Source organism: Bacillus sp. BD59S, from assembly GCF_007363175.1.
Classification (GTDB): domain Bacteria; phylum Bacillota; class Bacilli; order Bacillales; family Bacillaceae_G; genus Bacillus_A; species Bacillus_A pacificus.
Window position 1 is genome coordinate 769,045 of sequence record NZ_CP034686.1, and the last position, 57,671, is coordinate 826,715.

Consider the following 57,671-nt stretch of genomic DNA (forward strand, 5'->3'; position numbering starts at 1 on the left):
TTTTTTCGATCATACATTGCCGAAAGGGCGACCACAAGGTATGGAAGGATTAAAGTTTGCGGCGCAAAACTTTCATAAAGTTGTTCCTAACATACATTGCGAGATTGAAGATTTATTAGTCGTCGGTGATAAAGTAACAGCTCGTCTTTCTTTTACAGGAACGCATAACGATAAAAAAATCGATTTTTTTGCAATTGATATTTTACATGTGAAAGACGGAAAGATTACAGAAGACTGGCATTTAGAAGATAATCTTACGCTGAAACAACAACTTGGGTTAATAGCTGAAGAATAAAAATAAGGGAGAGAAAAGCGATGAAAAATATATTAATTATAAATGGGCATGAAAAATACGGTACGAAAGAAGGACGATTAAATAGAACGTTAGTTGATTATATGGTAACGGTATTAAGTGAGAAGCATCATGTGAAAACAACAACGATTCAAGATGGCTATAGTATTAAAGAAGAACAAGAGAAGTTTTTATGGGCTGATGTTGTGATTTATCAAACACCGATTTATTGGTTTAGTGTTCCAGGATTATTTAAAACGTATATGGATGAAGTGTATGAATACGGTTTGTTCTTTAAAGGTGCAGATGAATATGGAACAGGTGGTTTATTAACAGAGAAAGAGTATATGTTCTCTACAACTTGGAATGCACCTGAAAATTCATTTGGAGATAAGACGAAGTTCTTTGAAGGGGAAAGTCTAGAATCAACGCTTAGTCATTTACACCGCGTGCAGAAGTTTCTTGGAATGAGTCCGTTAAAGAGTTTTGCTTGTTATGATGTGGTGAAGAATCCGGATATTGAGAAGTTTTTATTAAACTTGAAAGATCACTTAGATGAAGTAATTAAATAATAGTTTATATTTGTATGTGAAGAAGGTACTACTAAGGATGTAGTACCTTCTCCTTTTATAAAAACTTGCATGTTAATACGTGGATGGCTGTATCCATAACTTCGCAAAATTTGCCCAGCCGAATGAATCGATTGTTACGTTTTTCAAAGCAGAAGGGTATGTTTTTCTTTTTAAAACGTGATAGTTAAATAAAATGATGTGTTCTGTTTGTAAAAATTCTTCGATCTCATACATGAGCTCATAGCGCTTCTCTTTATTTTCTTCTAATAAAAAAGTATCAAGTAAGCAGTTAATTTGTTTTTCATAGTGCGGGTCCATGAACCGGTTTACGAAGCAACTTTTATTTTTAAATACATTTAAGAATGCAAGTTCATGATCGGTAGCAAATACTTCTCCCATGAAAATAATATCGGCATGTTGATCGATAGAACGGTTCATATAATCTGAAACGAGAAAGGGGTGAAGCTCTACTTGTATACCTAAACTTTCACATCGTTCTTTTAGAAAATATGCATCATTTGCACTATCTTTAAATGCGAAGAAGTAAATATGTATCGTCTCTCCATTATAGGTGCTCTTTTTTAAATACTCTTTCGCTTTTTTTAAAGAGTAGGACCTTGTAGAACTTTTGCGGCTTCTTTCAGGGAAAAAGCTTGATGCAGCAATTGTCCGTCTGCCTTCTATGCTACGAAGTATCGTTTCAACGTCATATAGTTCTCTCCAAGCCTTTCGAAAGTAAATGTCGTGATGAGGACCAGATTTTGTAAAGTTGAAGCCAGCATAAATACAACCTATTTCTTCTATTTGTATATTATACCTTTCATTTTTCTCCTCATTTGGTAGTTCATAATCAGCATCGATTTGTATATGATCAGGAATACCCCAAAATTCAATACGGTCTAATAATGCGCGTTCTTTAAAATAGTGGGTGAACGCTTCGAGTACGATATTGTCTTCAGAGTAATGAGCAAGTTTGAAAGGTCCAGTACCTATGTAATGATGATTTTGGATACTCACATCACGCGGTAAAATTGCTAATTGTATGGAACTTACATAGTGTAAGAAAAATAAATTTGGTTTTGCTAAATGAAATCGAATTTGCAGTGGTGATGGCGTTTCAATTTGAACAATTTCTTCTGTTAACCATTCAAAAGGAGAGTGAACTTCTTTTAGTCTTTCAAATGAAAATTGTACATCTTTAGAAGTTAAAACTGTTTCGTTATGAAAATATACATCCTTTCGTAAATAAAAAGTCCACGTAAGCCCGTCTTCACTTAATTCCCACGTATGCGCAATGTGTGGTTCCATTTTTTCAGTAACATCGTTATAAACGACTAACGTGTCAAAAATTTGACCCGTAAGATGGCTCTCTGTAGTTACAGCTACAAAAGCCGGATCTAATGGGAATAGCTTTCTCGATATAGGAATCTTTAATATGTCGTACATATCATTTGAAGGTTCGTATCCAAAATGATGATGTAGTTTATTTTCTATCTTTTTTTGAAGTGCAAGGGGTAGGGGTTCTTTTAAAAGAAGAAAGATATCTTTTAATTTTTCTTGCGCTAACAGTTCATCTGTATAGGACTCAATCGCTTCTACGAAATTATGTATAAATAGAATTTCCGTTTTATTCCCGCGGCCTCGACCTGGAGTCCAGTGAATTAATTGCTCCTCGCTCATTTTCTTTAATAAAATCTTTACGTTTTTTGTACTGCAATATAAAACATCCGCTAATTCTTGTAAGCTATTTCGCATATGTTGTTGATCTTGTGCATGTAGTCTTAGTCTAATGTAATAGTCCATAATTTTCATATATACACTTCCTTCTATCATAAAAGGGGAAACTCTTTAGAATATTCTAACCTTTTTCTTCCTTTTTTTCAAAGTAAAATAAGTAAGCATAAGGAGGGGGAAACAATGGGATTTTGGAGTATGCATCGAAATATAAAAATTAGAATTATAACTTCGTTTTTAACACGAACTGTATCCACGATGATTTTTCCATTTATGGCGATTTATTTTTCAATAAAGTTAGGTAGTGCGATTGCTGGTGCGTTACTACTTATTAATGTCATAGCTTCATTAGTAATTGGTCTATACGGTGGATATGTTGGAGACCGGCTTGGGCGTAAAAAGGTTATGATTATCGGTCAAAGTATACAAGTCATTTCCATTGCTTGTATGGGAGTTGCGAATTCGGATTATGTAGATTCACCGTGGTTAACATTTATCTTTATGCTAGTGAATAGCCTAGGATCTGGACTTATGAATCCTGCGACAGAGGCGATGTTAATTGATGTGAGTACACCGGAAAATCGAAAAGTGATGTACAGCATTAACTACTGGGCGATTAATTTATCCATTGCAATTGGAGCGATATTTGGAGGACTACTATTTGAAAACTATAGATTACAATTGTTTATCGTATTAACAGTAGTTGCAATTATTACTTTATATGTGATGGCTGTATATATGGAAGAGGTGTATGTAGCGAGAAAAACAGTAGAGAAGAAAAATATATTAAAAGATATGGCAGATAGTTATAAAGTTGTAATGAAAGATAGAGCGTTTTTAATTTTTTGTGCAGCGAGTATATGTACATTATCATTAGAGTTTCAAATTAATAATTATTTAGGGGTACGTTTGCAGAAGGAATTTGAAACGGTACACTTTTTATTCGGGAATGGTGTTACGTTTGATTTAACAGGTATTCGCATGCTGAGCTGGATTTCAGCAGAGAATACAATTTTAGTAGTGTTATGTTCAGCTCTGCTTATTAAAATGCTAAAAAGCTTCAACGATTTGAAAATCTTATATGTAGGTTTGTTCATTTATACAATTGGATTTACAATACTCGGAACGAGCAATAGCTTATGGATTTTATTATTTGCAGGGCTTTTCCAAACAGTAGGTGAGATGATGTATGTGCCAGTACGTCAATCTATTATGGCAGATATGGTGCCAAATGAGGCGAGAGGTTCATATATGGCGATTAACGGAATGGTCTTTCAAGTGGCAAAAATGAACGGGGCATTAGGTGTTATGCTAGGTTCATTTCTTGCATCTTGGGGGATGAGTGCTCTGTACTTTATCGTTGGTATGAGCAGTATTTTATTATTTATGAAAGCGATAGGGAAAGAGAAGTATGAGGGTGAAAGAAATGTGTCCCAGATTGGATAAAACGATATGAAAAGCGATGCTAGAAATCGCTTTTCATATGGCCTTTAAAACGGATCAATTTCAGCTAAATTTGGAGTGGTGCTCGGTTGTAGTAAAAGATTTTTTAACGTTCCCACTTCAGAAAGAGTGACTAATATGTAGCCACTAATCAGTACAATAAGTCCGATGACGCGTAACGTTTGTAAGCTCACTTCATTATTATTCGTTTCCGTTGGATTTGGGGGCGTTGAAGGTGGATTGTTATTCATAAATAAGGCTCCCATCTTTTGTATTTATATATGTGTAAAATCATGATTTAACTTATGGATAGGAATTGTATAGTCATTTTCACTATATGAGAATTGCCTATGAAAAGTGATTGGAAATTTTCGGACGAGAAAAGGGGGGATCCAAAAGATTATTAAAACTGAACTTTTGGATTCCCTTCTTTTTATTTATCCTGCTATTTGTGGAGGTCAGATTGCTTGTAAACGACCAGTTGGTGAGGGCTGATTCATTATTTTCATGTAAATAAAAGGAGGTTAGTTAACCAAAGTAGCTATCCTAATATACGCAACGATTCTTCAATAAACGCCGGGATGTCTTCCGGTTGTCTACTTGTAACTAATTGATTTTGACATACGACTACTTCTTTGTTGTGAAAGTTTCCGCCAGCGTTTCTTAAATCGACTTCAATAGATTTATATCCAGTCACATCACGTCCTTCAAGTGTTTGTGCAGTGATGAGTAGCTGAGGTCCATGACAAATAGCGAAAACAGGTTTTTCCGCATCCATAAATGCTTTACTAAAGCGTACAAAACGCTCATCTGCACGCAGTATATCTGGGGAAAATCCACCCGGTATGAAGAGGGCATCAAAGTTATCTGGAGAAACATCATCAATACTTTTATCAATTACGACTTCACTTTTTCCTTGTTTATCGTGTACCGTTTTCCCTTTTTCCGTTTCAATAGTTGTTAATTCATATCCCTTTTGATGAAAAGCTTCTACTGGCTCTGTGTATTCTGTATCCTCGAAATAATCCGTTATTAAAATAGCAATTTTTTTACTCATTGCAGTCAGCTCCTTACATTATAGTATCGGTTCCAGAATCCTCTTTGAGCAATGCATCGTAGTGTTTGTTTCCTTTTAAATTTCTAATCCCCCCAGTTCGTTTCCCTTGTTAATTTAATACATACCCTTTTTATTAGGACGTAAACATGTATTATCGTTTTTGTATGTAAAAATCATAAAATATCGGTTGTGTCGGGGATTCTTGTTTGAGGAAGAAAAATAAAAAAGGCAAGGAGAGAATTTATTTTCTCCTTGCCTTTTAAGATAATTTTTTTCGTTAAAACGAAGAAACGCGTTGCTTCGTTTTTGGTACAATAATAAATTTGATCCAGAGTAACCCGATAATCATAACGATAAGGCTATGTAAAAATTGTCCCGTAGCAATGAGTATAACACTCGAAAATACAACGAGCTGAATGCTTAGTAATATAAAGATTAAGTGAAGAAATTGATTCATTCGTTTTTCAGTATCAATTGGATATAATGCTACGATAATATTTCCCGAAAAATATTTCCACAGGGAACGGAGCTGCATAGAAATCATATATAGGACGATATATGAGATAGCGCCTTTTACGTATATGTTTGGTATAAAATATAAGGCAAAGGCACCAATTAGCCCTAAGCGAATATATATACCGAAATAATCATTCCCGCGTAAAAATGCTAGTGTATGTAAATAGAAGAAAGTTGCTCGTTTTTTATGTAATAAAGGTTCAATCCAAGTTGTAAGCCATTTTCTTTTATTTACTTGCTTATTTAGTTGCGGAACATCGGTGAAGATGCTAGCAAATTGATAAAAACGAACGTTCATTTTTTCTTCTTGCTCGATTATGTAATCCCACGGTATTCGTTTTGTAGGCTGTTTTTTCGTATATAGAAGCAGGAAAGCAAGTAGTAAGAGTAATCCGCCCAATATGAGAACATTTGCTGAGTAAAACAGCATATAAGTAATTAGTGCGTTACAAGTAATGCGAATAATGAACCATATGTTTTTTTCATGACTATCGCGCCATATCCAATGTATGTATATGTTCCAAGCTTTCGTAATCATTAAAACGATAAAGATTGTACATAAGAAAGGTACAGTTACTTGTAATGATTGCAGGGCAAGTGGAACGAGAATAAGGAACGTAAATAATAATGGAAAAAGCTGAATGATATAATTATATAGAAGAGATTTTTTGAAATAAGATGTTAATTTCTCTTCTAAGGCAAGCAAATAGACAGCGTCAGGTTTTTGAATAAAGGTACGGATCGGGCATCTCGTTATAATGAATGTAAGAACGACCGTTATGAGTAGTAAAGATATTCCTTTAGAAGGAGATGCTTTTAGAAACTGAGCATAATAGTATGCACCAACGCATGAAATAAAGATAAAGCTATATAGTAAACCGTTAATCATACGTGCAAAGTATGTAATGATATTTTGAATATGTTGTTGGAAGCGGCTGCTCCATAGTGATTCAATTGACATGTTTTTCACCTCTTTGTTCTATTATATATGTTTTACAAAAGAAAAAACGAGCAAATTGCGTTATGCAACTTGCCCGTTTTTCTTTTCGTTATTTTTTTTCTGATCACGATTCATTAATGGATAGAAGGCAAAGCCGATTACGAATAAACCAATTCCTAGAAGGAACGTTTTTATATCGGATGCACCCGTTTTAATAACCCATAGTGCGTAACAAAGTGCGATAACTGCGACTATACCATCTGTAATTCTTGCCCGCATTTCATTTTTATACGTTTCACCAGTTGCGACTAGTTTTAACTGGAAGATTGGTGAAACGAGATATGGAATGAGGTAGGCCAGTGTTGATACGGTAATAACGAATGTATAAGCTTCCGCAATGGTTCCTGATAATGTTGAGAATAAGAACACTTGCGACATAATGTTTGTTAATCGTAATGAGTAAATTGGACTTCCTTTTTTATTTGTTTTTGTGAAGAAGGAAGGGAAGAAACCTTCTTTTGCTGCTTGATACGGTACTTCTGAGCTTAATAAAATCCAGCCTAAGATAGAACCGAACAGGGAAGTAAGAGCAAGTAATGCCATCAGTTTCCCGCCACCATGACCCATTGCAGCGTTTAGTGCGTCTGCTAATGGACGTTCAGAAGCTTGTAATTTATCGACGTGAAGTACACCCATTGTTAAAATTGTAATTCCTAAGTAAATCGCAACTGTAATAAGTAATCCCGCAACTGTTGCGCGTTTTACCGTTTTTGGAGAAACAGCACGGTTTGATAAAAGAACCGCGGATTCAATTCCGATAAATGCCCAAAGCGTTGTAAGAGCAGCTAAATTTACTTGTGAAAGAAGACCGTGTGATACACCTGATTTATCGATCATCGGTGTATACCATTGTCCAAACTTAGAAGCTTCGAATGCAAATAACGTAACGACAATAAATAAAAGGAATCCAGTTACTTTCGTTGTTGTTGCTAAGAAGTTTAGCTTTCCAGCTCCGCTTACACCGTTTGTTAATATAATATGAGTTCCCCAAAGTAAGATGGAACAAATCGTAAATGTAATTAGTTTTCCGACTTCTACGTTAAACGAACCGATTGAAAATAGTAGTCGCGTATCTTTCATAATTGGGAAGAAGAGTGATAAATATCCCGCAAATGATGTAATGATGGCAACGTTACTTGCCCAGTTTGCAACCCAATATCCCCATACCATACTGAAACCAGCCATTTTTTTCTTTTTTGGTGTTGAGAATAAAGCATATGCATGACTTTGTGGTCCTGTCGTTAAATCAGGACGACGAATTGCTAAATTACCGAAAACAAGAGCTAGCATTAAAACACCAAACCCTGTTGTTAACCAAGCTAAAGTGACACCGAGAGGGCTTGCTGTTTGTGCCAACGTACTTGGCACCATGAAAATACCAGCACCAACCATGTTACCGACAACGAAAGCTGTGAGTACCCAAAAGCCCCATTTTTTTTGTTGCATAGAAAATACCTCCAAAGTTAGTATAACCAAGTCAAGCGAGGAGATATGTATGTCTTCCTGAGTCAGGAAGAGAAGTCCCAAACAAAACAAAAAAAGCACGTAATTTGCCGCTACATGCTTTCTATCTTATAAGAAACCCACGACATACCTCTCGATAGCTCTCCACAAACGAAACGTTTGTGACAGTTCTGCACTTATTAAATGCAGACCCAGCAAGTGTGCATGGTGGACACAACTTACTTCGGCAACCATTCCTTTCTCATTCCTTCATCAATGCCACTACATCTCCGGAAATGATACTCTTAATGATTGCAACCTCTACCTCACCGAGATACGAATGAGGATTTAAATATTAAATTAACGTATTTAAGAGTAACAAATGAATTTTTATACGTCAATGGATATATTAATAATCAGATTATAGAGAAGAGTTTGTGATTAAAAGTAAGGAGGGATTATTATGTAATATTGAATTTTCATAATATAATAAATGTTATTGGCGCTAGAAGATTGAAAAGGGGATGAAGTATATGTCTGTATGTCATAAACATTCAGTAATAGGTGTATTAGATTCGGGAGTTGGGGGATTAACAGTTGTGAGCGAAATTATAAGACAATTGCCTAAAGAGAGCATTTATTATATTGGTGATAATGAGCGTTGTCCGTATGGGCCAAGAAGTGTAGAAGAGGTACAATCTTTCGTATTTGAAATGGTTGATTTTCTCAAACAGTTTCCGTTAAAAGCTCTAGTTGTAGCATGTAATACTGCTGCAGCTGCTGCATTGACTGCGCTGCAAGAAGCACTTTCTATTCCAGTTATTGGCGTTATACATCCGGGAGCAAGAGCGGCAATTAAAGTAACGAAGAAAGGGAAAATCGGAGTAATTGGAACTGTAGGTACTATAAAATCTAATATGTACGAAAAAGCATTGCATGAGCTTGATACATATTTGAAAGTGTATAGTCATGCGTGCCCGACCTTAGCTACAGTTGTAGAAAATCAATTAGAAGATACAGCATATGTAACCGAGCAAGTGAAACAAGCTTTACTGCCATTAACGAAAGAAGATATAGATACGCTAATTCTTGGTTGTACGCATTATCCACTTTTAGAGTCCTATATTAAAAAGGAACTAGGAGAAGATGTAACGATTATTAGTTCTGCAGAAGAAACAGCGATAGAGTTAAGCACAATTTTACAGCACAAAGGAATTTTGTCTGATAATCTGAATCCGAAGCATCGATTTTTTACAACAGGCTCTGTTTCTTCATTTGAACATATTGCTGAGCGATGGCTAGGGTATCAAATTTCTGTAGAATGTGTGGATGTACCCGTAAAGAATGCTCGCATCTGTAATTAGACTGTATTAAAGTACTTTTTGTTCAATAAATTAGGTTAGTTGCATAAGAAGGAAAAAATGCACTTTTAATTGAAAGGATTAAGGGCATTTCAATTAAAGGGGAGATTGGATTATGGAATTATCAAGGTCTCAATTATTTGCTTTAGAGTATATTTCAAAATATGCAGAGAACGAAAAACGTGAGGCTAAAGCAACAATTAATCATATACTTAACATGTGTAATATTACAGATGAAATATTTGAAGAAGCTGTCGCTAACTTAAAATCTCATGCAAGGATCGCTTTACACTTTCATCCAGACAGACTCGATTCGAGTATGAAAAGTGTTGCTGAAGCGTTGTTTGAACAAGGAATATATAAAAGTCAGTTTGAAACATTGCTATCTAATGGAAGTGTGTCTGCTTATCCGGGTGGTGAACGTGACCTTTGGGAAAAGAGAATATTTGGAGGAGCATATCAATTGGAGGGGGTAACGAATGATCAACGGCCAAAGTATGGGGCGCTAAATTTGATGTTACATCCAGATGGGCCGGCTCCGCGTTTTGGATCCTGTTATTTTCTCTTATCTCCAAAAGTTTCTTATCGCTCTACATATACGTATTTAGATTCGCATCAAGATCCAAAAGAAAAGGGGACTTATGAGGAGTTTGATATGATTTTAGCTGCTCTTTTGGAAGAGACATTTGTAAGAGAGTTTGCAATTGGTGAAGGGAATTTGACTCCAACAAGATTAGTTAATCATTTACTGGCTAACCTGGAAAGGCCGTTTATAGATTTAGTAAGCAAAGAGCCAGCCCGTAATCTTAATCATTATATTGAAGCGCAGATTCATGGAGAGATTTCTCTTAAAGAAGACGTGGAAGCTCTTGTTGTAGATCCTTCATTTAAGGGTACGGATGTAGGAAGAACTTTAGAAGAAATTTGCCTGAAGTATGCTATTGATTTGTATTGGCACACAGGTTTTGTACTTATGGTAGACGACGTTCCAATGGATTTTAGAGGTTCAAAAATGCCATCTTTAGCAAGACGCATTGCACGGAATCATTGTATCGATGCAAATATAATCGGTTCTGCTGTAGCGGATTTGAAACGCAATCCATTATCTTGGAGTGATCGTGGAACTTATGAAGAAGTGCTTCAGGAATTAAAATTATTATGGCATGTTTTAGTTCGATTTGGAAAACCAAATCGGAAGTAGAACGAAATACTTCGTTTTTGGGAAGTATCTATATAGAAAAGAAGCTGATCTAATTTTAGATCAGCTTCTTTGTATAAGATTAAACTAAGTTTAATACAGTTACTTTTTCACGTGTCATAGACTCAAGGCTCTTACGAATACCTTGTGCGCCCATACCTGAACCTTTTACACCGATGAATGGGAAGTGGTCAGGGCCGCGCTCTGTGCGTCCGTTAATTTGAACAGAACCAGTTTCGATTTTGTTAGCAATTGCAAATGCTTTGTTAATGTCTTTTGTGAAGACACTTGCTTGTAAGCCAAACTCTGATTTGTTAGCAATTTCAATTGCTTGTTCATCTGAAGAAACGCGGATGATTGGAAGGATTGGGCCGAATGGCTCTTCCCAAGCAACTTTCATTTCTTCTGTTACGTGGTCGATTAATGTTGGGTAAATTAAGTTACGCTCACGTTTGTTACCGATAACGATCGTAGCACCTTTTTCAACAGCGTCGTCAACTAAACCTTGAACGAAGTCAGCAGACTTGTCGTCGATTAATGGAACGATTGTGCTGTCTTGTTCTGGAGATCCAACTGATAGTTTAGCTACTTGTTCTTTTAATAAGCCAACAAGCTCGTCCGCTACGTTTTCATGTACAAGTACACGTTTAATAGCTGTACAACGTTGACCAGAGTAAGAGAATGCACCGCTTACGATATGGTTTGCAGCATCTTGTAAGTCAGCATCTTCACGAACGATACCAGGGTCTTTACCACCAAGTTCTAATACAAGTGGAATCATTGCAGCTTTTTTCGCTAAATGTTTACCTGTGTTTGTACCACCTGTGAACGATACCATATTGATACCTTCGTGTTCTACTAAGTAGTCACCAATTACAGAACCGCGTCCTGTAGCTACGTTTACAAGGCCTTTTGGAAGACCAGCTTTATGAAGTGCTTCAACCATTTTAATACCGCTAATTGCACCTTGAGTGGCTGGTTTGAAAATAACAGCGTTACCCATAATTAATGCTGGTGCAAGTTTTGCAGCAGATAAGTTTACTGGGTAGTTAAATGGTGCGATTGCTAATACAACACCAAGTGGTGCGCGTTGGATGATTGCAAGTTTCGATTTCGTTCCGCCAGGGAAGCTATCGCCCATCATGCTTTCTCCGTGCATATGTAAAGCTTCTTCGATCGTGTAACGAATGAAGTCAGCTGTACGAACAACTTCTTTCTTCGCATCTTTATATCCTTTACCGACTTCTTTCATAATGATATCGGCAATTTCATCTTGCATATTTACGAGCTCATCAGCCCATTTATATAAATACTTTGCGCGATCTTGTAGAGAAGCTTCCGCCCATGATTTTTGAGCTTCTTTTGCAGATGCAATTGCTTCATCTACTTCTCCGCGAGTAATTGCTTGTACTTGTCCAATTACTTCGTGTAAGTATGGAGATGGAATTTCGATTGTTTCTCCTGAAGAGCTTTCTCTCCATTCTCCATTTAAATAAAATTTGTACGTATTGCTAGTTGTCATGATTAGTCCTCCTAAAATAGCAACTTGTAAGAGTGAGTATAAGGTGATTGTAGGGGGTTTGATAACATTTTTCAAATGAAATGTTTGTGAAAACGATTTCTTATTCCTTTTTTATTTTGTATGCCCTTTCTTGCAGAACATTCTCTTATTTCAAAATGATGCATCATATATTTTTATTCCATGTGTAAAAAAACAATTGACAGAATACTCAATAAAGTTGTAAGATTATAAATGGAAAATAAATGAAGGGGGTGTGCGTAATGATTGTAATCGTAAATGTAAAGGGCTTAGCTCTGTTAAATGGCAGAAAACATTTATATCATTACGCAACCCGTGCGGATATATAGGGCATCTTTGTCTTATAAGAAGCGTACGTTGCGTATATCGTAACGTACGCTTTTATGCATTTTTGTGCATATCGTCAAGCGGCGGTATGCTTTTTTTTGTTTATTTTCCATGTTATTAAATAAAACTTTGGAAGGTGGAAAAATGTGATGAGATTGTATGGGCTACGAAATGTAAATGTGATGGGTCTGGATAGTGGATAGAGAAATGAGAGGTAAACGAGAACGAGAAGGGAGAGATTACATTGTTTTCAGTATTACTAAAGTTAAAGTGGTTTTTTAAAGAGCATTGGAAGAGATATAGTATCGCCATTGGAGCTCTTTTAATTGTGAATATAGTTGAAGTTATTCCCCCGAAAGTGTTAGGGGTTACGATTGATAATATAAAAACAGGAACGTTATCAAACGAAGCTATTATACAGTCCATTCTTATTTTAATTGGGGTTACCATAGTTGGATATGGCCTCACTTTCGTATGGCAACATCAACTGTTTGGCGGTGCATTTGTACTTGAGAAAACGATGCGCTCTAAATTTATGGGGCATTTACTTAAGATGACGCCGACTTTTTACCAAAAAAATCGTACTGGTGATTTAATGGCGAGAGCGACAAATGATTTAAAAGCAATCGCTATGACAGCTGGTTTCGGTATATTAACGCTCGTTGATTCGAGTTTATATATGCTTACAATTGTCTTTATGATGGGATTTACAATTAGTTGGGAGCTTACATTTGCAGCACTTATCCCGCTTCCAATTATGGCATATGCGATGAATATATATGGAAAGAAATTGCATGAAAGATTTACAGTTGCGCAAGATGCGTTCGGCGATATGAACGATAAAGTACTAGAATCGATTGCTGGCGTGCGTGTTATTCGTGCGTATGTGCAAGAGAACGCAGATCAGGAAAGATTTCATCATTTAGGAGATGACGTCTACGAAAAGAATATGAAAGTAGCTAGAATTGATGCATTATTTCAGCCAACTGTAAAAATGCTTGTCGGTCTTAGTTATTTAATTGGTCTAGTGTACGGTGCATATCTTGTATTTCAATCAAAGGTGACGCTTGGTGAACTTGTTTCCTTTAACGTGTATTTAGGGATGATGATTTGGCCGATGTTCGCAATTGGCGAATTAATCAATGTTATGCAAAGAGGAAATGCGTCACTCGACCGTGTGAATGAAACGTTAGCGTATGAACCAGATGTAAAGGATCCGAAACATCCAAAGCTTGTACAAGAGCCGGATTATATTCAGTTTGATGACGTTACCTTTTCATATCCTTCATCAACTGAAACAAATTTAAAAAAGGTTTCATTTACATTAAAACAAGGGGAAACGCTTGGGGTTGTTGGAAAAACAGGAAGCGGAAAAACGACGCTTGTACGTCAGCTTCTTCGTCAATATCCACTTGGAGAAGGGGATATTGCAGTCTCTGATGTGACGTTAGATAAAATAACGAATGAAAATGTACTCGGGTGGATTGGGTATGTACCGCAGGAGCATATTTTGTTCTCAAAAACAGCGAGGGAAAATATTTTATTCGGGAACCGAGAAGCGACGGAAGAAGAACTCGAGAAAGCAATTGAAATTGCGGCGTTTAAAAAAGATTTAGAGTTTTTACCAGAAGGGTTAGAAACGCTCGTTGGAGAGAAAGGTGTTTCTTTATCAGGAGGGCAAAAACAAAGGATCTCGATTGCACGAGCTGTTATTCAAAATCCAGAAATTTTAATTTTGGACGATTCTTTATCAGCTGTTGATGCTCGTACGGAAGCAGCGATCATTGAAAATATAAGAACAGAAAGAAGCGGAAAGACGACGATTATTACGACGCATCGTTTATCTGCTGTACAACATGCGGATTGGATTCTCGTTATGGATGAGGGGGAAGTAATAGAAGAAGGTACGCATGATCAGCTTATTAAAAGCGGAGGCTGGTATGCGGAGCAGTTTGAAAGACAACAAGGGGAAAGTGAAAGTGCGGATAGTGGGGTGAAAATATGAGCGTTTCAAAACGATTGTTTCAATATGCGATGAAAGTGAAAGGGACGATTTTTGCAGCGATGCTAATGTTATTTATTTTCGTCATCGCAGAGCTTGCTGGTCCTTTCGTTGCTAAAACGATGATTGATGATCATATCGTCGGGATAGAGAAACCTTGGTATGAAACAGAAAAGAGTGAAGAGGCTGTTTCATATAATGGCACCTTTTATAAGCGAAGCGATCGCTTCCAGGAAGGTGAGAAAAAAGGAAAAGAAGTACGCGTGATGCAAGTCGGTTTTCAATATTATTTTGTACCGAATAAAGTAAATGTGGAAGGGGCACGGACTGTAAAAGGTGATATGATTACCGTTCAAAATGGTAAGGCGGTGCAAGTATATAAAGCGAAAGCATTGACGAAAGAAGAAGTGTTTGCGTTTTATAAACCAGAAATAAACCGTCTATTATTACTTGGTGGTGGATACTTCGCTTTATTAGTAGTCGTATCATTGTTTGCATACGGAAAGCAGTTCTTCTTACAGAAGGCAGCGAACAAAATTATTCAAATTATGAGAGAAGATGTCTTTTCTCATATTCAAACGTTGCCAATTCGTTATTTCGATCATTTACCAGCAGGGAAAATTGTGTCGCGTGTAACGAATGATACGGAAGCTATTCGTGATCTATACGTAACGGTACTTGCGACATTCGTTTCTAGTATCATCTATATTATTGGGATATTTGCGGCGCTATTTTTACTCGATGTAAAATTGGCAACGTTATGTTTACTTATTATCCCGATTTTAATCGTTTGGGCCATTCTTTATAGAAAGTATGCGTCTGTATACAATCATAAAATGCGTTCGCGTTTATCTGATATTAACGGAACAGTAAATGAATCCATTCAAGGGATGCCAATTATTCAAGCGTTCCGTCAAGAGCGTGAAACGAAAAAAGAGTTTGAGGAATTAAATGGCGATTATTTTAAATATCAAAATAAAATTTTAAATTTAAATGCAGCAACTTCTCATAATTTAGTATCCGTATTAAGAAATATCGCTTTCACAGGTGTGATTTGGTATTTCGGTGGTGCTTCATTAAGTGCTACAGGCGTCATTTCTCTAGGGATACTGTATGCGTTCGTTGATTATTTAACACGATTGTTCTCACCAATTACAAATATGGTGAATCAGCTTGCTAACTTGGAACAATCGCGTGTTGCATCAGAGCGTGTTTTTGAATTGTTAGAGGAAAAAGGAGAAACAGTAGAAGAAGAACGTATGCCTCGCTTACAAGGAAATGTGAAGTTTGATAATGTATCGTTTTCTTATAATGGGAAAGATGAAGTGCTAAAAAATATTTCTTTTGAAGCGAAACAAGGCGAGACCGTGGCACTTGTGGGTCATACTGGATCAGGAAAAAGTTCTATTATGAACGTACTCTTTCAGTTTTACGAGTTTGAAAAAGGAAAGCTTACGATTGATGGTCATGATGTAAAAGAGATGCCGAAACAAGCAACTCGTGAACATATGGGAATTGTACTGCAAGATCCGTTTTTATTTAGCGGAACAGTAGCATCTAATGTAAGTTTAGAAAATGAAAACATTTCAAAAGATCGCATCATAAAAGCATTGCGTGATGTTGGTGCGGAAAGATTTGCGAACAATATAAATGAAGAAATTACGGAGAAAGGAAGTACACTTTCAACCGGAGAACGTCAGCTTATATCGTTTGCTAGGGCACTCGCTTTTGATCCAGCCATTTTAATTTTAGATGAAGCGACATCTAGTATCGATACAGAAACAGAGGCGATGATTCAACAAGCGCTAGAAGTTGTGAAAAAAGGAAGAACGACATTTATTATCGCTCACCGACTTTCAACAATTAAAAACGCAGATCAAATTATTGTGCTTGATAGAGGAACCATTTTAGAAAAAGGGTCTCATGATGAGCTAATGAAAAAGCGCGGGCGTTATTATGATATGTACAAAACGCAAATGGAAGGGAACCAGAGCGCCTAATAGGTATGGCGGAGAACTTGTGATTTTCACAAGTTCTTTTTTTAATGAATCAGGGCAATTAAATAAGAAGTATTATTTTACCTTTCGTACAATAAATGCTATATTAAAAAATGTTACTTATTTTTTGTATGTAGCATTATTTTTCCCTTTTGTTTGATTATGAAGAAAAAGGATAAACTAAATAAGAACATTTTCATTGAAAAATTGTTCAAGATTGCATACAATCAATATAGTTTTTAAATTCCTATCAGAATACTTGGAGGATTATCATCATGAAAAAATTATTTTCAGTACTTGCAGTAACTACATTAGCAATCGGGATTGTAGCGGGCTGCGGTAAAGAAGAGAAAAAAGATACAGCTAGTCAAGACGCGTTACAAAAGATTAAACAAAGCGGTGAACTTGTAATTGGTACAGAAGGTACATACCCACCATTTACGTTCCACGATTCAAGTAATAAATTAACTGGATTTGACGTTGAATTAGCAGAAGAAGTTGCAAAACGTTTAGGTGTAAAACCTGTATTTAAAGAAACACAATGGGATAGCTTACTTGCTGGTTTAGATGCAAAACGTTTCGATATGGTTGCGAACGAAGTTGGTATTCGTGAAGATCGTCAAAAGAAATATGACTTCTCTAAACCATACGTTTCATCTTCAGCGGTATTAGTTATTGCAAAAGATAAAGATAAACCTGCTACATTTGCTGATGTAAAAGGATTAAAAGCAGCACAATCTTTAACAAGTAACTATGCAGATATTGCTAAGAAAAATGGTGCGGAAATTACGAATGTAGAAGGCTTTAGCCAAGCGGCAGAATTATTAAACACTGGACGTGTTGATTTCACAATTAATGATAAATTATCAGTGTTAAACTATTTAGAAACGAAAAAAGATGCAAAAATTAAAATTGTAGATACAGAAAAAGAAGCTTCACAAAGTGGATTCTTATTCCGTAAAGGTAGCGACAAGCTAGTACAAGAAGTAGACAAAGCGTTAGAAGATATGAAAAAAGATGGTACGTATGACAAAATAGCGAAAAAATGGTTCGGTGAAAATGTATCTAAGTAGTGCATTGGTTTCAGATCGATTGTCTACTTGGATGGATATTATGCAGTCTTCCTTCATGCCTATGCTGAAGGAAGCTGTGTTTACGACGATTCCATTAACGCTTATTACATTTATTATCGGGATTATACTTGCGACGTTAACGGCGCTTGCACGTATTTCAGGTAGTCGTATTTTACAATGGATTGCTCGTATCTATGTATCTATCATTCGCGGAACGCCACTTCTTGTACAGTTATTTATTATTTTCTATGGTCTTCCAACTCTTAATGTTGAGGTTGAGCCATATACAGCAGCAGTTATTGGATTTTCATTAAATGTCGGTGCATATGCATCTGAAATTATCCGTGCTTCTATCCTTTCAATTCCGAAAGGGCAGTGGGAAGCAGCTTACACAATTGGGATGACATACCCGCAAGCGTTAAAACGTGTTATTTTACCGCAAGCAACGCGTGTATCAATCCCACCGCTTTCGAATACATTTATTAGCTTAGTGAAAGATACTTCATTAGCATCGTTAATTTTAGTAACAGAAATGTTCCGAAAAGCACAAGAAATTGCGGCAATGAACTATGAGTTTTTAATTGTTTATTTTGAAGCAGGTCTTATTTATTGGGTTATTTGTTTCTTATTATCAATCGTACAACAGATGTTAGAAAAGCGTTCAGAACGCTACACATTAAAATAATCCTTTCACAAAAGGAGTTTTTGTTTTTATGATTTCAATTCAGCACTTACAAAAAAGTTTCGGAGATAATACCGTACTAAAGCATATAGATTTAACAGTTGAGAAGGGCGAAGTTGTTGTTATTATCGGGCCGTCTGGATCTGGTAAAACGACATTCTTACGTTGTCTTAACGTGTTAGAAACGCCAAACGCTGGTAATATTCGTATCGGTAATAAAGAGCTTAACTTCTCTCAAAAAGTAACGAAGAAAGATATTGTCAATCTTCGTACGCAAACAGGTATGGTATTCCAGCACCATAATCTATTCCCGCATTTAACAGCACTTCAAAATGTAATGGAAGGGCTCGTTACAGTGAAAAAGATGGGGAAAGAAGAAGCGAAGAAAAAAGCAAACTATTTCCTTGAAAAAGTTGGTCTTGCGGATAAAGTAGACTTATATCCGTTCCAACTATCAGGCGGACAACAACAGCGCGTTGGAATTGCTCGCGCGCTTGCGATGGAGCCGGAAGTGTTACTATTTGATGAGCCGACGTCAGCACTTGATCCTGAACTGGTTCAAGAAGTTCTGAAAGTAATGAAAGAACTTGCTAAAGAAGGCATGACGATGGTCATTGTAACGCACGAAATGCGCTTTGCACATCAAATTGCAAACCGCGTTATTTTCATGGATGGTGGCGTTGTTGTCGAACAAGGTACACCAGAAGAAGTATTTACAAATCCAAAAGAAGAACGTACGAAGAAGTTTTTACAAATGTTGCAATAAATTAAGGAAGGTCTCAAGGCATATGCCTTGAGACCTTTTTGCCATATATATTTATTTGTGGAATCCGCCAAGGCTTTGCTCAGCCATTGCAACTAGACGTTTTGTAATTTCGCCACCAACAGAACCGTTAGCACGAGCTGTAGAATCTGCTCCTAATTGTACACCAAATTCTTGAGCGATTTCGTACTTCATTTGGTCGATTGCAGCTGTTGCTCCTGGTACTACTAATTGATTTGAAGAATTTTGGTTTGCCATAGGAATATATCCTCCTTAGAGTTATAAAAATTTTTTTGGTTGGACTAGCTGGAGTTGAACCAGATTATCGCCCCGTTTGGCGCTAATCCATCGGTAATTAAGTTTGTACTCATAGTATGGATGTTACCTAGAAAGATATACGAAATAATAATTTGTAAATTTTGTAAAAAAATCTTAGTGATTTCGTAAATTATGAAATAAGAGTAATCGTTTTATTTTTTAGAAAGAAGGTAAAACTAAGAGCGATATGAAATATATTTTTCTTTTTGTATCCTGCTATTTTGAGGAGAATTTAAGTAAGAATGGGGCAAGCTGCTCCTATACGTAGCTAGATACAATTATATGGAGGAATCGTGATGGGAATTTGTCCGCTTTGTAACGCATTAGAATCACAAACATATTCTTGTCAAAATTGCCAAAGTATACTCCAAGATTATGGGAAGGCTGTAGATTACATAGACGATTATAGTGCGTATATGGACCAAGAATTATTGAGTGCAGTAGATGGATTAACACATAATAATTCAAATGAATATTGCAATCATATTTTTTATTGCGGAGTATGTAACGTGGAAACAGAGGTTGTCGTAAAACTTGTGTAAATAGAAAACTTCCACCTTATGAATGAGGTGGAAGTTTTTGTTTTCGTATTTGTGAGTGAATCATAGGGGACGGGATATGCTCGTTGTTTGAGGAAGTCTCTGATTTTATTTGAGACATTTTTTCTTTTGTATCGCGCAAAGAATGTTCAGTTAAGTAGATGGCATATTCGTAAAATAATTGGCGCGTTAGTTCACTCTGTTCTTTTAACTTGGCATCTTGGAATACAGTTCGCCCTGGTTTAGAGTTTGCTTCAAAGAGCCATGGGTTTTCCTGCGTGTCTAAACCGATATCAAAACCGATTTCTCCAATATTTCCGGTTACTTGTTCATCGAGCGCATAACTAATTTGTAAAGCAGTATGTTTTAACTTATTCTCAATTTGAACTTGTTTCGTTGAATCTGGAAAAAGTTCTTGAAGCAATTTCGTATCGCCACCACTATTTACATGTGTTGTTAAACTACCTTTGCCAGCAATTTTTGCCACGATTGCACTGACCATCCATTGGCCGAAATGATTTTTATTTGTATGAATGCGGAAATCAACAGGTTGCCCATCGAAGCGAAGTAAGGAAATACCTTGTTGTACGATAAACTTTTTTAAATCATGTCCTTTTAACACATGGTTCAGAAGCGTTTCTAATGATTGGTACTTTCTTAGTTTATTTTCTTCATTTTCGCGATAACGACAGTAGTAGCAATTCTCTACTTGAGAATAAAATAGTTGATGAATATTTCTACCAAAGCTACCATGAATCGGTTTCATGTAAATTGATTTATACGTTCCGAGAAATCGTTCCACTTGTTCGAAGTGCTGAAATGTTTCTGTGTTTGGTAATAACGGCATAATGGATTCATCTTTCACAAGAAGTTGATGCACTTCCCATTTATTAAAAAAACCTGGGTTAAACCATGGAATCGCATAGTCATGCTCTAACTTTCTTTTTGCTCTTACGATCGGTTTATAATTTTCGGCTTTCCGATTTGGTAATCGGTCGTAAATGACATTCGGTAAAGGTACTTTTTTCTTTATCCACTTTTCCTCTTGAAAGAAATACCCTTCAATTGTTTCGTCTTCCCAGTCTATATGTTGCACACCAAAAACGAATACAAATGGTCGCAAGGTGAATGGTGGCGTTAGTAACTCGCCAAGAGAAGTGGAACGGTTCCCTAAAGGATTAGAAGCGTCATCGGTAAAACCAGTTGTGAAAATCCCGATTAATGGTCCGAAAATAATCGTTTGGTTTTGTGTGAATGCATGGATAGTAGTGGAATGAGGAAGTAAAAGTTTCTCTGCAATTTGTTTTCCAATAATGATTTCGCGAGTAAAGGAATAATGAATTTTTACCTCTTTACTTGCAACATGGCGTAGGCCGAAGGAAAGGGATGTAATGGGTGGTGTAATGGAAAAAATATAAGGTAAAGTAATACTATTTGGATGCTCATCTGAAATATTTAATGTATATATGTGCTCTTTCAAAATAGACTAACCTCCTTTCATTATGGTGTAAAGCGACTAAATTGTAATGGTCCGTGATATATTTTTTCGGCTAATGAATCACTATAACGAATGTAATGTTCGTACGGAGGAATCGTGTTGACATACATAAGCCAAATTGCCCCTTTTTGATCCATAATAGTGGAAAGCTCTAGCTCGAATAACGAAGAATAAGATTGATCTAGTGTTTGAAACACTTCATTTATAATGTCTTGTAAAGCGTCCTGTAATAATTGGACACCGGTACTAGATAGTACGTATTTAATTTTTGAAAATGCATGCAGCGAGGAATCATCAGTTGCCGAAAGTAAAAGTTGATTCGGAAATGAACTTTTTTGTATAAACTGACCGATAACGTTCCACTTCTGTTCTTTATTTTTTTGTAAAATGGTCCGAATATGAAGTGGGTATGTTAATTGATTTGGTGGTTGCAGCATTGTATGGGTGATGTAACGTGCTGATCGTATATTAGATTTGTACCAAGATATAAATTCATCAGTCCGTTTGATGGGAGTAGAAATATGATAGGCATCATTTATTGTATCAACATGAAACGTTTTATTTTTATAAACGACCCGGTACAGACTTTCATTGGAATGTGCGTTAGTAGGACGTATAATAATATCTTTTGTTTTTAATAACAGTTTGAAAACGTTGTGTATCGTTGCTATTTCAAATTTTGGTATATAAGGTGATAATTTTTTATTCATGAGAAATACATCATGTAGTTCGCTTAGATCAATGAGTGTGTTATTTAAAAAGGTAGTGGAAGGACGGTTGTGTAATGAGTGAATAATTGATTTTGCTTTGTCGAAGTCTGTTTCCTCATTAAAAGAAGAACGATCATATATATAAGAAGGAATAGGGAATGTTTGCTCTTTCCATTTGCCTGTATCTGTATCATAAATCAGACCAGAAATAAGGTCTGTTTTAGGATCAATACAAAATGGCGTAAACTGGGCAACGACATTATGATAAAGCCGAGCGCGTTTAGCGATTTCGGTGTAATACGTTTGCTCATAATGAGGCTGAGAAGTTAAAATACCGAGAACCAACGAAATCACTCCTTTACTAACAAAATGTTGGCATAATAGGCGAAGCTATATATTGCAAATACGTTTTTATACCATTATACTTTTGTCCGTATGATGATATGCTATAGTTTTGGAGAAGCGAAAGGTTGATTGTAATGAATATATGGTTAAGTATGTTAACGACGACAGGGCTCGGAGCAATTATTGGAGGATTTACAAATCATTTAGCAATAAAAATGTTATTTCGTCCTCATCGCCCTATGTATATTGGAAAGTTTCAAGTCCCATTTACACCAGGATTAATTCCGAAGCGCCGTGATGAGCTTGCTGTTCAATTAGGGAAAATGGTTGTAGAGCATTTGTTAACACCAGAAGGAATCGGAAAGAAGTTAACAAATGAAGAGTTTCAAAAAGGTTTAATCCACTGGACACAAGTAGAAGTAGATAAAGTAATGACGAATGAACAGCCACTGCGACACATGTTAGAAAAATGGAACGTAGCGCATGTAGAAAAAGAAGCAACTGAGAAAATCGAACAGGTAATTACAGAAAAGATTCGGGCATTTTTAGAAGAGTACTATACATATACATGGGAACAGGCTTTACCTCAGTCTGTTCATGAAAAAATAGAGAATGCGATCCCAAATGTCTCAGCGTTTATTTTAGATCGAGGAATCAGTTTTTTTGAAAGTGAAGAAGGGAAAGCTCGTCTTTCAAAAATGATTGATGATTTCTTTGCTTCTAGAGGAGCATTGCTGAACTTAGTCGGAATGTTTTTAGGGAATGTAAGTGTAGTGGATCGTGTGCAGCCAGAAGTCATTAAGTTTTTAGGGCAAGATGGCACAAAGCAGCTTTTAACTGATGTACTGCAAAAAGAGTGGGAGAAGTTAAAAGGAAGAGATGTAAAAGAATTAGAAACGTTTGTAGAAAAAGAAATGATTGTAAACTCCATATTGTCAGCTGTTAAAGTTGAAGAAACAGTGAGTAAGTTTTTCAACCAATCTGTGCAGCAAGTATGTGAACCGGTTCGAGAAACAATGATAGAAAAAGTAGTCCCAAGCGCAGTAATGAAAGGCTTGAAGTGGGGAGTAGAAAACGTAGAAAGTATACTAAATAATCTCCACTTGGCGGAAATTGTCCAGCAAGAAGTGTCTACATTTTCAACGGAGAGACTAGAAGATTTAGTGTTGTCCATTACAAAAAATGAACTAAAAATGATTACGTATTTAGGTGCCTTATTAGGCGGAATGATTGGAATCATGCAAGGGTTATTACTGTTGTTTCTTAAATAATAAGATATGCACATACAAATAAAAGTGAAATTTCTTCACATCTCTTGCATAGTTTGATATGGTAAGAAGAGGTGCGTATGTAAATGCACGTAAAAGGCAGTGCGAGAGAAAAGCGCTAGCCTTCTAAAGGAGGAAAAATAAAATGACAAAAAACATTCATGATGTAGCATATGAATTACAAAAAGCAATCGCTGAAAACGATGACTTCAAAACGTTAAAAGAGAGCTACGCAGCAGTTCAAGCTGATGCTGCTTCAAAGAACTTATTCGATGAGTTCCGTACAATGCAACTTAGCCTACAACAAAAAATGATGCAAGGTCAAGAAATTACTGAAGAAGATAACCAACAAGCACAAGAAGTTGTAGCTCGCATTCAACAAGATGCTAAAATTACAAAGTTAATGGAAACTGAACAACGCTTAAACGTTGTAATCGGCGACGTTAACAAAATTATCATGAAGCCACTTGAAGAGTTATATAGCGCGCAACAACAAGCGTAATGAGAGAAGACGCTCCTAGTATAGGGGCGTCTTTTTTGTTTGTTATTTTTTATTTTTTGAAATACTCAGTCTCAATATTCTTCTCCTTCAAAAACTTTTCAATTTCTTTTTGCTTCCTACCATTCACTTTCTCAAAGCGTTTTGTAAAAGAAAAATCAGTCTTGAATAAGTTACCATCTTCAGTTAGTTTTTCTAATTCTTGCTCTAGTTCTACTGAAAGTGCCGTAGACGATGAAATATATTCATGAATTTCCTTCGAAGGCTGTTTGTAATCAGCAGGAATCGTATTGTTACTAATAAAATGATGGAAGTTCGCATCGTTTTGTTGAGCTAAATCTATTAGTTTTTGTAATTTCTCTCGGTCGGATTCAGTAACCTTCTCGTCAGACATGGCTGACGAAAGTGGAACGATGTTTTCGTATAGCTCTCCGCTATAATCTAAATAAGTTTTTATATTTTGTTTCATTTCATCTTCATTAATCGTTTCATTTTTCTTTGAGGAAGTGAATATAGTTTCCGGAATTTTAATCGTAACATCTTTAATAGATTGTACATCGTTTTCTTCCTTAGGTTCTGCATTGTTTGAACAAGCTGATAGAAATAAAACTGTAAGTAGCATGAGTGAATATAAAGTATATTTCTTCATTTTAATCTCCTTTTTTATTCATTAGTGTCTTTGTAAAATAGCTATATTCCATTTCAAATACTTTACTAAAGTTGCGTATAGATGTTTGACCATTTGATAACATATGACGGATATGAGTAAACCGCTGCAAAAAGCGATGAACACATTGTAAACATCGGAGTAACTAATTTGATGAAACCCTTTAAAAAATCCTAACCCTATTAATAAAATAGGGGAAATGATTAATACTGGAGTGGCAATGATAAGTGCTAGAAGAATCGGTAATAAAAAGAGTAGTACGAAAAAGGCGATAAAGATAAAGGCAAAGTTTAAAACACTTAAGCTCATAACAGAAAATAGTGCGGTTATCATATTTTTAAAGCTTCGTTTCTTGTCAGCATTGCTTATTGCATAGGAAACAGTAAGTTCTTTAGCGATCGTTTTAGGGTTTCCTAGTTTTCTAGAAATTTCTTCTTCACATTTCCCATCTTGTTTACCACTGATAAAATGAGTTTCATACTCTGAGATAATATCTTTCTTTTCTGCATTAGGCATATTCCGCAGGGAAGAACTAAGTTGTTCTAAAAATTCACTTTTGTTCATAATAATCACTTTCCTTTATAGAATGATGAATGAAAGCTGAGAATCGTATCTTTTGAAAAGGGTGCTGTGAATTACAATTAATGGGTATTCCAGTATTTACAAATATATCATTTAGTATTGTTCTTTGCAAGGTACTAATATTTTTTTAATACTGTGATGAGATGGAAGTTTTTTCAGCTTTTTTCGAGGAGATATAAAAATATTATTTTAGGATAAGCAAAGGATTGTAAGCGCATTCTCTAGTTGTTGTCAAAATAATGTCATATTCATATTGTTGGAAAAATAATGCATTTGTAATATAATGATAAATAATACTTCACCACATTAATTAACTAGGTGAAGTTAAAAATCTTTATTACACAAATTATGAAATAAAGGAATGATTAGTTTGAGTACAGGTGTAAAAGCAAACGACGTGAAGACAAAAACAAAAGGAGCAGATCTTGTTGTTGATTGTTTAATTAAACAAGGTGTTACACATGTTTTCGGTATTCCAGGAGCGAAGATTGACTCTGTATTTGATGTACTGCAAGAAAGAGGACCAGAGTTAATTGTTTGTCGTCATGAACAAAATGCAGCGTTTATGGCAGCTGCGATTGGTAGATTAACAGGAAAACCGGGTGTGTGTCTTGTAACTTCAGGGCCAGGGACATCAAATTTAGCGACAGGTCTTGTTACTGCGAATGCGGAGAGTGATCCCGTTGTTGCTTTAGCTGGTGCAGTTCCGCGTACGGATCGATTAAAACGTACGCATCAGTCTATGGATAATGCTGCACTATTCGAACCAATCACAAAATATAGCGTAGAAGTAGAGCATCCTGATAATGTGCCAGAAGCATTAAGTAATGCATTTAGAAGTGCGACTTCCACAAATCCAGGAGCTACTTTAGTCAGTTTGCCGCAAGACGTTATGACTGCGGAAACGACTGTAGAGTCTATCGGTGCGCTTTCTAAGCCACAGCTTGGAATCGCTCCCACACATGATATTACATACGTAGTAGAAAAAATAAAAGCAGCGAAATTACCGGTTATTTTACTTGGTATGAGAGCGAGCACAAATGAAGTGACGAAAGCCGTTCGTGAATTAATTGCGGATACAGAACTTCCAGTCGTTGAAACATATCAAGCAGCTGGTGCGATTTCACGTGAGTTAGAAGATCATTTCTTCGGCCGCGTTGGATTATTCCGTAATCAACCAGGTGATATTTTACTAGAAGAAGCAGACCTTGTTATTTCTATCGGTTATGACCCAATTGAGTATGATCCAAAGTTCTGGAATAAACTTGGAGACAGAACGATTATTCATCTTGACGACCATCAAGCAGATATCGATCATGATTACCAACCAGAGCGTGAATTAATTGGTGATATTGCCTTAACTGTAAATAGCATCGCGAAGAAATTACCGAAACTTGTATTAAGTACGAAATCAGAAGCAGTGTTAGAACGATTACGTGCGAAATTATCAGAACAAGCAGAAGTTCCAAATCGTCCTTCAGAAGGTGTTACGCATCCACTTCAAGTGATTCGTACACTTCGTTCTTTAATTAGTGACGATACAACCGTTGCATGTGACATCGGTTCCCATTCTATTTGGATGGCGAGATGTTTCCGTTCTTATGAACCACGTAGATTATTATTTAGTAACGGTATGCAAACGTTAGGTGTTGCACTTCCTTGGGCAATCGCAGCTACTTTAGTAGAACCAGGTAAAAAAGTAGTTTCTGTATCAGGTGATGGTGGTTTCTTATTCTCAGCGATGGAGTTAGAAACAGCGGTACGTTTAAATTCTCCAATCGTCCATCTCGTTTGGAGAGACGGCACATATGATATGGTTGCATTCCAACAAATGATGAAATACGGCAGAACATCCGCTACAGAGTTTGGCGATGTTGATCTTGTGAAATATGCGGAAAGTTTCGGGGCGTTAGGTCTTCGTGTTAACACGCCTGATGAATTAGAAGGTGTATTAAAAGAAGCACTAGCAGCAGACGGCCCTGTCATTATTGATATTCCAATTGACTATCGTGACAACATTAAATTAAGCGAAAAATTATTACCAAACCAATTAAACTAATGGAGGCAGATTTGAGATGACTGTTGCGCAATTAATCGATATTGATGCAAAAAAAACGAAAATGAGTAATGAAGTATATCAAACATCTACAATGCTTGCGCTATTAGATGGTATATATGATGGTGTGATTAGCTTTGAGGAATTGAAAGAACGCGGTGATTTCGGCATCGGCACATTTGATCAATTAGATGGTGAAATGATTGCATTTGATAATGAATTTTATCATTTACGTTCAGACGGTTCAGCGGAAAAAGTAGAGCCAGAAGAAACAACACCGTTTGCGACTGTAACGTTTTTTGAAAAAGAAATGAGTTATACGATAGAGCATCCGATGAATCGTGAAGAAGTGGAAGCATTATTACATGAATTAATGCCGAGTAAAAACTTATTTTATGGTATTCGAATGGACGGTACGTTCCGCGAAGTAAGAACGAGAACTGTTCCAAAACAAGAAAAACCGTATACACCGCTCGTTGAAGTGACGAAATCACAACCAATCTTCTCATTTAAAAATACAGAAGGTACGCTAGCTGGCTTTTGGACGCCAGATTATGCGCAAGGTATTGGTGTAGCGGGTTTTCACTTACATTATATTGATGATGAAAGAAGCGGAGGCGGACATGTTTTCGACTATGTTGTTGAAAACTGTACGATCCAAATTTGTCAAAAAGCTCATATGCATTTAGCACTTCCAGAAACAGCTGACTTTATGACAGCTGAATTATCAAGAGAAAACTTAGAGGATAATATTGCGACTGCGGAAGGTGCGGAGTAAAAGGGAGGGACTGTTCCATTTTGGAACAGTCTTCTTTTATTTGTCGGTAAGTCGATATTTCTTGTCGAATCGTTGATATCGTTTATTTCTTTGAAACAAACGGATGCCCCTCATAATAAAAACGCCACGGATAATGTACAGCTTCTTCTGCATAGTCGATGTTAATACGAGGACCTGCTGTTATTTTATATTGTGATGATATGTGTTCTTCTTCTGGGACGAGTTCAATATGTAATGTGTCACTTTGTAATGATACGCCTCGTTCTTCTAGAGTAATTCCGAGTGCACGGCATAGTTTGCCAGGTCCGTTCGTTAAGTTTTTATATTGCGCTTTTGTAATATCCGTTTTGTTGTAGCGCGCTAGTTTTATTTCTTCTATTCCATCTACCGGCTCAAGGGCTCGAATGAGAACGCCTTGCGGGGTGCCAACTGGCGCTGTAATGACGTTAAAACAATGGTACATACCGTAAATTAAATATACGTAAGCATGTCCTGGTGCGCCAAACATAACTTCTGTCCGATCTGTTCGTCTGCCACCGTAACTATGTGCGGCCTTATCATCCGGACCTTTATATGCCTCTACTTCAACAATGATTCCGCTTCGCTTTATTCCGTCTACAATATGAACAAGTTTTTGCCCGAGTAATTTTTTTGCGACTTCTAACGTATCGCCTTCATAAAAGGAAGGTGGTGCCTGCATTGTACTATCTCCTTTGCTAAGTGTATATGTATATAGTAAACCAAATTTTCAGTAGTAATTCTAACTCGTTCTATTTGCTACATTTATTTCATAAATTATGGATAGAGTACAACAGCGAAGAGGGGGAGTGCGACATGATTTATCGCTTACTAGCTCTTAATATAGATGGGACACTACTATACAACAACGGAAAAATTGCAAAAGGATTACGAGAAACAATTGAATTTGTAAAAAGAAAAGATGTATACGTTACATTATTTACGAGTCGTAATTTTCAATCCGCTCATAAAGTAGCAAAGGCGTTAAAATTAGATTCTATATTAGTGACACACGGCGGTGCTTTCGTTTCAGCAACGTTAGATAAGCCTTATGTTCAAAGAAGATTATCGGAAGAGAAGACGTTTAACATTGTGCAAGTATTAGAGCATTTTGACTGTAACGTCCGCATTTCTCATGAACGGTTTTCAATCGGAAATCGTGAGAGAAATACACCAAACTTAATTGCACGTACTGTGTTATCGAGTGCAGATCCGTTATTTTATCCAGTTCAATTTGTAGATTCATTAGGTGATGCGCTTCGTGATCATCCAGTCGCGGCTCCAAAAATTGATGTTCTTTTCCAAACGAAAGGTGAAAAAGAAAGAGGAATGAATACATTAAGAAAAGCGTTTCAAGATATAGAGTATGTTGAGTGTGATTCAAAACGAATAGAAATTTTGCCGCAAAATGTATCAAAATTACGCGGATTACAATTACTTGGAGAGCATTTGAATATTTCGCTAAATGAAATGGTTGCGATTGGTGATAGCATGGAAGATTTAGAGGTCATTGAAAATGTAGGGCTTGGGGTAGCGATGGGGAACGCGCCTGTAGAGGTAAAACAAGCGGCCGACTGGATTACACGTTCAAATAGTGAGAACGGCGTAGAGTATATGATTAAAGAGCATTTCCGTAAACAATTCCCACTTCCGTTTTTGAAGAATCATAAAAATACACCGAAATGATGAGAGAAAAACGTAGCTTTTTGGCTACGTTTTTTTATTGGTTTTATTTTAGAAATGAAAGCGTTCTATAAAGGGGAATTGTGTCTAAAATGTATACAATTCACTTGAATCCCTTAGCAAACTGTTGTAAAGTGGATGATGTTGCCAAAATAGTTACACCACATGAAATATTCTCCATGTTAATTTTATTGAGCGTCCATACGCAAAAACACTTCGCATGTTAGTTTCGTTCACGTATGATTTCAAAAATGCATTGTAGTCATTTTATTAATTAGTTGTAGAGTTTCTTTCGTCTATTTAAATGGATTATTTTAAGTTAATGTGAGTAAGGATTGGTACATATGAAATGAGCTTCTTTTCATAAATCTAGGAATTTTAAAAGGGGGAATGAATTTTTTGAGGAAATCATTTAATCAAAAAATAAAAAAATTAAGTAGTAGTTTGATAGTTGTGTTATTAGTATGCATGAATTTTTTAATCCATTTACCAAATAAAGCAGAGGCAGCTACAATAGAATTAAAAGGTTTAGGTGATGTATCTTATTACAACGCCGTCATTTTTGGAAATCATAGTGCAACGAGTGCGGATATTGAAGGTGCGATGGCCATTCAAAAAAATATGAATGCATCAAGTTATACAGTCTTAGCAGCTGCAACAGGAGCGCATAACTTAGCTGGAGCAACATGGGTAGAGGAAGGATATCCCTCATTATTACTAGGTGGTCAATTTACGAAAGCGGGAACAGGACAAGTAATTATTCAAGATGGAACAGTGGCGATGACAAAAGATGGTGATCCAGAAGGTGCAATGAAATCATCATATGACCGTATCTCTTATAAAGAGCAAGCGGAGATTGATGCTAAATTTAAAGAGTTTAGAAAAGATGTTAATAGTGTAATTGAGGATGCGGGCCAATTACATACTGATAAACCCAAAATGGGTATGACCTTTGGAATCGGTGAAGATGTAAAGAATCCTAATATTTACGTTTCTTCAGGATTAGAAGGGCAAGAACCATTCAATGTAAAAGACGTTTTTCTTCCGAATGTAAGTAACAAAGACTTTATTGTTATTCATTCAGATGCAGAAGAAGTTAATTTTGGTGGCGGTGCAATCCTGTATGATACGACGGATAAGGGCGGGTTCACATTAGTTAATACATCTCAAGCATATGACCCTAATTCCTTTTTTACTGAGTTAGCTAGTAAAGTCATTTGGGTGTTCCCTAATGCTAAAAAGATAACAACTAAAGGATATGGTGTAGTAGGAAGTGTATTTGCGCCTAATGCAGTTGTAGATACAAAGGGTGGTTCAATTAACGGACAAGCCTTTCTTGGCGGATTAAATCAAAGAGATGGCTTTGAGGTTCATAACTTTAAATTTAATTGGCCGAAATGGAATAAGCCATCCGTTGAAAAAGTAACAGGCCAATTTGAAATTGTAAAAGTAGATGCAAGTGATGAAACAAAGTTATTATCAGGTGCCGAATTCGAAGTGTATAAAGATGGTAAACAAATAGATACATTACGAACAGATAAGACAGGTAAAGTAATCTCTAAGAAATTAGAACCAGGTAAATATACATTAAAAGAAACGAAAGCACCAGAGGGATATAAATTAATAAAAGAAGAAATTGAAGTTAATGTGGAAGAGAACAAGGTAGTATCAGTAATAGTTAAAAATGTGAAAGAATTGGGAAGCTTACAGGTAATCAAGAAGGATGCTGAGAGCAAAAATGTGCTAGAAGACGCGGAATTTAGACTGAAAAACGAAAATGGTCAAGTAGTTGGAGGGATAAAAACAACAAATAAAGATGGTGTTGCTATATTCGAAAACTTAGTGCCAGGTAAGTATACGTTAGAAGAAACGAAAGCGCCAGAAGGCTACAAAGTGAAAGAAGTTAAAGTAGAAGTAAACGTTATAGCAAATGAAGTAGTGAAACGAGAAGTATTGAACGAAAAAGAACCAAGTAAAGGTCCAGAAAATCCAGGCGAAGAAACAGAAAATCCAGGCGAAGAAACAGAAAAACCAGGTGAAGAAACAGAAAAACCAGGTGAAGAAACAGAAAAACCGGGCGAAGAAACAGAGAAACCAGGTGAAGAAACAGAAAAGCCAGGCGAAGAAACAGAGAAGCCGGGTGAAGAAACAGAGAAACCAGGTGAGGAAACAGAAAAGCCAGGCGAAGAAACAGAGAAACCAGGTGAGGAAACAGAAAAGCCAGGTGAAGAAACAGAGAAGCCAGGTGAAGAGACAGGAAAACCGGGTGAAGAAACAGAGAAACCAGGTGAGGAAACAGAAAAGCCAGGCGAAGAAACAGAGAAGCCGGGTGAAGAAACAGAGAAGCCGGGTGAAGAAACAGAGAAGCCAGGTGAAGAAACAGAGAAACCAGGCGAAGAAACAGAGAAGCCAGGTGAAGAGACAGAGAAGCCAGGTGAAGAGGCAGAAAAACCAGGTGAAGAAACAGAAAAACCGGGCGAAGAAACAGAGAAACCAGGTGAGGAAACAGAAAAGCCAGGCGAAGAAACAGAGAAGCCAGGTGAAGAAACAGAGAAACCAGGTGAAGAGACAGGAAAACCGGGTGAAGAAATAGAGAAGCCAGGCGAAGAGACAGGAAAACCGGGTGAAGAAATAGAGAAGCCAGGCGAAGAGACAGGAAAACCGGGTGAAGAAACAGAGAAACCGGGCGAAGAGACAGGAAAACCGGGTGAAGAAACAGAAAAGCCAGGTGGAGAGACAGGAACACCAAGTGAAGGAATGGAAAACGTAGATAAAGAAAAACCTACCTTACCAGAAAAAGGACAAGGTGCGTCTCATGCACAACTTCCAGCTACAGGACATGATATGAATTATCTACCATTCATTGGTTTTGCTCTTGTTTTATTAGGAATACGTCTTAGATTTATGATTAAAAATAGTTAATGGTTTTATAAAAGGCATAAGAGAAATGTTATCTCTTATGCCTTTTAGTTTTTTTGTTTAAGCTTCAATCACTTTCAGCATTCGATTTAAAAATGCGGCTGCTTCAGCGCGTGTTGCTGTGCCTTTTGGTACGAATTCATTTCGTTCGTTCCCTTTTACGATTCCGTATGCGTAAACATTTTGTAATGCCTTTTTATCGTATGCTAAGTTTTGGTCAGTGAATGGTAATTTCACTTCTTTTCTATAAATCCATTTATATTCTAGTGCACGGTCAATCATAATAACAGCTTCATCACGTGTTATTGTAGCATTAGGATCAAATTTATTATTCCCACGACCATTAATGATACCTGCGCTAGCGGCGCGGTTAATTCCATCTACTAAAGATGGATGTGCTTCGTTTAAGTCTGTGAATTTAGCGTTTCCAGCAGGTAATTTTAAAGCTCTCGACATTAAATTTGCAAACTCAGCTCGTGTTACGAGACGGTTTGGCCAGTAAGAACCATTTCCATCACCGAACATGATTTTTCTAGCAGCCAATTGACGAATGTCTTGTTCATACCATCCACCTGTAATGTCGTCTTTTTCATGAGGGACTTCTGGCGGCGGAATAACATCTTTACGATTTTCATTATAGTAAGCGTTTGTGCCCTTTAAGAAAGCATCCCATTGCCCGCGTTGAATCATAAATGCAGGACAGTTTTTTCCGCTCCAAAATTGATGTTTTTGCACGTGATCTAGGGAGATGTTTAATTCGTTCATTAAGTAAGCAGCTAATTTTCGGGCATTTTCTACAGCTTTCGTATAATTTCCATCACTATTCACAGCAATTTCAATTCCGATAGATTCATAGTTTCCAGTTTTATCTCCAGCATGCCATCCAACTTCATTTAATGGAAGATGTTGATAAATTTCTTTGTCATCCACTGTAAAATGCCAAGATGCTGAACGATCAGTATTTCCGCGGGCTTGATTATCTAAGTACTTCGCGTGATTTAAAGCATTCGCACCTTTACTTGTATTAGCAGTTTCGTGAATTGTTATGTATTTTGGTTCCATTGCGTAGCCAGGGCGAATATTTTCATTCCCTTTTGGGACGATCATTTCTTTAAATGTAACACCATAAATATTATTTGTAAGTAAATGAGATGGTGTTTTGAAAAATGCTGCGCTTCTATTTTCTATAGAAACTGTTTTTTCGAATAATGATGCTTTCGTACCTTCGAATGTAGCTGAAGGAGCATAAATCCATTTCTCAGTTCCGTTCATTTGAATGTTAAACCAATTCCCAGCTTGTTCAGTAGGAGTTACTGTTTGTGGCTGTAATTTCGTTTCTTCTTTAAACGATTGGAAAGGGAAGGAATATACTGATGCTTCTTCTGTTACAATTAATTTTTGATTCGAGAGTTTATGAATCTCTTGTATTTCTAAACTATTATTTTCCTTATTAACCCAGCCAGTACCAAACGTAGTTTGTATGTAATATGCATTTCCTTTTTTCTTTGTTGCCTTTACTACTGGTTCAGCAATTTCAATATTTGTTTTGGTTTTTAAGTCGTTTGAATCGTATAGTGGAAGTTTTGTTGATAAGTGGAGAAGATATTCACCTGAGATTTCAAGGCCGTTTTCTTCGTCATGTCTATGCTGTTTTGCATGTTCTTCAATGCTTTTTAAAGCTTGCTCATCCGTAGACAATTCCGCAGTTTTCTCTATGCTTTCCGCGAATGAATGGATAGGTGCTACAAATGTTTGTAATGCTAAAGATAGTGCTAAAATATTGTAAAACTTTTTTTTCATAGTTGTTTTAACACGTGATAGTCTTTATGTCGTGTTAAGAGTCCTCCTTTATATGTATTTAAATTAGTAGCAAGTACTAATACGTTCTAGATTGTAACAAGAGTATATTACAATGTCTATACAACTAGAGAAAGTTCATTAAAAATCAATATTCAGTTTGTTTTAAATAGGATATGAAAATAAGGTAAAACCTTCTGTATTGACCTGCAAACGCCCTTCAAGTAAACTAAAGAGAGTTTGCAAATGAAAAGGTGATAATGTTGTTAATTTCAATTAAAACGTTACAAGATGATCGTTTTTTACGTCCGCTGCAAAATATTGGCGGCTTATTTTTTGAAGATAGTACGATTGGATTTGAACAAGAGGAAGCGAATCTTATCGTTGATATACACATTGAAGAGAATGTGAAAGCATCAGCTCGTTTAACAGATGTTGCGACTGGAAATGTGTATGAAGAAACATTCGCAAAAGATTTATCTGCTTTTACAGATGAAAAAGAGCGTATGAAGCAAGTGAAGCACGTTGTTTCTTATGTATATCTTTCTGTTCTTCAGCAGCTAACTGGTATGGAACAAAGCTGGGGTATTTTAACTGGAGTTCGTCCAACGAAACTTCTTCATAAAATGCTTCAAAATGGTATGTCAAAGGAAGAAGCACACCAAGAACTTCGTGAAAGTTATTTAATTCATGAAGAGAAAATTGAACTTCTTCAACGTATCGTTGATTGCCAATTAGCGGTAGTTCCGGATTTATATCGTTTGAAAGAGGAAGTAAGTATTTATATCGGTATTCCATTCTGCCCAACAAAGTGTGCGTACTGTACATTCCCGGCGTATGCAATTAACGGACGCCAAGGCTCTGTTGATTCATTCTTAGGTGGTTTACATTATGAAGTTCGTGAAATTGGTAAGTTTTTAAAAGAAAAAGGTGTAAAAGTTACGACGATTTATTACGGCGGCGGTACACCAACAAGTATTACAGCAGAAGAGATGGATATGCTGTATGAAGAAATGTATGAAGCGTTTCCAGATGTGAAAAATGTGCGTGAAGTAACAGTTGAGGCAGGTCGCCCAGATACAATTACGCCAGCGAAGCTAGAAGTGTTAAATAAATGGAATATTGACCGTATTAGTATTAATCCGCAGTCATACCATCAAGAAACGCTAAAAGCGATTGGACGTCATCATACTGTAGAAGAAACAATTGAGAAGTATCATTTAGCTCGTGAAATGGGAATGAACAATATTAATATGGACTTAATTATTGGTCTTCCTGGTGAAGGGTTAGATATCTTCAAGCACACGTTAGATGAAACAGAAAAGTTAATGCCAGAATCATTAACAGTTCATACGTTATCATTTAAACGTGCTTCTGAAATGACGCAAAACAAACGTAAATATAAAGTAGCAGGTCGCGAAGAAATTACAGCGATGATGCACGAAGCAGAAGAGTGGACGAAAAAGCATAATTACGTACCATATTACCTATATCGTCAAAAGAATATTTTAGGTAACTTAGAGAACGTTGGTTATGCAATGCCGACGCAAGAAAGTATTTACAACATTGTCATTATGGAAGAAGTACAATCAATTATCGGACTTGGTTGTGGTGCATCAAGTAAATTTGTTCATCCGAAAACGGGAGCAATTACGCACTTTGCGAATCCGAAAGATCCAAAATCATATAACGATGGCTTCGTAAAATATACAGAAGACAAACTGAAAATTTTAGAAGAGTTATTTGCATAAGAAGAGGGGGCTGTTCCAAATCGGGACAGCTTCTTTTTTATATTGTCATTTTTTGTCGATAAGTCGATATATTCGAAAAATCGCTGATATAAATTGAGTTGTGGTCGATATATTTGAAAAATCGTCGATATATTTCAAGTTACGGTCGATATATCCGGAAAATCGCCGATATAATTTCATTTACCGAGAAGTTGATCAAAAACATTTTCATTTGTAAAACAATGTCGATAATAATCAGAAAAATTAGTCAAATCATTAAAGGACAATGTCTACTTATGGACGAAATGATAGATTTATGAAAGAGAAAAGGGGGAAATTGTTGGCATGTACATGACGATAGGGAGAATATTTGATTTAGCTGTTGGTAAGTATCCGAATAAAGAGGCATTAGTGGAACCAGAAAAAAATATTCGCTGGACGTATAAACAGTGGGATGAGCAAATAAATAAAACGGCGCATGCTCTATTAGAAGAAGGGGTAAGAAAGGGCGATACGGTATCTGTTTACTTATATAATTGCCGTGAATTTGTAAACGTTTACTTAGCCTGTGCAAAAATTGGAGCGATCTTTAACCCGATCAATTTCCGCTTAAAAGCAAAAGAAGTATCTTATATTCTCCAGGACGCATCCTCGAAAGTAGTTGTTTTTGAAAAAGCAGTTGAGCCAACCGTGGCTATCATTGAACGAGATTTTCCGAATTCGTCTTTTTGGTATGTAGAAGACGATACACCTTCTTATGCTAGTTCCTACCATGAAAAAGTAAATGCGGCATCTTCTGAAAAAATAGATATTGAAATAGGTGAAATGGATTATTGTTCTATGCTGTATACGAGCGGTACGACGGGTCATCCGAAAGGTGTATTACATCGTCATCGCGAAATGGCTGAGCATAGTATGATTTGTACGTATTTCTTAAAATATAATCGAGATAGTGTTGGACTTGTTGTAGCGCCGTTATATCATTGCGGTGAGTTGAATGCGGGGATCATACCGCGCATTCAAGTTGGTGGAAAGAATGTTATTTTACATCATTTTGACACAGAAACAGTATTACATACAATTCAAGAAGAGAAGATTACGACGTTTTTTGCAGCGCCGACGATGTGGAATATGTTGTTGCAAAAAGATTTAACACAGTACGATTTAACTTCGATGAAGATTGGTATATACGGTGGGGCTGCAATGGCACCAGCATTAGTGAAGGAATGTAAAGAACGTCTTTATATTGATCTTGTACAAATTTACGGAATGACAGAAATGGGACCTGTTGTTGCGTTTCTCGTAGAAGAGGATCAAATTACGAAAGCAGGCTCAGCAGGGACACCGTGCTTTAGTCATGAAATTCGAATTGTAAAACCAAGTGAAGATGCACCGGCAGAGCCAAATGATGTATTGCCTCCTTATGAAGTAGGGGAAATTATTTTGCGCGGACCAACTATGATGGCTGGTTATCATAACCGAGAAGAGGCAAATGCAAAATCGATGTATAAAGGATGGTATCATTCGGGTGATTTAGGTTATTTCGATAAAGACGGTTATTTATTCGTTGCAGATCGCGTGGATGATATGGTGATTAGTGGCGGCGTTAATATTTATCCACGTGAAATTGAAGATTTTCTTCATAGTCATCCTGGTATATTAGATGTTGCGGTGCTTGGTGAGCCGGATGAATTATGGGGAGAACGTGTTGTGGCAGTTGTTGTGAAGAAAGATGAAACAATTACAGAAGCTGATTTAGAAACGTATTGTAAAGAAAGTGATGAATTAGCAGATTATAAACGTCCTCGTCATTATTTATTTGTGGATGAACTGCCTCGTAATGCGAGTGGAAAATTACAAAAATTTGTCCTGAGAGAGTCGCTGAAAGGCGCAAAACAATAAGGAGTAGAACAGTCGTCTATACAGATAAAGCTACCTTTTCTAATACGAAAAGGTAGCTTTATTTTTAAAAAACGATTAAAAAAATGGTATTTATCTTCTAGTCAAATTCTCTTTTATTATTATGTTAAAGTACTTTTTTGTAGCATTAAGCTTTGATTGTAAATGCAAATATCCCGCTTTAAATAAGGGTTTAGTAATTTAATTAGGTGAATTTTATAGATGTAATATAATTTTAGTGTGAGTGGAATAAAGGTATTGGAGGAGTATATTTAAAAGATAAAGATAGTCAGTCATCAGATGACCTTATGAATAAAATGGTCATTCAGTTCGGAAGGTTACTACTATAATAGTAACAAATTAAATGGTGGATGAACAGTCTTGTAATGCACTTTTATAAGGACTAATATTTATTGTTGGCTGCCCAAAAGATAAGTAAAGATAGTTTGATGCTGCAAATAATCTTTATTTTAAAGTGTAATTTAGGGTAGAAAAATGAAGTAACCAAAGATGGAGGGTTTATGAGTACATATTTCAAAAGAATATCGGTAATTTGTTTTATTTTTACTGTTCTTATTGGACAAGTTTTTATGCCTATCATAGGGCATGCTCAAGAACTAAACACAACAGGATTTGTTGATAGTTTTGCATTTGAAAAGACGAAATTAAATTATGGAGAAAAAACCACGATACATGTAAACTTTAGTGAAAAGCCTGGAAAGAAGATGAAGTCTGGGGATACATTAACGTTAGTGCTACCTCCAGAATTAAAGGGCTATAGTGGAACTATCGCATTAAAAGATGAATCAGGGCGCGTTTTTGGTACGTGCCAGATTAATACAAATAATGTAGTTTGTACATTTAATGATACAGTAGAACAGCTCCAAAATATTCGAGGAAAGTTTAATTTTGCTGTTCAAGGTACGAATGTAGAAGCAGGAAAAACGAAAGATGTACAAACGAATTTAGGAACAAGTTTAGAAAAGCAATCGGTAAGTATTACACATCCAAAAGGGGAAGGTACAGAACCGGGGATGTTTTTCTATAAGTCTGGTGATATTCAGCCAGACAAAAGTAATGAAGTACGTTGGTTTTTAAATATAAATTTAAAGAAACAATATTTACATGACAACATCGTTTTAAAAGATACGTTACAAGAAGGACAAACACTAAATAAAGATAGCTTTACCATCACTATCAATAATAAAGAATATTTGTCTCTTAAACAATTTCAAGACCGAGGTTATGGATACATTAAGCTTACTAGTGATAACTCATTTGAAGTTGTAATTTATAGGCATATGGCGAACGCTACGTCGTTTACCGTTTTCTATACATCAACGATTACTGATAGCGGGAAAAAGTTGAAATATCTACAGAATGACTACAAGCTTGATTATCAAATTTTATATGAGAAACCTAGTACTGAATCTAATAGTGTAAAGGTTGAAAATATATCATTTGGTGGAGAAGCTGAAGGGGTTTTACCTGCGAAAGGAACGCTGCAAATTGTAAAACATATTGAAGGAGACGAGAAAAAGTTTATTCCAGGTGTTTCTTTTAAATTGTTTACAGAGTCAGGACAGCAAATTGGTGATTCCTATACAACAAATCAAGACGGAATAGTTGAAGCACCAAACCTTACTCCAGGTAATTATTACGTACAAGAAATATCTGCTCCGAACTATGTAGAGTTTGATTCACAAGCGAAAATTCCTTTCACAATTAAGACGGATGCTACAAATGGAATAAAACTTATGGTTCCAAATAAGTTAAAAACTACATCTGTTGCAGGAACGAAAACGTGGGAAGGCGATAAAGTAAACGATCGCCCGAAAACGATTAAAGTAGATTTACTGCAAAATGGTAAAGTCATTGCAACGAAAGAAGTTACGGCAGAAAATGATTGGAAATATGAGTTTGGAAAGTTACCAGCAGTTGATAGTGAAGGAAAAGCTCATACGTATGAAGTGAAAGAACAACCAGTATCAGGATATCAATCGAAAGTTAACGGATATGATCTTACAAATATAAAAATCCACAAAGTAACAGAAGTGGAAGAACAAGGTGAAGAAGAATCGATAGAAGAACTGGAAGCTCCAACTAACCCAGAAGAACCGAAAGTAACAGAAGAGCCGAAAGAGTTAGAGAAGCCAGAAGTTACGGAGAAACCGGAAATTCATGTAAAATCAGAAGAAGAACAAGTTGAAGAAGGAACAACAGAAGAAATCAAAGAAGAAAAACCGGAAGAACCGAAAGTAACAGAAGAGCCGAAAGAGCTAGAGAAGCCAGAAGTTACGGAGAAGCCGGAAATTCATGTAAAACCAGAAGAAGAGCAAGTTGAAGAAGAAACAACAGAAGAAATAAAAGAAGAAAAACCGGAAGAGCCAAAGGTAACAGAAGAGCCGAAAGAGCTAGAGAAGCCAGAAGTTACGGAGAAGCCGGAAATTCATGTAAAACCAGAAGAAGAACAAGTTGAAGAAGGAACAACAGAAGAAATCAAAGAAGAAAAACTGGAAGAACCGAAAGTAACAGAAGAGCCGAAAGAGTTAGAGAAGCCAGAAGTTACGGAGAAACCGGAAATTCATGTAAAACCAGAAGAAGAACAAGTTGAAGAAGAAACAACAGAAGAAATAAAAGAAGAAAAGCCGGAAGAACCGAAAGTGACAGAAGAGCCGAAAGAGCTAGAGAAGCCAGAAGTTACGGAGAAGCCGGAAATTCATGTAAAACCAGAAGAAGAGAAAGTTGAAGAAGAAACAACAGAAGAAATAAAAGAAGAAAAACCGGAAGAACCGAAAGTAACAGAAGAGCCGAAAGAGTTAGAGAAGCCAGAAGTTACGGAGAAACCGGAAATTCATGTGAAACCAGAAGAAGAGAAAGTAGAAGAACCAAATAAGTCAGAAGTAAAAGAGCAGCCAAAAGTTTCAAACAAACCAGAGATTCAAGGTAAAGTAGAAGCAGAAAACAAACAAGATGTACAAAATAAAAATGAAGTATCATCTAGTAAAGAAAGTAATAAGCAATCAAAATTACTTCCTCAAACAGGTGGAGCGGCAGCGGAATCTACTTCCATTCTTGCAGGTATGTTCGCATTAATTTTGGGAGCGATCATGTTTAGACGCCAAAAAAATTAATGGATGTGAGAGCATTAAATTTTTATGTTTTTAGTTTGGGAACAAATGTATAGAAAAAAGCGGAGACGATAAGTCTCCGCTTTTTATATTATTTACGTGAAAATCCTTCTTCATCAAGGTATTCCGCAGCTTCTGGATAAGAGTTGAATGTACCGTCTAAATTTACACCAGCGTACACGTTCCACATATCGTCCTCTGAGATAAGAGTAAGGATATGACCGTCTTCGTTCTGCCATTCTTCTTCTTTTGCAGGTTCTGCAGGAACTACGATTTCTTCTTGTGATAATAGTTCAATTGATTGCTCAATTACTGAACGTAACTCATCTGCTGAAAATTCGCGGATGTTAACCATACCTTTATCATCCGTTTTGTAACCTTTAATACCACTTGCATATACAAATCCGTTTCCATTTGGATGTAAATGATATACAACGTTCTTTTTATCTAAACGACTTTCTTCAAAGTGAAAGTTCACACGTTTTAATGATACGTTTTTTCTTTCTAATTCTGGGAAAGATTCAATGATCGATAATTTTTCTTCAAAAGTTAGCATAGTGCCTCCAAATATATAATAAAAGATTTAATTTATCTATTATAGCACAGTTACAATGGTTTCCAAAGATGCGATAGGTACTTGTAATTGAATGCGTTTACGTCACGATACTGTAAAAAGTGGACTAACGAATGTATCTATTTAGGTGTACAATGGAAAATGGACTTTATACAAAGGTGGTTATTATATGTTTCAAAAAATAGCAAAGGAATGTTTAGCAGGTTTTACTGTTGCGATCGTTGCGTTGCCACTTGCCATTGCATTTGGTATTGCTGCAACGGGAACGTCTGAGGGAGCACTAGTCGGATTGTATGGTGCAATTTTTGCAGGCTTATTTGCGGCGTTATTTGGTGGTACACCTGGGCAGGTTACGGGACCAACTGGACCGATTACGGTTATTGCAACAGGGGTTATTGCGACGCACGGATTAGAGGCGAGTTTTATAGCATTTATGATGGCGGGACTGTTTCAAATTTTATTCGGTGTATGTAAGCTTGGATCTTACGTGCGGTACATTCCGTATCCTGTCGTATCAGGATTTATGAACGGAATCGCATTAATTATTATTTTGGGTGAAATGAAGCATGTGCAAAATAGTTTTCTACTTGTCGTATTAACGATTATTGTAATGATTGTTTCTGGAAAGTGGATTAAGGCAATCCCATCTAGTTTAGTTGCATTAGTAGGTGTGACAGCTATGCTTCCTTTATTTTCTTCTGCGTTAGAAGGGCTTACAGTGAAGTTACCGGTTATCGGAAACCTGTCATTAAATAAGGTAATTGAAAAGATTGGGACGATTCCAGAAGCGATGCCGACGCTTCATATTCCCTCTTTAAGTGGAACAGGCGTAGCAGAACTTGTTTTACCAGCGCTTAGTATTGCTTTATTAGGATCGATTGACTCGTTGTTAACATCGGTCGTAATGGATAATATGACGGGGACACGTCATAAAAGTAATAAAGAACTGGTCGGACAAGGTATCGGTAATGTGATGAGCGGATTGTTTGGCGGATTAGCAGGCGCAGGTGCGACTGTACGATCTATCGTTAATATAAGAAGTGGCGGTAAAACGGCGCTTTCAGCAAGTATGCATAGTGTTATATTATTTATTTTCATTATGGGACTTGGATCGGTCGTACAATACATTCCACTTGCTGTATTATCAGGTATTTTAATTTTAACTGGTATTGGTATGTTTGATTGGGAAAGCATGAAGAAAATGCATGTAGCGCCAAAGGGTGATGTCATTGTTATGCTCGTAACGATGGTTGTCACCGTGAAGTTTGATTTAATGATCGCTGTTGCGTTCGGAATTCTTCTTTCCTTCATTATATACATGGTGAAATGTAAAGAACGTAAAGCTTCTATTATAAAAGAAAAGGAAGCAACATATAAAATTAAGGGCCCACTTTCGTTTTTAACAGTGGATCGTGTTTTTTATGCTTTACAAGACGTAAAATCTCCGGTTGTTTTACGTATGAAAGATGCACGTTATATGGATGTATCAGGAGCTATGGCGTTATTGAATTTCATTGAGCAGTCGGATAAATCAGGATTGAGTGTAACGCTAGAGCAAGTGCCTGCTCATATTAAAAAGACGTTAGTAGCGATGGCGAGTAATGAGCAGAAAGATAAATTACTATTTGTAAAAACGGAAACTATATGAAGAGACACCCTTATATAAGGGTGTTTTTGTTGTTTTAACATCTATATATAAAGATGTTATACGTTTGTTGACATTTATTCAGCTTAGCAGTATAGTAACATTTTAGATTAGGTATGTGATATTATAATAACGTATATGAATTTTGAGATTCCTTTTTTTCAGAAGGAAGAGCTTTAAGCTGGAGGGAATAATTGATGTACAAACAGTTACCACATGGAGTGAAGATTGGGATTACACGCTCAATTGTTGTTTCTTTTGAGAAGTATATGAAAGAAATTGAATGGAACGAAGAAAAGTTTGATATGCAACAATTTGTTGAACAGTGGAAACAGTATTTATACACAAAATCAACTTGGATCAATAAAGTAGATGATGAGTTGAAAGGACATCCAGATTTCCATCAAGCGTTAGCAATGAAAGTAAATGAAAAAATTAACGAGCTTATTAATGAAAAACCGAGCGAAGAACAAGTGGAGCAATTAAAAAGAAATAAAGTAAAGCATGCAGATGAAATGTGCAAATTAGAAGCTGAATATCATATTGAACGTTTATTCGTAACGAAATAAATTTTACATAAAGAAAAAGCCTGTCCAAAGAGGTGTGATGACCATCTTTTTGAGCAGGCTTTTTGTATGAAAAAAAGTAAGAGAGGCGAGCCTCTCTATGATTAGTCTTGTGGTACAAGTGCTTTCCAAGAAGATAGGTCCATATTTTCTTTTAATATAGATGAAGCAGGGAAGACAAATGACCACGGCTTCGTAGTGTTCGCTTTAATTTCAAGGTTCGGTAATGTGAAAGCACCTTTAACAACAACTGCACCTGTGGCATCTTCAATATGAAGAGGAAGTTGCTCTAGTTGAATGTTGTCTTTACAACCGTTACGAATAAGAAGCGTTGTATGTAAATCGCCGTTTTCTTTTCGTGCAGCTTGCAGACCTAGGAAGTTAATTTCACCATCATTTGGAGGTGTTAAATTGTCTACGAAATTACGTAAAGCTTCTTTACTTGCTTCAGGTAACTGAGCTTCCCAAGATGAATCTAAATCTAATACATGCTTACTTTCAAGTTCGAAAGCTAATTCCCAATCCGTTTGCGATAATTCAGCATCTGTAATTGTTTCTTGCTCAAACGTAAAGATAAACGGCATATTTACATTTGCAGGAATATCTCCTAATGCAGAAAGGTTAAATGTTTTTCGCGCGCATAATTTTTTCTCTTTATTTAGAAGAATTAATGTAACTTCTTCGAAGGAAATTGGTTTCGGAACAGTGCTGCGAATAAATACAGCTACGTCACAACCATTATCACGTTTTTCAATCTCAATTCCAGATAAAGAAATTTGATATTCTTCTAAACGTGGTAGTTCTTTATGTAAAAATTGATAAATGTATTTTTGTTCTTGTCCCACTGCACCCCAGCTAGGGTGGAAGTAAAGCGTTGGTTTTACAGTTTTATTTTCAGTACTTGTGCTTTCTTGTCCGAATAGTTGATTACTAGAGACAGTCGTATCTTTTCCGTTTTTCTTAGCTTTTTTTAGGAATGATAACATAATCTTTCACCTCGTTATTGTACGTTTTCAGGAACACCTAAATGTCTTGCAACATAGCGGCACATTTCTTTTTCGAAATTACCATATGTGTATAAAAAGATATCTAAAGCTTCTTTTTGATAAAGACGAGTAGGGTCTTCTTGTTGATATTGTCTTAGTCCTATGCCTTCTTTTAAGTGGGTCATTGCATCTAAGTGATTGACCCAGTTCTGATCTAGGAAATGAAGGGCAACATATCGTAGCGACTGTTGTAAATCAGTATGGCTATCTAGCTCATTTACGCGCTCTTTATAAAGAGATAATGTTTCTTTCAAAACGGATTGTAAATCTTCCGGTGAATGTACATTATTCGCTGATAATGATGGCATGTTTTCTACTGATAAAATTTCGTTTAGACTTGCTGTTAAACTAGCAAAATCCCATTCTTCCGGAAGCATACCTTCTACAAGATATTGCTTAGAAATGGCTTCTACAGCATGATCAATCATTGGCATAATAATTTCAATCATATTTGTATCTTCTTGTAATAAGTTATTACGTAATTTATAAATAACGTTACGTTGGTCATTTATTACATCGTCTAACTTTAAATTGTACTCACGCATGGAGAAATGGCTACCTTCACAAATTAATTGTGTACGGTTCACAAAATCATGGACTTTAGAAGTTAGAATAAGTCCTGTTTCATCTGTTTTCAGTGATTTCGTTAATTTCTCGACTTCTTCTTGTGCGAAACGTTTTAGCATTTCATCTTCTAAAGAAAGGAAGAATTGAGAGCTACCAGGGTCACCTTGACGACCGGCACGACCTTTTAGCTGATTGTCAACGCGTCTTGATTCATGGCGTTCTGTCCCAATTACATGTAATCCACCAAGTTCGTGAACACCCTCACCTAGTAAAATATCAGTACCTCGTCCGGCCATATTCGTTGCAATTGTAATTTGCCCTTTTTGTCCAGCTGTTGCGATTAAATCAGCCTCTTGTTCTGCGCTTTTTGCATTTAATAATTGATATGTAATATTTGCTTCATCTAAGTAACGAGCAACGGTTTCTGATTGTAAAATAGACATTGTCCCAATTAAAATCGGGCGTCCTTGTTTATTGTGTTTTAGAACATCTTCACGTACAGCTTTATATTTAGCATCGGCTGTTGCGTATACGACGTCCTTTTTGTCTTCACGAATGATCGGACGGTTTGTCGGAATCGGCATAACTTCCATGTTATATACACGGTTAAATTCTTTTTCTTCCGTTTTTGCTGTACCTGTCATACCAGATAGTGCTGGATACATACGGAAGAAGTTTTGAATTGTAATGGATGCTTGTGTTTGATTTTCTTCTGTGATTTCTAAGCCTTCTTTTGCTTCAAGAGCTTGGTGTAAACCGTCACTTAAAGAGCGACCATCCATAACACGACCCGTGAAAATATCTACAAGTAGAATTTTTTCATCGTGTACAATATAGTCAACATCACATTGGAAAGCGACATGAGCTCGTAATGCTTGAATCATATAATGATATAAAGTTTGATGTTCTAAATCATATAGGTTATCGATATCAAATAAATCTTCTATTTTTGTAATACCGTCTTCTGTAAAACTAGCAGATTTCGATTCTGCATCGTATGTGTAATGAAGAGTATCCTGGAATGATTTAATAACTTTTGCACATAAATAGTGTAAATCAGAGCTGCTTGATTTTTTACCAGCGATAATAAGAGGTGTCTTTGCTTCGTCAATTAAAACGCTATCAATCTCATCAATAATAGCAAAATGATAAGGACGTTGTACCTGTTCATTTTTTGAAGAGGCCATATTATCACGTAGATAGTCAAAGCCAAATTCTGTTCCAATACCGTATGTAATATCAGCTTCGTAAGCAAGTTTCTTTTCGGCAGGATCGATTTGAGGAATATTTAATCCAACCTTTAAACCTAGAAATTCATGAACTTGGCCAATTAATTCTTTATCTCGTTTTGCTAAATAGTCGTTTACAGTAATAACGTGAACGCCTTTTCCTTCAAGAGCACGTACGTATGTTGGAAGAGAAGAAACTAATGTTTTTCCTTCACCAGTTGGCATCTCTGCAATATTACCTTCTAATAGTACAAGGCCGCCAATTAACTGCACATCGTAGTGACGTAATCCAAGTACACGTTTTGCTGCTTCACGTACAACAGCGAACGCTTCAACTTTTATATCATCCACTGTTTTTCCGTCACGAAGCATGTTTTTAAATGTAATCGTTTTATGACGCAATTCTTCATCAGATAAATCAGATAGTTTTTCTTCTAGATTATTAATTTCTTGAACAAGTTGTTCATATTTTTTTAGTTTTCTCTTTTGAGAATCTCCTAACAGCTTTTTTACCGAATTCAGCATGTTGTAAACACTCCTCTTACTGACAATAGCTACATTATAGCACATGTTTATCCCGAATAAGTAGAAGTAGTAAATTGAAGAAATAACTGGATATAAATAAGGCGTTATTGTATATACTATATTTAAAACATAGAAAGAAAGAGAGTATTCAATGTATAAGAAATTTGGTATGATAACTAAATGAGATAAAGTGAAATTTTTCAAAAAAGAGAAGAATATAGCTATCTCGTTTTATGTTGTAATATGTATGGAAATTATATATTGAAAGAAAAGAGCTAGAAGATGAATAATAAGTTTGTGAAAGGCGCTGCGATTTTAACGATTACAACGTTTCTATCGAAAGTGTTGGGAAGTTTTTTTCAAATCCCATTACAAAATATAGCAGGAGATGAAGTACTGGGGATTTTTCGCCTTGTTTTTCCTGTGTATATGATAGCTTTAACTTTATCAGTAGCGGGAGTACCGCTAGCTATATCAAAATTAATCGCTGAACTTCATGAGAAGAATGACCAGAACGGAATTGCCAAACTATTTACTTCAGCATCTATTATTGGAGTAATATTTGGAGTGCTTGGATTTTCAGTTATTATGATTGGATCAAGTATGTTTGCAAAGATGCTTGGTGGACAAGATACAAGAATTCCATTAATTGTCACTTCGTTTGCGTTATTAATCGCACCATATATGGCGGTATATCGAGGATATTTCCAAGGTTTTGGAGATATGATTCCTACCGGGGTGTCACAAGTAATTGAGCAGTTCATTCGTGTTTTCTTTATGTTAGCAATTGCATTTTTATTGGTATATTGGAATAAAGAGAGTGATGTTGTAACAGGCGGGGCAATGATTGGTTCTTGCCTTGGAGTAATTACGTCACTTATCTATTTGAGAATGAAGTATGTAAAAAGTATATATCGTTATAAAAGTAATACATATTCACTACAAGATTTTCAAGATAATGCAAAAAAGATACTGCAGGTTTCGATTCCAATTGCAGTTGGAGCATTATCGATGCCGTTGTTAAATTTAGTTGATTCTGTAACGATTCCACATATGTTGCATGAATCCACTACAACGATTCAAGAACAATTTGGTATATATAGTCGTGGATTTGCGTTTACACAATTAATTGTCGTGTTTGCAAGTGCGATGGTATTTCCGTTAATCCCATTGTTAACTGCTGCATTAACAAAGAAAGATATAGCGTTAGCAAAACAAACAATTGAACGGACAAATGAGCTTGCTCATGTTTTAACAACGCCGATAACAATCTGGCTCATGGCACTTACAATCCCGTTAAATGTTGGATTGTTTACAGATGCGAAAGGGAGCGGAATGTTAGCTATTTTAATTGGTAGTTCGTATTTTACGTCACTTATGGTATTATCAATAGGAATTTTGCAAGGAATTAACCGTTCTAAGCAAGCGGCGTGGATAGTTGTTGGAGCGAGTTTTGTAAAAGTCATATTAAATATAGTACTTGTAAGTCAATTTGGCATAACTGGTGCAGCTTATAGTACACTTATCATATATATCATGATTTGTATCGTAAACTATATATACATTCGAAAAGAATTGGCTTATTCGATTCACATGGGGAGATTTTTTGCTGTAATTGGGGTATCTAGTATAGTAGGTATAGGATTATATTTCACATCTACTTTCATAAATGTGGTAGATTCTAGACTTATTGCAATACTATATAGTGGTGTAGCGTTTTGTGTGGCCTTGTTCATATATGGCATATGCGCACTAAAGTTGAACTGGATATCCAAAAAGCAAATCCCATTTTTACGTAAGTAAATGAGTCCATAAATGAGTATGGCTATTTATATGTTTGTGAAAGAAATCAATTTGAAGTTATCCAACTTTTCTTATTAAAGAGTTGATAGCGATTTGTTGAATGACAAAAAGTTGATTGCGAAATGTTGGAGGAGATTAAGAGTGCGGTTAGTTTTATCAGGATATTATGGTTTTTATAATGTTGGGGACGAAGCAATTTTGCAATCAATTATTAAAGCGCTACATGAAGAGGATCCTACTCTTGAGCTTGTTGTACTTTCGAATGACCCCGACTATACAAGGAAAATGTACGGTGTAGAGGCAGTGAATCGCTGGGATATAAGAGCAATTTATAAGGAAATAAAGAGAAGTAATGGCTTAATTAGCGGAGGGGGAAGCCTCCTTCAGGATAAAACGAGTATTAAAAGTATTTTGTACTATACAGGTATTATGCGAATTGCTCGTTTTTTGAAGAAGCCGTATTATATTTATGCGCAAGGAATTGGTCCAATTACGAAAAGACAAAATCGTTTATTAGTGAAATGGCAAGTATCAAAAGCGGAATATATATCAGTTCGTGATGAAGATTCATTTTTGTATTTAAAAGAAATTGGTATTAAGAAGGATATCGAACTAGTTCCAGATCCAGTATTGGCATGTCAACCAGAAGGAATAAAGTCCGAGTGGTTGCAAAAACATTCGATTCACGGGAAAGTAATTGCAGTTAGTGTGAGGTATTGGGACGCGAAAGAAGATTATATGAAGAAGCTAGCAGATACGCTGAAAAAATTTAAGCGTGATGGATACCATATTTTATTCGTACCAATGCATGGACCATTTGATCAAAATGCATCACGCGATATTATTAATTTAATGGGAGAAGAAGCTCATATGCTTCCGTATAAGCTCGATATTCATGAGAAAATTGCAATTTTGTCGGAATGTTCGCTTCTAATCGGTATGAGACTTCATGCGCTCATACTATCTGCGGTTGCTAATATTCCTATGGTCGGTATTTCATATGATCCAAAGATCGATTCATTTTTACAACAAGTAAATCAGCCGATTATCGGAAATGTAGATGGTGATTGGACGTCTGAAACTTTGCATAATGTCGCAACGAAGCAATTAGAACAAAAAGAATATGTACAAGAAACATTGGAACAAAGAGTAGAAGAATTACGAGAGCAAATTTCAACAGCGTCTCGATACATCATAAGTGACTTGAATTCCAAAGAGTTTAAAAAAAGAGGAATGGGATCTTAATTTAAGAGGACATCCTCTTTTTTATTTTTGAAAAAAAGAAAATGTCGAAAGGAAAAATGAATTTGTAGAAAAATGTCGAATTACGTAAGTGATTGTAAACGTATGCTCATAAAGAAAGAAGTTTGAGAGATAAGATGTATGTTTAAAAATCCTAACATTAATATATACTGAATGTTGGTATTTAACGTTTTATTTAGTAAATGATAAGAAAATAGGTATGGTAATTTTGGAAAATCTGATGGTAATAAAAATGTCGAATCACAGAAAAATAAGTTGTCGATTAATGTCGTAATATCTCTATAGTTAGATGTTGTAATTGGAAAGCTTTTTCTGTTATAGTTGTAAATGGTTATAAGAAGTTTGTTATAAATGTAATTCTGACGCGTTTTTCTATTCATTTAAAATATTCTGATTTTGAGATCTGGATCCTTTAAAATGAAAGTCGAAAAAACGATCGTTTAGAATTGTGAAAATTCACTTTTTTGTCGAATTTAAGGTTTTAAATTGGATGAAAAAGGTGTATGATTTCTTTATGATTCTGTAATACGGGATATCCTATTATTCTGTATAAAGAATACTTTAACCACATTTATATCTACTAGTTTCAAAAATAAATAGAATATCTATTTAAAACATTATGGAACTAGTATTACATTCCTAAGGAGGAAATATATAAAATGGCAAAGACTAACTCTTACAAAAAAGTAATCGCTGGCACAATGACAGCAGCAATGGTAGCAGGTGTTGTTTCTCCAGTAGCAGCAGCAGGTAAAACATTCCCAGACGTTCCAGCTGATCACTGGGGAATTGATTCTATTAACTACTTAGCAGAAAAAGGTGCAGTTACAGGTAACGACAAAGGAATGTTCGAGCCTGGAAAAGAATTAACTCGTGCAGAAGCAGCTACAATGATGGCTCAAATCTTAAACTTACCAATCGATAAAGATGCTAAACCATCATTCGGTGATTCTCAAGGCCAATGGTATACTCCATTCATCGCAGCTGTAGAAAAAGCTGGCGTTGTTAAAGGTAAAGGCGACGGCAAATTCGATCCAAGCGGAAAAATCGACCGCGTTTCTATGGCATCTCTTCTTGTAGAAGCTTACAAATTAGATACTAAAGTAAACGGTCCTCTAGAAACTAAATTCGATGATTTAAAAGATAGCTGGGGTAAAGATAAAGCTAACATCCTAGTTAAATTAGGAATCTCTGTAGGTACTGGCGACAAATGGGAGCCAAATAAATCTGTAACGAAAGCAGAAGCAGCTCAATTTATTGCTATGACTGACAAGCAGTTCGGTACAACAGCAACAACAGTTGAATCTGCTAAAGCAGTTACAACTCAAAAAGTAGAAGTTAAATTCAGCAAAGCTGTTGAAAAATTAACTAAAGAAGATATCAAAGTAACTAACAAAGCTAACAACGATAAAGTACTAGTTAAAGAGGTAACTTTATCAGAAGATAAAAAATCTGCTACAGTTGAATTATATAGTAACTTAGCAGCTAAACAAACTTACACTGTAGATGTAAACAAAGTTGGTAAAACAGAAGTAGCTGTAGGTTCTTTAGAAGCAAAAACAATCGAAATGGCTGACCAAACAGTTGTAGCTGATGAGCCAACTGCATTACAATTCACAGTTAAAGATGAAAACGGTACTGAAGTTGTTTCACCAGAGGGTATTGAATTTGTAACTCCAGCTGCAGAAAAAATTAATGCAAAAGGTGAAATCACTTTAGCAAAAGGTACTTCAACTACTGTAAAAGCTGTTTATAAAAAAGACGGTAAAGTAGTAGCTGAAAGTAAAGAAATAAAAGTTTCTGCTGAGGGTGCTGCAGTAGCTTCAATCTCTAACTGGACAGTTGCAGAACAAAATAAAGCTGACTTTACTTCTAAAGATTTCAAACAAAACAATAAAGTTTACGAAGGCGACAACGCTTACGTTCAAGTAGAATTGAAAGATCAATTTAATGCAGTAACAACTGGAAAAGTTGAATATGAGTCATTAAACACAGAAGTAGCTGTAGTAGATAAAGCTACTGGTAAAGTAACTGTATTATCTGCAGGAAAAGCACCAGTAAAAGTAACTGTAAAAGATTCAAAAGGTAAAGAACTTGTTTCAAAAACAGTTGAAATTGAAGCTTTTGCTCAAAAAGCAATGAAAGAAATTAAATTAGAAAAAACTAATGTAGCACTTTCTACAAAAGATGTAACAGATTTAAAAGTAAAAGCTCCAGTACTAGATCAATACGGTAAAGAGTTTACAGCTCCTGTAACAGTGAAAGTACTTGATAAAGATGGTAAAGAATTAAAAGAACAAAAATTAGAAGCTAAATATGTGAACAAAGAATTAGTTCTGAATGCAGCGGGCCAAGAAGCTGGTAATTATACAGTTGTATTAACTGCAAAATCTGGTGAAAAAGAAGCAAAAGCTACATTAGCTCTAGAATTAAAAGCTCCAGGTGCATTCTCTAAATTTGAAGTTCGTGGTTTAGAAAAAGAATTAGATAAATATGTTACTGAGGAAAACCAAAAGAATGCAATGACTGTTTCAGTTCTTCCTGTAGATGCAAATGGATTAGTATTAAAAGGTGCAGAAGCAGCTGAACTAAAAGTAACAACAACAAACAAAGAAGGTAAAGAAGTAGACGCAACTGATGCACAAGTTACTGTACAAAATAACAGTGTAATTACTGTTGGTCAAGGTGCAAAAGCTGGTGAAACTTATAAAGTAACAGTTGTATTAGATGGTAAATTAATTACAACTCATTCATTCAAAGTTGTTGATACAGCACCAACTGCTAAAGGATTAGCAGTAGAATTTACAAGCACATCTCTTAAAGAAGTAGCTCCAAATGCTGATTTAAAAGCTGCACTTTTAAATATCTTATCTGTTGATGGTGTACCTGCAACTACAGCAAAAGCAACAGTTTCTAATGTAGAATTCGTTTCTGCTGATACAAATGTTGTAGCTGAAAATGGTACAGTTGGTGCAAAAGGTGCAACATCTATCTATGTGAAAAACCTGACAGTTGTAAAAGATGGAAAAGAGCAAAAAGTAGAATTTGATAAAGCTGTACAAGTTGCAGTTTCTATTAAAGAAGTAAAACCTGCAACAAAATAATTAAAAATCATTTGATACATTAAATGATCAATTAAAGCCTATGAGAAAATAGACAAAAGTCTATGAGTATCATAGGCTTTTTATTTTGCTCTTATTTCATATGCATTTGAGGTTGAAAAGAATAGCTATATTGAGAAACAAATAAAAAGCGCTTTCAAAAATAGAAGAATACCTCATTGATATGTAAAATATTTGTAAATTAACACCTTTTTCTGTTAAAAAAACATTCGAAAAAAAGAAGAAAATGTCGAAATGTAATGTTTTTAGTCAAATAGAGTCTGAAAATTGTATTTATTGTAAAAAATATTTAGATGCTGAAGTGGAAATATGTGCTATAATTCCAATTGTGTATTCGATATGAAAAATATACGAAGCGCATTGAGAGTGGTTTATAGGAAAACAGTTTATTCATTTCTATATTTAAGTATTATCGATATCTTAATAGCGCGATAAAAAGACCGAATTATCAGAATGTGTCGAATCTTCTTTTGAGAAAGTTCTTGATAACGAATGGTTTTGTATAGTATGATGAACTTGTTTCAGAAAATGGTATTTAAACCTTATATTTACATTTAACGGTTTGTATCATTTTTTATGTGAACTACTTTTCATTATAGTTTTTTTGTTTATGTTTTTATTGTTTTATGGCTTTTCTAACTAGCTAGTTTTCAAATTTAATATGATGTGAAACTAGTAGCATATTCCTGAAGGAGGAAATTTATAAAATGGCAAAGACTAACTCTTACAAAAAAGTAATCGCAGGTACAATGACAGCAGCAATGGTAGCAGGTGTTGTATCTCCAGTAGCAGCAGCAGGTAAATCATTCCCAGACGTTCCAGCTGGACATTGGGCAGAAGATTCTATTAACTACTTAGTAGATAAAGGTGCAATTGTAGGTAAGCCAGACGGTACATATGGTCCAACCGAATCAATCGATCGTGCTTCGGCAGCTGTAATCTTCACTAAAATTTTAAACTTACCAGTTGATGAAAATGCTCAACCTTCTTTCAAAGATGCTAAAAATACATGGGCTGCTAAATATATCGCAGCAGTTGAAAAAGCTGGTATCGTTAAAGGTGACGGCAAAGAAAACTTCTATCCAGAAGGAAAGATTGACCGTGCTTCATTTGCTTCTATGTTAGTAAGTGCTTATAACTTAAAAGATAAAGTTAATGGCGAGTTAGTTACAACATTTGATGATTTAAGAAAACATTGGGGTGAAGAAAAAGCTAACATCCTAATTAACCTTGGAATCTCTGTAGGTACTGGTACGAAATGGGAGCCAAATAAAACTGTAACTCGTGCAGAAGCAGCTCAATTTATCGCATTAACAGATAAAAAGTATGGTAAAAAAGATAATGCACAAGCATATGTAACAGATGTGAAAATTTCTGAACCAGCGAAATTAACATTAACAGGTACTGGTTTAGATAAACTTTCTGCTGATGATGTAACTCTTGAAGGAGATAAAGCTGTTGCGATTGAAGCAAGCGCTGATGGTACTTCTGCTGTAGTAACACTTGGTGGCAAAGTAGCTCCTAATAAAGACTTAAGCATTAAAGTTAAAAATCAATCATTCTTAGCGAAATTCGTATACGAAGTGAAAAAATTAGCTGTAGAAAAACTTACATTTGATGATGATCGTGCTGGTCAAGCAATTGTCTTCAAATTAAACGACGAAAAAGGTAACGCTGATGTTGAGTACTTAAACTTAGCAAACCATGACGTCAAATTTGTAGCAAATAACTTAGACGGTTCACCAGCAAACATTTTTGAGGGTGGAAAGTCAACTTCTTCTACAGGTAAACTTGGTGTTGGCCTTTCTCACGGTGATTACAAAGTAGAGGTTCAAGTTACAAAACGCGGTGGTTTAACTGTTTCTAATACTGGTATTATTTCAGTGAAAAACCTTGATACACCAGCTTCTGCAATTAAGAGTACTGTATTTGCGGTAGATGCAGATAAAAATGGTGTAGTATACGGTAATACATTGACTGGAAAAGACTTCAAACTAAACAGCCAAACGTTAGTGGTTGGTGAGAAAGCACAAATCCATAACGTAGTTGCTACAATTGCTGGAGAAGATAAAGTAGTTGATCCAAACTCAATTAGCATTAAATCTTCAAACAGCGGTATTATCTCTGTAGTAAACAACTACATTACAGCTGAAGCTGCTGGTGAAGCTACACTTACTATTAAAGTAGGCGACGTTACAAAAGACGTTAAATTCAAAGTAACGACTGGTTCTCGTGCGTTAAAATCAGTAAAAGCTAATCCAGATAAATTACAAGTTGTTCAAAACAAAGAGTTACCTGTTACATTTGTAACAACTGACCAATATGGCGATCCATTTGGTGCTAACTCAGCTGCAATTAAAGAAGTTCTTCCGAAAACAGGTGTAGTGAAAACTTTAGATGTAACAACAACTGATGCTGGCTCAATCGGTACAAAAACAATTGGTGTTACAGGTAATGAAGTAGGCGAAGGTACGGTTCACTTCCAAAATGCTAACGGTGAAACTCTAGGTTCATTATATGTGAACGTAACAGAAGGTAACGTTGCATTCAAAAACTTCGAACTTGTATCTAAAGTAGGTAAATACGGTGAATCACCTGATTCAAAACTTGACTTAAATGTGGCTAACACAGTTGAGTATCAATTATCTAAGTACACTTCAGATCGCGTATATTCTGATCCTGAAAACTTAGAAGGTTATGAAGTTGAGTCTAAAAATCCAGCAGTAGCTACAGCTGAAATTGTTGGAAATAAAGTTGTTGTTAAAGGTTTAAAACCAGGTAAAGTTGATATCCACTTAACGAAAAATGGTGCAACTGCTGGTAAAGCGACATTAGAAATCGTTCAAGAGAAAATCGCTATTAAATCTGTAGACTTCAAACCAGTTCAAACAGAAAACTTCGTTGAGAAGAAAATTAACATCGGTACTGTATTAGAACTTGAGAAGAGTAACCTTGATGATATCGTAAAAGGTATTAACTTAACAAAAGAAACACAACATAAAGTACGTGTTGTGAAATCTGGCAAAGATAAAGGAACTCTTTACCTTGATACAAATGGTAATGCTCATTATGATATCTTTGACCAAAAACTTGGTGATGTAACAGTAACAGCATCAAGTGATTCAGTATTCAACAACTTTAAAGCAGATATTTATGATGCTTTAACTACTAAGTACACTGACAAAGGTACATTAGTATTCAAAGTATTAGAAGATAAGAAAGTTGTAACAAGTGAAATTGGTTCACAAGCTGTACAAGTGAACGTTCTTAACAACCCAAATCTATAAGTCGATTATAGATAAAGTAAAAAATCAGTGGGGATTCATCCCCGCTGATTTTTTTAATAGAAAGAAGGCTCTTGTAAATTTACAAGAGCCTTCTTTCTATTTCTTAAATTTAAACATATCCCCGCTCAAATTCGAATCACTATACACAAACAATACTATGTTAATATTGTTGTCTTGAATGTATTGATATACGTCTTTTTCGTGATAGTGACGTAGGTCGAGGATAGATGTGTGTTTGAAACTTTGTGCTAAGTGTGGCACGATTGCGTTTGCGAATGAGTCTTTTAGGACTAAGGCGCGTACTTCATTTTGTGCGTTGTTATTTTCGATGACGATTTCTGGATAGTCATCCGTGTAATAACCTGCGTATGATGTTGTATCTTTTTGTTTTTCTACGCCGTATATTTCATCTAAGTTTTGGTGAATAGTACCTTGCACATCTTTTGCGGTTACGCTTGTGAAGTTGAAACCGTCTTTCGGTGTGTAGTAGCACAATTTTTCACCCGTTGCATCGATGAGTTGGTATAGTTGGTTGTTAAAACTACCGACTAAATGTTTATTTTGCGCACATGTCCGAGTGTAGTCTTCTTTTTTTATTTCTTTTCCT

43 protein-coding genes and 1 riboswitch (2 of these 44 only partly in view) are annotated in these 57,671 nt (G+C 35.9%); of the genes, 26 read left to right on the forward strand and 17 right to left on the reverse strand.

Annotated features, from left to right (window positions below):
- Both EKQ63_RS05905 and EKQ63_RS05910 read left to right on the forward strand, forming a co-directional pair.
- Window positions 1-295, forward strand: partial view of an ester cyclase gene (locus EKQ63_RS05905; protein WP_062821565.1) — the 3' portion only. The gene continues 245 nt to the left of window position 1, outside the view; the window shows 295 of its 540 coding nt (coding positions 246-540); the start codon falls outside the window, past its left edge; the stop codon is at window positions 293-295.
- Between the two features lie 20 nt (window positions 296-315).
- Window positions 316-864 (forward strand): NAD(P)H-dependent oxidoreductase, encoded by a 549-nt coding sequence (locus EKQ63_RS05910; RefSeq protein WP_062821566.1) that lies wholly within the window; start codon window positions 316-318, stop codon window positions 862-864.
- A 72-nt stretch (window positions 865-936) separates the two neighbouring features.
- Here EKQ63_RS05910 and EKQ63_RS05915 read toward each other — a convergent pair whose 3' ends face one another.
- Window positions 937-2,697 carry an SgrR family transcriptional regulator gene (locus EKQ63_RS05915; RefSeq protein ID WP_142940625.1) on the reverse strand — a complete coding sequence of 587 codons (1,761 nt, stop codon included), beginning with the start codon at window positions 2,695-2,697 and terminating at the stop codon, window positions 937-939.
- A gap of 84 nt (window positions 2,698-2,781) precedes the next feature.
- On the opposite strand from EKQ63_RS05915, the gene EKQ63_RS05920 reads away from it, so the two are divergent.
- Entirely contained in the window at window positions 2,782-4,044 is a 1,263-nt protein-coding gene (locus EKQ63_RS05920; protein ID WP_087951467.1) for an MDR family MFS transporter, read from the forward strand.
- A gap of 44 nt (window positions 4,045-4,088) precedes the next feature.
- On the opposite strand, the gene EKQ63_RS05925 is transcribed toward EKQ63_RS05920, so the two are convergent.
- The 4 genes from EKQ63_RS05925 to EKQ63_RS05940 all read right to left on the reverse strand — a co-directional run bounded on the left by EKQ63_RS05925 (window position 4,089) and on the right by EKQ63_RS05940 (window position 8,060).
- Window positions 4,089-4,292: a hypothetical protein gene (locus EKQ63_RS05925; RefSeq protein ID WP_143880830.1), complete on the reverse strand. Its 204-nt coding sequence runs from the start codon at window positions 4,290-4,292 to the stop codon at window positions 4,089-4,091.
- Between the two features lie 290 nt (window positions 4,293-4,582).
- The gene (locus tag EKQ63_RS05930; RefSeq protein WP_143880831.1) at window positions 4,583-5,098 is read right to left on the reverse strand and encodes a type 1 glutamine amidotransferase domain-containing protein; all 516 of its coding nucleotides are present in this window, start codon (window positions 5,096-5,098) and stop codon (window positions 4,583-4,585) included.
- Window positions 5,099-5,375: 277 nt separating this feature from the next.
- Complete coding sequence (locus EKQ63_RS05935; protein WP_087951469.1) at window positions 5,376-6,575, reverse strand: ABC transporter permease; 1,200 nt, start codon at window positions 6,573-6,575, stop codon at window positions 5,376-5,378.
- A 60-nt stretch (window positions 6,576-6,635) separates the two neighbouring features.
- The gene (locus EKQ63_RS05940; protein WP_001186317.1) at window positions 6,636-8,060 is read right to left on the reverse strand and encodes an amino acid permease; all 1,425 of its coding nucleotides are present in this window, start codon (window positions 8,058-8,060) and stop codon (window positions 6,636-6,638) included.
- A 147-nt stretch (window positions 8,061-8,207) separates the two neighbouring features.
- A riboswitch (Lysine riboswitch) is annotated at window positions 8,208-8,389 on the reverse strand.
- Window positions 8,390-8,590: 201 nt separating this feature from the next.
- On the opposite strand from EKQ63_RS05940, the gene racE reads away from it, so the two are divergent.
- Complete coding sequence (racE, locus tag EKQ63_RS05945) at window positions 8,591-9,421, forward strand: glutamate racemase (protein WP_143880832.1); 831 nt, start codon at window positions 8,591-8,593, stop codon at window positions 9,419-9,421.
- A 112-nt stretch (window positions 9,422-9,533) separates the two neighbouring features.
- Window positions 9,534-10,619, forward strand: coding sequence for a DUF3626 domain-containing protein (locus EKQ63_RS05950; protein WP_143880833.1), 1,086 nt, complete (start codon window positions 9,534-9,536; stop codon window positions 10,617-10,619).
- A gap of 79 nt (window positions 10,620-10,698) precedes the next feature.
- Here EKQ63_RS05950 and gapN read toward each other — a convergent pair whose 3' ends face one another.
- Entirely contained in the window at window positions 10,699-12,138 is a 1,440-nt protein-coding gene (gene gapN / locus EKQ63_RS05955; protein WP_087994717.1) for an NADP-dependent glyceraldehyde-3-phosphate dehydrogenase, read from the reverse strand.
- A 589-nt stretch (window positions 12,139-12,727) separates the two neighbouring features.
- On the opposite strand from gapN, the gene EKQ63_RS05970 reads away from it, so the two are divergent.
- From EKQ63_RS05970 to EKQ63_RS05995, 5 genes are all read left to right on the forward strand, one after another.
- Window positions 12,728-14,488 (forward strand): ABC transporter ATP-binding protein, encoded by a 1,761-nt coding sequence (locus EKQ63_RS05970; protein ID WP_087951474.1) that lies wholly within the window; start codon window positions 12,728-12,730, stop codon window positions 14,486-14,488.
- On the forward strand, window positions 14,485-16,485 hold the full coding sequence (locus EKQ63_RS05975; protein ID WP_143880834.1) for an ABC transporter ATP-binding protein: 2,001 nt from the start codon (window positions 14,485-14,487) through the stop codon (window positions 16,483-16,485). The genes EKQ63_RS05970 and EKQ63_RS05975 overlap by 4 nt, the downstream gene beginning before the upstream one ends.
- Before the next feature lie 272 nt (window positions 16,486-16,757).
- Window positions 16,758-17,555, forward strand: a complete 798-nt coding sequence (locus tag EKQ63_RS05985) for an amino acid ABC transporter substrate-binding protein (RefSeq protein WP_000732848.1) — start codon at window positions 16,758-16,760, stop codon at window positions 17,553-17,555.
- On the forward strand, window positions 17,542-18,240 hold the full coding sequence (locus EKQ63_RS05990; protein ID WP_071726372.1) for an amino acid ABC transporter permease: 699 nt from the start codon (window positions 17,542-17,544) through the stop codon (window positions 18,238-18,240). The genes EKQ63_RS05985 and EKQ63_RS05990 overlap by 14 nt, the downstream gene beginning before the upstream one ends.
- A 28-nt stretch (window positions 18,241-18,268) precedes the next feature.
- Entirely contained in the window at window positions 18,269-19,003 is a 735-nt protein-coding gene (locus EKQ63_RS05995; RefSeq protein WP_000623610.1) for an amino acid ABC transporter ATP-binding protein, read from the forward strand.
- 51 nt (window positions 19,004-19,054) lie between these two features.
- Here the strand turns inward: EKQ63_RS05995 and sasP are convergent, their stop codons facing one another.
- Window positions 19,055-19,258, reverse strand: coding sequence for a small acid-soluble spore protein, SasP family (gene sasP / locus EKQ63_RS06000; protein ID WP_000013338.1), 204 nt, complete (start codon window positions 19,256-19,258; stop codon window positions 19,055-19,057).
- Between the two features lie 356 nt (window positions 19,259-19,614).
- On the opposite strand from sasP, the gene EKQ63_RS06005 reads away from it, so the two are divergent.
- Complete coding sequence (locus EKQ63_RS06005; protein WP_000510468.1) at window positions 19,615-19,860, forward strand: hypothetical protein; 246 nt, start codon at window positions 19,615-19,617, stop codon at window positions 19,858-19,860.
- A gap of 16 nt (window positions 19,861-19,876) precedes the next feature.
- Here EKQ63_RS06005 and EKQ63_RS06010 read toward each other — a convergent pair whose 3' ends face one another.
- Both EKQ63_RS06010 and EKQ63_RS06015 read right to left on the reverse strand, forming a co-directional pair.
- Window positions 19,877-21,337 (reverse strand): YheC/YheD family endospore coat-associated protein, encoded by a 1,461-nt coding sequence (locus EKQ63_RS06010; protein ID WP_073531107.1) that lies wholly within the window; start codon window positions 21,335-21,337, stop codon window positions 19,877-19,879.
- Window positions 21,338-21,357: 20 nt separating this feature from the next.
- Window positions 21,358-22,410, reverse strand: a complete 1,053-nt coding sequence (locus tag EKQ63_RS06015) for a YheC/YheD family protein (RefSeq protein WP_073531106.1) — start codon at window positions 22,408-22,410, stop codon at window positions 21,358-21,360.
- Window positions 22,411-22,544: 134 nt separating this feature from the next.
- Between EKQ63_RS06015 and EKQ63_RS06020 the strand changes: the two genes are divergently transcribed.
- Together EKQ63_RS06020 and EKQ63_RS06025 are read left to right on the forward strand one after the other, a co-directional pair.
- Window positions 22,545-23,681, forward strand: a complete 1,137-nt coding sequence (locus tag EKQ63_RS06020) for a DUF445 domain-containing protein (protein WP_143880835.1) — start codon at window positions 22,545-22,547, stop codon at window positions 23,679-23,681.
- 142 nt (window positions 23,682-23,823) lie between these two features.
- Window positions 23,824-24,180: a YlbF/YmcA family competence regulator gene (locus EKQ63_RS06025; RefSeq protein ID WP_000164605.1), complete on the forward strand. Its 357-nt coding sequence runs from the start codon at window positions 23,824-23,826 to the stop codon at window positions 24,178-24,180.
- Window positions 24,181-24,229: 49 nt separating this feature from the next.
- Here EKQ63_RS06025 and EKQ63_RS06030 read toward each other — a convergent pair whose 3' ends face one another.
- Together EKQ63_RS06030 and EKQ63_RS06035 are read right to left on the reverse strand one after the other, a co-directional pair.
- Window positions 24,230-24,826 (reverse strand): NDxxF motif lipoprotein, encoded by a 597-nt coding sequence (locus EKQ63_RS06030; RefSeq protein WP_087951478.1) that lies wholly within the window; start codon window positions 24,824-24,826, stop codon window positions 24,230-24,232.
- A 21-nt stretch (window positions 24,827-24,847) separates the two neighbouring features.
- Window positions 24,848-25,408 carry a DUF1700 domain-containing protein gene (locus EKQ63_RS06035; protein WP_087951479.1) on the reverse strand — a complete coding sequence of 187 codons (561 nt, stop codon included), beginning with the start codon at window positions 25,406-25,408 and terminating at the stop codon, window positions 24,848-24,850.
- 388 nt (window positions 25,409-25,796) lie between these two features.
- On the opposite strand from EKQ63_RS06035, the gene alsS reads away from it, so the two are divergent.
- Both alsS and alsD read left to right on the forward strand, forming a co-directional pair.
- The gene (gene alsS / locus EKQ63_RS06040) at window positions 25,797-27,485 is read left to right on the forward strand and encodes an acetolactate synthase AlsS (protein WP_088327402.1); all 1,689 of its coding nucleotides are present in this window, start codon (window positions 25,797-25,799) and stop codon (window positions 27,483-27,485) included.
- A 16-nt stretch (window positions 27,486-27,501) separates the two neighbouring features.
- Window positions 27,502-28,260, forward strand: coding sequence for an alpha-acetolactate decarboxylase (gene alsD, locus EKQ63_RS06045; RefSeq protein ID WP_143880836.1), 759 nt, complete (start codon window positions 27,502-27,504; stop codon window positions 28,258-28,260).
- A gap of 82 nt (window positions 28,261-28,342) precedes the next feature.
- Here alsD and EKQ63_RS06050 read toward each other — a convergent pair whose 3' ends face one another.
- Window positions 28,343-28,960 carry a DNA-3-methyladenine glycosylase gene (locus tag EKQ63_RS06050; protein WP_001148786.1) on the reverse strand — a complete coding sequence of 206 codons (618 nt, stop codon included), beginning with the start codon at window positions 28,958-28,960 and terminating at the stop codon, window positions 28,343-28,345.
- Window positions 28,961-29,094: 134 nt separating this feature from the next.
- Between EKQ63_RS06050 and EKQ63_RS06055 the strand changes: the two genes are divergently transcribed.
- Together EKQ63_RS06055 and EKQ63_RS06060 are read left to right on the forward strand one after the other, a co-directional pair.
- Window positions 29,095-29,964: a Cof-type HAD-IIB family hydrolase gene (locus EKQ63_RS06055; protein ID WP_087951483.1), complete on the forward strand. Its 870-nt coding sequence runs from the start codon at window positions 29,095-29,097 to the stop codon at window positions 29,962-29,964.
- A 396-nt stretch (window positions 29,965-30,360) separates the two neighbouring features.
- Window positions 30,361-32,883 carry a SpaA isopeptide-forming pilin-related protein gene (locus EKQ63_RS06060; protein ID WP_143880837.1) on the forward strand — a complete coding sequence of 841 codons (2,523 nt, stop codon included), beginning with the start codon at window positions 30,361-30,363 and terminating at the stop codon, window positions 32,881-32,883.
- A gap of 57 nt (window positions 32,884-32,940) precedes the next feature.
- On the opposite strand, the gene EKQ63_RS06065 is transcribed toward EKQ63_RS06060, so the two are convergent.
- Window positions 32,941-34,680: an S-layer homology domain-containing protein gene (locus EKQ63_RS06065; protein ID WP_143880838.1), complete on the reverse strand. Its 1,740-nt coding sequence runs from the start codon at window positions 34,678-34,680 to the stop codon at window positions 32,941-32,943.
- Between the two features lie 257 nt (window positions 34,681-34,937).
- Between EKQ63_RS06065 and EKQ63_RS06070 the strand changes: the two genes are divergently transcribed.
- The 3 genes from EKQ63_RS06070 (at window position 34,938) to EKQ63_RS06080 (ending at window position 41,440) form a co-directional block, all read left to right on the forward strand.
- The gene (locus tag EKQ63_RS06070) at window positions 34,938-36,428 is read left to right on the forward strand and encodes a coproporphyrinogen III oxidase (protein ID WP_140168508.1); all 1,491 of its coding nucleotides are present in this window, start codon (window positions 34,938-34,940) and stop codon (window positions 36,426-36,428) included.
- 324 nt (window positions 36,429-36,752) lie between these two features.
- On the forward strand, window positions 36,753-38,309 hold the full coding sequence (locus EKQ63_RS06075; protein WP_048655875.1) for a fatty acid--CoA ligase: 1,557 nt from the start codon (window positions 36,753-36,755) through the stop codon (window positions 38,307-38,309).
- 518 nt (window positions 38,310-38,827) lie between these two features.
- On the forward strand, window positions 38,828-41,440 hold the full coding sequence (locus EKQ63_RS06080) for a Cna B-type domain-containing protein (protein ID WP_143880839.1): 2,613 nt from the start codon (window positions 38,828-38,830) through the stop codon (window positions 41,438-41,440).
- Window positions 41,441-41,528: 88 nt separating this feature from the next.
- Here EKQ63_RS06080 and EKQ63_RS06085 read toward each other — a convergent pair whose 3' ends face one another.
- Window positions 41,529-41,993: a hypothetical protein gene (locus EKQ63_RS06085; protein ID WP_000955012.1), complete on the reverse strand. Its 465-nt coding sequence runs from the start codon at window positions 41,991-41,993 to the stop codon at window positions 41,529-41,531.
- Between the two features lie 187 nt (window positions 41,994-42,180).
- On the opposite strand from EKQ63_RS06085, the gene EKQ63_RS06090 reads away from it, so the two are divergent.
- Both EKQ63_RS06090 and EKQ63_RS06095 read left to right on the forward strand, forming a co-directional pair.
- Window positions 42,181-43,659: a SulP family inorganic anion transporter gene (locus tag EKQ63_RS06090; protein ID WP_143880840.1), complete on the forward strand. Its 1,479-nt coding sequence runs from the start codon at window positions 42,181-42,183 to the stop codon at window positions 43,657-43,659.
- A gap of 194 nt (window positions 43,660-43,853) precedes the next feature.
- Window positions 43,854-44,225: a hypothetical protein gene (locus EKQ63_RS06095; protein ID WP_000278023.1), complete on the forward strand. Its 372-nt coding sequence runs from the start codon at window positions 43,854-43,856 to the stop codon at window positions 44,223-44,225.
- Window positions 44,226-44,326: 101 nt separating this feature from the next.
- On the opposite strand, the gene EKQ63_RS06100 is transcribed toward EKQ63_RS06095, so the two are convergent.
- Window positions 44,327-45,208 carry an accessory Sec system S-layer assembly protein gene (locus EKQ63_RS06100; protein ID WP_143880841.1) on the reverse strand — a complete coding sequence of 294 codons (882 nt, stop codon included), beginning with the start codon at window positions 45,206-45,208 and terminating at the stop codon, window positions 44,327-44,329.
- Window positions 45,209-45,222: 14 nt separating this feature from the next.
- Window positions 45,223-47,589 carry an accessory Sec system translocase SecA2 gene (secA2, locus tag EKQ63_RS06105; RefSeq protein ID WP_048551518.1) on the reverse strand — a complete coding sequence of 789 codons (2,367 nt, stop codon included), beginning with the start codon at window positions 47,587-47,589 and terminating at the stop codon, window positions 45,223-45,225.
- 282 nt (window positions 47,590-47,871) lie between these two features.
- Between secA2 and EKQ63_RS06110 the strand changes: the two genes are divergently transcribed.
- The 4 genes from EKQ63_RS06110 (at window position 47,872) to EKQ63_RS06130 (ending at window position 57,064) form a co-directional block, all read left to right on the forward strand.
- Window positions 47,872-49,392, forward strand: coding sequence for a putative polysaccharide biosynthesis protein (locus EKQ63_RS06110; RefSeq protein ID WP_087995506.1), 1,521 nt, complete (start codon window positions 47,872-47,874; stop codon window positions 49,390-49,392).
- A 141-nt stretch (window positions 49,393-49,533) separates the two neighbouring features.
- Window positions 49,534-50,637 (forward strand): polysaccharide pyruvyl transferase CsaB, encoded by a 1,104-nt coding sequence (csaB, locus tag EKQ63_RS06115; RefSeq protein WP_048551515.1) that lies wholly within the window; start codon window positions 49,534-49,536, stop codon window positions 50,635-50,637.
- Between the two features lie 677 nt (window positions 50,638-51,314).
- Window positions 51,315-53,759, forward strand: a complete 2,445-nt coding sequence (gene sap, locus EKQ63_RS06125; protein ID WP_087951490.1) for an S-layer protein Sap — start codon at window positions 51,315-51,317, stop codon at window positions 53,757-53,759.
- A gap of 725 nt (window positions 53,760-54,484) precedes the next feature.
- Window positions 54,485-57,064: an S-layer homology domain-containing protein gene (locus EKQ63_RS06130; protein WP_143880843.1), complete on the forward strand. Its 2,580-nt coding sequence runs from the start codon at window positions 54,485-54,487 to the stop codon at window positions 57,062-57,064.
- Window positions 57,065-57,160: 96 nt separating this feature from the next.
- On the opposite strand, the gene patB1 is transcribed toward EKQ63_RS06130, so the two are convergent.
- Window positions 57,161-57,671: the end of a secondary cell wall polysaccharide O-acetyltransferase PatB1 gene (gene patB1 / locus EKQ63_RS06135; RefSeq protein WP_143880844.1), read on the reverse strand. The gene runs 680 nt beyond the window's last position; 511 of the gene's 1,191 nt are visible here — the last part of the coding sequence; its start codon lies off the right edge, out of view; the stop codon is at window positions 57,161-57,163.

What these genes read in the sequence shown, in the direction of transcription:
- EKQ63_RS05910 (WP_062821566.1), top strand. Translation starts at nt 316, where the DNA reads ATGAAAAATATATTAATTATAAATGGGCATGAAAAATACGGTACGAAA.
- EKQ63_RS05915 (WP_142940625.1), bottom strand. Translation starts at nt 2,697, where the DNA reads ATGATAGAAGGAAGTGTATATATGAAAATTATGGACTATTACATTAGA.
- EKQ63_RS05920 (WP_087951467.1), top strand. Translation starts at nt 2,782, where the DNA reads ATGGGATTTTGGAGTATGCATCGAAATATAAAAATTAGAATTATAACT.
- EKQ63_RS05925 (WP_143880830.1), bottom strand. Translation starts at nt 4,292, where the DNA reads ATGAATAACAATCCACCTTCAACGCCCCCAAATCCAACGGAAACGAAT.
- EKQ63_RS05930 (WP_143880831.1), bottom strand. Translation starts at nt 5,098, where the DNA reads ATGAGTAAAAAAATTGCTATTTTAATAACGGATTATTTCGAGGATACA.
- EKQ63_RS05935 (WP_087951469.1), bottom strand. Translation starts at nt 6,575, where the DNA reads ATGTCAATTGAATCACTATGGAGCAGCCGCTTCCAACAACATATTCAA.
- EKQ63_RS05940 (WP_001186317.1), bottom strand. Translation starts at nt 8,060, where the DNA reads ATGCAACAAAAAAAATGGGGCTTTTGGGTACTCACAGCTTTCGTTGTC.
- racE (WP_143880832.1), top strand. Translation starts at nt 8,591, where the DNA reads ATGTCTGTATGTCATAAACATTCAGTAATAGGTGTATTAGATTCGGGA.
- EKQ63_RS05950 (WP_143880833.1), top strand. Translation starts at nt 9,534, where the DNA reads ATGGAATTATCAAGGTCTCAATTATTTGCTTTAGAGTATATTTCAAAA.
- gapN (WP_087994717.1), bottom strand. Translation starts at nt 12,138, where the DNA reads ATGACAACTAGCAATACGTACAAATTTTATTTAAATGGAGAATGGAGA.
- EKQ63_RS05975 (WP_143880834.1), top strand. Translation starts at nt 14,485, where the DNA reads ATGAGCGTTTCAAAACGATTGTTTCAATATGCGATGAAAGTGAAAGGG.
- EKQ63_RS05985 (WP_000732848.1), top strand. Translation starts at nt 16,758, where the DNA reads ATGAAAAAATTATTTTCAGTACTTGCAGTAACTACATTAGCAATCGGG.
- EKQ63_RS05990 (WP_071726372.1), top strand. Translation starts at nt 17,542, where the DNA reads ATGTATCTAAGTAGTGCATTGGTTTCAGATCGATTGTCTACTTGGATG.
- EKQ63_RS05995 (WP_000623610.1), top strand. Translation starts at nt 18,269, where the DNA reads ATGATTTCAATTCAGCACTTACAAAAAAGTTTCGGAGATAATACCGTA.
- sasP (WP_000013338.1), bottom strand. Translation starts at nt 19,258, where the DNA reads ATGGCAAACCAAAATTCTTCAAATCAATTAGTAGTACCAGGAGCAACA.
- EKQ63_RS06005 (WP_000510468.1), top strand. Translation starts at nt 19,615, where the DNA reads ATGGGAATTTGTCCGCTTTGTAACGCATTAGAATCACAAACATATTCT.
- EKQ63_RS06020 (WP_143880835.1), top strand. Translation starts at nt 22,545, where the DNA reads ATGAATATATGGTTAAGTATGTTAACGACGACAGGGCTCGGAGCAATT.
- EKQ63_RS06025 (WP_000164605.1), top strand. Translation starts at nt 23,824, where the DNA reads ATGACAAAAAACATTCATGATGTAGCATATGAATTACAAAAAGCAATC.
- EKQ63_RS06030 (WP_087951478.1), bottom strand. Translation starts at nt 24,826, where the DNA reads ATGAAGAAATATACTTTATATTCACTCATGCTACTTACAGTTTTATTT.
- EKQ63_RS06035 (WP_087951479.1), bottom strand. Translation starts at nt 25,408, where the DNA reads ATGAACAAAAGTGAATTTTTAGAACAACTTAGTTCTTCCCTGCGGAAT.
- alsD (WP_143880836.1), top strand. Translation starts at nt 27,502, where the DNA reads ATGACTGTTGCGCAATTAATCGATATTGATGCAAAAAAAACGAAAATG.
- EKQ63_RS06050 (WP_001148786.1), bottom strand. Translation starts at nt 28,960, where the DNA reads ATGCAGGCACCACCTTCCTTTTATGAAGGCGATACGTTAGAAGTCGCA.
- EKQ63_RS06055 (WP_087951483.1), top strand. Translation starts at nt 29,095, where the DNA reads ATGATTTATCGCTTACTAGCTCTTAATATAGATGGGACACTACTATAC.
- EKQ63_RS06065 (WP_143880838.1), bottom strand. Translation starts at nt 34,680, where the DNA reads ATGAAAAAAAAGTTTTACAATATTTTAGCACTATCTTTAGCATTACAA.
- EKQ63_RS06070 (WP_140168508.1), top strand. Translation starts at nt 34,938, where the DNA reads ATGTTGTTAATTTCAATTAAAACGTTACAAGATGATCGTTTTTTACGT.
- EKQ63_RS06075 (WP_048655875.1), top strand. Translation starts at nt 36,753, where the DNA reads ATGTACATGACGATAGGGAGAATATTTGATTTAGCTGTTGGTAAGTAT.
- EKQ63_RS06080 (WP_143880839.1), top strand. Translation starts at nt 38,828, where the DNA reads ATGAGTACATATTTCAAAAGAATATCGGTAATTTGTTTTATTTTTACT.
- EKQ63_RS06085 (WP_000955012.1), bottom strand. Translation starts at nt 41,993, where the DNA reads ATGCTAACTTTTGAAGAAAAATTATCGATCATTGAATCTTTCCCAGAA.
- EKQ63_RS06090 (WP_143880840.1), top strand. Translation starts at nt 42,181, where the DNA reads ATGTTTCAAAAAATAGCAAAGGAATGTTTAGCAGGTTTTACTGTTGCG.
- EKQ63_RS06095 (WP_000278023.1), top strand. Translation starts at nt 43,854, where the DNA reads ATGTACAAACAGTTACCACATGGAGTGAAGATTGGGATTACACGCTCA.
- EKQ63_RS06100 (WP_143880841.1), bottom strand. Translation starts at nt 45,208, where the DNA reads ATGTTATCATTCCTAAAAAAAGCTAAGAAAAACGGAAAAGATACGACT.
- secA2 (WP_048551518.1), bottom strand. Translation starts at nt 47,589, where the DNA reads ATGCTGAATTCGGTAAAAAAGCTGTTAGGAGATTCTCAAAAGAGAAAA.
- EKQ63_RS06110 (WP_087995506.1), top strand. Translation starts at nt 47,872, where the DNA reads ATGAATAATAAGTTTGTGAAAGGCGCTGCGATTTTAACGATTACAACG.
- sap (WP_087951490.1), top strand. Translation starts at nt 51,315, where the DNA reads ATGGCAAAGACTAACTCTTACAAAAAAGTAATCGCTGGCACAATGACA.
- EKQ63_RS06130 (WP_143880843.1), top strand. Translation starts at nt 54,485, where the DNA reads ATGGCAAAGACTAACTCTTACAAAAAAGTAATCGCAGGTACAATGACA.